56 protein-coding genes and 3 riboswitches (2 of these 59 cut by a window edge) are annotated in these 57,671 nt (G+C 40.2%); of the genes, 28 read left to right on the top strand and 28 right to left on the bottom strand.

What is annotated here, in order from left to right:
• The 4 genes from ASU1_RS03240 to ASU1_RS03255 all read right to left on the bottom strand — a co-directional run.
• A protein-coding gene (locus ASU1_RS03240) for an acetolactate synthase 3 large subunit (protein ID WP_014991428.1) crosses the window boundary here: on the bottom strand, nt 1-395 show its 5' end (the start). The gene continues 1,330 nt to the left of window position 1, outside the view; 395 of the gene's 1,725 nt are visible here — the first part of the coding sequence; its start codon is at nt 393-395; its stop codon lies beyond the left edge, outside the window.
• A gap of 312 nt (nt 396-707) precedes the next feature.
• Entirely contained in the window at nt 708-1,424 is a 717-nt protein-coding gene (can, locus tag ASU1_RS03245; protein ID WP_014991429.1) for a carbonate dehydratase, read from the bottom strand.
• A 121-nt stretch (nt 1,425-1,545) separates the two neighbouring features.
• Entirely contained in the window at nt 1,546-1,752 is a 207-nt protein-coding gene (gene cspD / locus ASU1_RS03250) for a cold shock domain-containing protein CspD (RefSeq protein WP_014991430.1), read from the bottom strand.
• A gap of 110 nt (nt 1,753-1,862) precedes the next feature.
• Nucleotides 1,863-2,435 carry a YceB family lipoprotein gene (locus ASU1_RS03255; RefSeq protein WP_014991431.1) on the bottom strand — a complete coding sequence of 191 codons (573 nt, stop codon included), beginning with the start codon at nt 2,433-2,435 and terminating at the stop codon, nt 1,863-1,865.
• 116 nt (nt 2,436-2,551) lie between these two features.
• Between ASU1_RS03255 and ASU1_RS12090 the strand changes: the two genes are divergently transcribed.
• The 4 genes from ASU1_RS12090 (at nt 2,552) to ASU1_RS03270 (ending at nt 4,725) form a co-directional block, all read left to right on the top strand.
• Nucleotides 2,552-2,686, top strand: a complete 135-nt coding sequence (locus tag ASU1_RS12090) for a hypothetical protein (protein ID WP_018651957.1) — start codon at nt 2,552-2,554, stop codon at nt 2,684-2,686.
• Between the two features lie 71 nt (nt 2,687-2,757).
• Nucleotides 2,758-3,906 (top strand): tRNA guanosine(34) transglycosylase Tgt, encoded by a 1,149-nt coding sequence (gene tgt / locus ASU1_RS03260; RefSeq protein WP_014991432.1) that lies wholly within the window; start codon nt 2,758-2,760, stop codon nt 3,904-3,906.
• A gap of 71 nt (nt 3,907-3,977) precedes the next feature.
• Complete coding sequence (locus tag ASU1_RS03265; RefSeq protein ID WP_014991433.1) at nt 3,978-4,496, top strand: hemerythrin domain-containing protein; 519 nt, start codon at nt 3,978-3,980, stop codon at nt 4,494-4,496.
• A 7-nt stretch (nt 4,497-4,503) separates the two neighbouring features.
• Complete coding sequence (locus ASU1_RS03270) at nt 4,504-4,725, top strand: sulfurtransferase TusA family protein (RefSeq protein WP_014991434.1); 222 nt, start codon at nt 4,504-4,506, stop codon at nt 4,723-4,725.
• A gap of 65 nt (nt 4,726-4,790) precedes the next feature.
• On the opposite strand, the gene ASU1_RS03275 is transcribed toward ASU1_RS03270, so the two are convergent.
• From ASU1_RS03275 to ASU1_RS03305, 7 genes are all read right to left on the bottom strand, one after another.
• Nucleotides 4,791-5,396 (bottom strand): TIGR04211 family SH3 domain-containing protein, encoded by a 606-nt coding sequence (locus ASU1_RS03275; RefSeq protein ID WP_014991435.1) that lies wholly within the window; start codon nt 5,394-5,396, stop codon nt 4,791-4,793.
• Nucleotides 5,397-5,463: 67 nt separating this feature from the next.
• Nucleotides 5,464-6,726, bottom strand: a complete 1,263-nt coding sequence (locus tag ASU1_RS03280; RefSeq protein WP_014991436.1) for an inorganic phosphate transporter — start codon at nt 6,724-6,726, stop codon at nt 5,464-5,466.
• Between the two features lie 16 nt (nt 6,727-6,742).
• Nucleotides 6,743-7,423: a TIGR00153 family protein gene (locus tag ASU1_RS03285; RefSeq protein ID WP_014991437.1), complete on the bottom strand. Its 681-nt coding sequence runs from the start codon at nt 7,421-7,423 to the stop codon at nt 6,743-6,745.
• 172 nt (nt 7,424-7,595) lie between these two features.
• Complete coding sequence (locus tag ASU1_RS03290) at nt 7,596-8,354, bottom strand: iron ABC transporter ATP-binding protein (protein WP_014991438.1); 759 nt, start codon at nt 8,352-8,354, stop codon at nt 7,596-7,598.
• Nucleotides 8,355-8,356: 2 nt separating this feature from the next.
• A complete protein-coding gene (locus ASU1_RS03295) occupies nt 8,357-9,301 on the bottom strand; it encodes an iron chelate uptake ABC transporter family permease subunit (protein ID WP_014991439.1) in 945 nt (314 codons plus the stop codon).
• Nucleotides 9,294-10,247, bottom strand: coding sequence for an ABC transporter permease (locus ASU1_RS03300; RefSeq protein WP_014991440.1), 954 nt, complete (start codon nt 10,245-10,247; stop codon nt 9,294-9,296). The genes ASU1_RS03295 and ASU1_RS03300 overlap by 8 nt, the downstream gene beginning before the upstream one ends.
• Before the next feature lie 47 nt (nt 10,248-10,294).
• On the bottom strand, nt 10,295-11,203 hold the full coding sequence (locus ASU1_RS03305) for a siderophore ABC transporter substrate-binding protein (protein ID WP_014991441.1): 909 nt from the start codon (nt 11,201-11,203) through the stop codon (nt 10,295-10,297).
• 191 nt (nt 11,204-11,394) lie between these two features.
• Between ASU1_RS03305 and ASU1_RS03310 the strand changes: the two genes are divergently transcribed.
• The 3 genes from ASU1_RS03310 to nrdR are packed head-to-tail and all read left to right on the top strand — an operon-like array spanning nt 11,395 to nt 13,584.
• Complete coding sequence (locus ASU1_RS03310; RefSeq protein ID WP_014991442.1) at nt 11,395-12,858, top strand: replicative DNA helicase; 1,464 nt, start codon at nt 11,395-11,397, stop codon at nt 12,856-12,858.
• Complete coding sequence (locus ASU1_RS03315) at nt 12,848-13,135, top strand: YcgL domain-containing protein (RefSeq protein ID WP_014991443.1); 288 nt, start codon at nt 12,848-12,850, stop codon at nt 13,133-13,135. The genes ASU1_RS03310 and ASU1_RS03315 overlap by 11 nt, the downstream gene beginning before the upstream one ends.
• Nucleotides 13,135-13,584: a transcriptional regulator NrdR gene (gene nrdR / locus ASU1_RS03320; protein ID WP_005622941.1), complete on the top strand. Its 450-nt coding sequence runs from the start codon at nt 13,135-13,137 to the stop codon at nt 13,582-13,584. The genes ASU1_RS03315 and nrdR overlap by 1 nt, the downstream gene beginning before the upstream one ends.
• Nucleotides 13,585-13,685: 101 nt before the next feature.
• Here the strand turns inward: nrdR and lysC are convergent, their stop codons facing one another.
• Together lysC and ASU1_RS03330 are read right to left on the bottom strand one after the other, a co-directional pair.
• The gene (lysC, locus tag ASU1_RS03325; RefSeq protein WP_014991444.1) at nt 13,686-15,038 is read right to left on the bottom strand and encodes a lysine-sensitive aspartokinase 3; all 1,353 of its coding nucleotides are present in this window, start codon (nt 15,036-15,038) and stop codon (nt 13,686-13,688) included.
• 99 nt (nt 15,039-15,137) lie between these two features.
• A riboswitch (Lysine riboswitch) is annotated at nt 15,138-15,321 on the bottom strand.
• Nucleotides 15,322-15,533: 212 nt separating this feature from the next.
• Nucleotides 15,534-15,869 carry a DUF496 family protein gene (locus ASU1_RS03330; RefSeq protein WP_014991445.1) on the bottom strand — a complete coding sequence of 112 codons (336 nt, stop codon included), beginning with the start codon at nt 15,867-15,869 and terminating at the stop codon, nt 15,534-15,536.
• Between the two features lie 202 nt (nt 15,870-16,071).
• Between ASU1_RS03330 and ppx the strand changes: the two genes are divergently transcribed.
• The 7 genes from ppx (at nt 16,072) to argA (ending at nt 24,437) form a co-directional block, all read left to right on the top strand.
• The gene (gene ppx / locus ASU1_RS03335) at nt 16,072-17,595 is read left to right on the top strand and encodes an exopolyphosphatase (RefSeq protein ID WP_014991446.1); all 1,524 of its coding nucleotides are present in this window, start codon (nt 16,072-16,074) and stop codon (nt 17,593-17,595) included.
• Nucleotides 17,596-17,793: 198 nt separating this feature from the next.
• Nucleotides 17,794-18,261 carry an N-acetylneuraminate anomerase gene (nanQ, locus tag ASU1_RS03340; RefSeq protein WP_014991447.1) on the top strand — a complete coding sequence of 156 codons (468 nt, stop codon included), beginning with the start codon at nt 17,794-17,796 and terminating at the stop codon, nt 18,259-18,261.
• Between the two features lie 9 nt (nt 18,262-18,270).
• A complete protein-coding gene (locus tag ASU1_RS03345) occupies nt 18,271-19,143 on the top strand; it encodes a MurR/RpiR family transcriptional regulator (RefSeq protein ID WP_014991448.1) in 873 nt (290 codons plus the stop codon).
• A gap of 146 nt (nt 19,144-19,289) precedes the next feature.
• Nucleotides 19,290-20,378 (top strand): 3-phosphoserine/phosphohydroxythreonine transaminase, encoded by a 1,089-nt coding sequence (gene serC / locus ASU1_RS03350; RefSeq protein WP_014991449.1) that lies wholly within the window; start codon nt 19,290-19,292, stop codon nt 20,376-20,378.
• Between the two features lie 190 nt (nt 20,379-20,568).
• Nucleotides 20,569-21,663 carry a histidinol-phosphate transaminase gene (gene hisC, locus ASU1_RS03355; RefSeq protein WP_014991450.1) on the top strand — a complete coding sequence of 365 codons (1,095 nt, stop codon included), beginning with the start codon at nt 20,569-20,571 and terminating at the stop codon, nt 21,661-21,663.
• A gap of 15 nt (nt 21,664-21,678) precedes the next feature.
• Nucleotides 21,679-22,977 (top strand): 3-phosphoshikimate 1-carboxyvinyltransferase, encoded by a 1,299-nt coding sequence (gene aroA / locus ASU1_RS03360; protein ID WP_014991451.1) that lies wholly within the window; start codon nt 21,679-21,681, stop codon nt 22,975-22,977.
• Between the two features lie 146 nt (nt 22,978-23,123).
• On the top strand, nt 23,124-24,437 hold the full coding sequence (argA, locus tag ASU1_RS03365; RefSeq protein ID WP_014991452.1) for an amino-acid N-acetyltransferase: 1,314 nt from the start codon (nt 23,124-23,126) through the stop codon (nt 24,435-24,437).
• Between the two features lie 154 nt (nt 24,438-24,591).
• On the opposite strand, the gene ASU1_RS03370 is transcribed toward argA, so the two are convergent.
• Complete coding sequence (locus ASU1_RS03370) at nt 24,592-25,488, bottom strand: LysR family transcriptional regulator (RefSeq protein ID WP_014991453.1); 897 nt, start codon at nt 25,486-25,488, stop codon at nt 24,592-24,594.
• 141 nt (nt 25,489-25,629) lie between these two features.
• Between ASU1_RS03370 and topA the strand changes: the two genes are divergently transcribed.
• Nucleotides 25,630-28,239, top strand: a complete 2,610-nt coding sequence (gene topA, locus ASU1_RS03375) for a type I DNA topoisomerase (protein WP_014991454.1) — start codon at nt 25,630-25,632, stop codon at nt 28,237-28,239.
• Nucleotides 28,240-28,303: 64 nt separating this feature from the next.
• On the opposite strand, the gene ASU1_RS03380 is transcribed toward topA, so the two are convergent.
• From ASU1_RS03380 to moaA, 6 genes are all read right to left on the bottom strand, one after another.
• Complete coding sequence (locus ASU1_RS03380; protein WP_039195005.1) at nt 28,304-30,106, bottom strand: tRNA(Met) cytidine acetyltransferase TmcA domain-containing protein; 1,803 nt, start codon at nt 30,104-30,106, stop codon at nt 28,304-28,306.
• The gene (gene ybeY, locus ASU1_RS03385) at nt 30,106-30,597 is read right to left on the bottom strand and encodes an rRNA maturation RNase YbeY (protein WP_014991456.1); all 492 of its coding nucleotides are present in this window, start codon (nt 30,595-30,597) and stop codon (nt 30,106-30,108) included. Before ybeY ends, ASU1_RS03380 begins: the two co-directional genes overlap by 1 nt.
• An 80-nt stretch (nt 30,598-30,677) precedes the next feature.
• Nucleotides 30,678-31,133: a molybdopterin synthase catalytic subunit MoaE gene (moaE, locus tag ASU1_RS03390; RefSeq protein ID WP_014991457.1), complete on the bottom strand. Its 456-nt coding sequence runs from the start codon at nt 31,131-31,133 to the stop codon at nt 30,678-30,680.
• Nucleotides 31,134-31,379 (bottom strand): molybdopterin synthase sulfur carrier subunit, encoded by a 246-nt coding sequence (gene moaD / locus ASU1_RS03395; RefSeq protein ID WP_014991458.1) that lies wholly within the window; start codon nt 31,377-31,379, stop codon nt 31,134-31,136. It abuts the gene before it with no gap.
• Nucleotides 31,380-31,400: 21 nt separating this feature from the next.
• Nucleotides 31,401-31,877 (bottom strand): cyclic pyranopterin monophosphate synthase MoaC, encoded by a 477-nt coding sequence (gene moaC / locus ASU1_RS03400; RefSeq protein ID WP_014991459.1) that lies wholly within the window; start codon nt 31,875-31,877, stop codon nt 31,401-31,403.
• A gap of 238 nt (nt 31,878-32,115) precedes the next feature.
• Complete coding sequence (gene moaA / locus ASU1_RS03405) at nt 32,116-33,138, bottom strand: GTP 3',8-cyclase MoaA (protein WP_014991460.1); 1,023 nt, start codon at nt 33,136-33,138, stop codon at nt 32,116-32,118.
• Nucleotides 33,127-33,321, bottom strand: a riboswitch (molybdenum cofactor riboswitch). (Overlaps the previous gene by 12 nt.)
• Nucleotides 33,322-33,511: 190 nt before the next feature.
• Here moaA and ASU1_RS03410 point away from each other — a divergent pair.
• The 8 genes from ASU1_RS03410 to ASU1_RS03445 all read left to right on the top strand — a co-directional run bounded on the left by ASU1_RS03410 (nt 33,512) and on the right by ASU1_RS03445 (nt 44,356).
• Nucleotides 33,512-34,630, top strand: coding sequence for a NapC/NirT family cytochrome c (locus ASU1_RS03410; protein WP_014991461.1), 1,119 nt, complete (start codon nt 33,512-33,514; stop codon nt 34,628-34,630).
• Nucleotides 34,631-34,637: 7 nt separating this feature from the next.
• Nucleotides 34,638-34,808, top strand: a riboswitch (molybdenum cofactor riboswitch).
• 18 nt (nt 34,809-34,826) lie between these two features.
• Nucleotides 34,827-37,301 carry a trimethylamine-N-oxide reductase TorA gene (torA, locus tag ASU1_RS03415; protein WP_039195008.1) on the top strand — a complete coding sequence of 825 codons (2,475 nt, stop codon included), beginning with the start codon at nt 34,827-34,829 and terminating at the stop codon, nt 37,299-37,301.
• Between the two features lie 203 nt (nt 37,302-37,504).
• On the top strand, nt 37,505-37,909 hold the full coding sequence (locus ASU1_RS03420) for a DUF423 domain-containing protein (RefSeq protein ID WP_014991463.1): 405 nt from the start codon (nt 37,505-37,507) through the stop codon (nt 37,907-37,909).
• 370 nt (nt 37,910-38,279) lie between these two features.
• The gene (gene rlmM / locus ASU1_RS03425; protein WP_014991464.1) at nt 38,280-39,371 is read left to right on the top strand and encodes a 23S rRNA (cytidine(2498)-2'-O)-methyltransferase RlmM; all 1,092 of its coding nucleotides are present in this window, start codon (nt 38,280-38,282) and stop codon (nt 39,369-39,371) included.
• 108 nt (nt 39,372-39,479) lie between these two features.
• Nucleotides 39,480-40,289 carry a 4-hydroxy-tetrahydrodipicolinate reductase gene (gene dapB / locus ASU1_RS03430; RefSeq protein ID WP_014991465.1) on the top strand — a complete coding sequence of 270 codons (810 nt, stop codon included), beginning with the start codon at nt 39,480-39,482 and terminating at the stop codon, nt 40,287-40,289.
• Nucleotides 40,290-40,350: 61 nt separating this feature from the next.
• Nucleotides 40,351-41,484 (top strand): methionine biosynthesis PLP-dependent protein, encoded by a 1,134-nt coding sequence (locus tag ASU1_RS03435; protein WP_014991466.1) that lies wholly within the window; start codon nt 40,351-40,353, stop codon nt 41,482-41,484.
• A gap of 103 nt (nt 41,485-41,587) precedes the next feature.
• Nucleotides 41,588-42,127 (top strand): hypoxanthine phosphoribosyltransferase, encoded by a 540-nt coding sequence (gene hpt / locus ASU1_RS03440; protein WP_014991467.1) that lies wholly within the window; start codon nt 41,588-41,590, stop codon nt 42,125-42,127.
• Nucleotides 42,128-42,220: 93 nt separating this feature from the next.
• The gene (locus ASU1_RS03445; RefSeq protein WP_014991468.1) at nt 42,221-44,356 is read left to right on the top strand and encodes a transglycosylase SLT domain-containing protein; all 2,136 of its coding nucleotides are present in this window, start codon (nt 42,221-42,223) and stop codon (nt 44,354-44,356) included.
• Nucleotides 44,357-44,458: 102 nt separating this feature from the next.
• Here the strand turns inward: ASU1_RS03445 and ASU1_RS11935 are convergent, their stop codons facing one another.
• The 4 genes from ASU1_RS11935 to efp all read right to left on the bottom strand — a co-directional run bounded on the left by ASU1_RS11935 (nt 44,459) and on the right by efp (nt 48,446).
• The gene (locus ASU1_RS11935) at nt 44,459-44,602 is read right to left on the bottom strand and encodes a hypothetical protein (protein WP_014991469.1); all 144 of its coding nucleotides are present in this window, start codon (nt 44,600-44,602) and stop codon (nt 44,459-44,461) included.
• A 54-nt stretch (nt 44,603-44,656) separates the two neighbouring features.
• On the bottom strand, nt 44,657-46,327 hold the full coding sequence (glnS, locus tag ASU1_RS03450) for a glutamine--tRNA ligase (RefSeq protein ID WP_014991470.1): 1,671 nt from the start codon (nt 46,325-46,327) through the stop codon (nt 44,657-44,659).
• Nucleotides 46,328-46,466: 139 nt separating this feature from the next.
• The gene (icd, locus tag ASU1_RS03455; protein ID WP_014991471.1) at nt 46,467-47,714 is read right to left on the bottom strand and encodes an NADP-dependent isocitrate dehydrogenase; all 1,248 of its coding nucleotides are present in this window, start codon (nt 47,712-47,714) and stop codon (nt 46,467-46,469) included.
• Nucleotides 47,715-47,879: 165 nt separating this feature from the next.
• A complete protein-coding gene (gene efp, locus ASU1_RS03460; protein ID WP_014991472.1) occupies nt 47,880-48,446 on the bottom strand; it encodes an elongation factor P in 567 nt (188 codons plus the stop codon).
• 150 nt (nt 48,447-48,596) lie between these two features.
• Between efp and ASU1_RS03465 the strand changes: the two genes are divergently transcribed.
• Nucleotides 48,597-49,154, top strand: coding sequence for a hypothetical protein (locus tag ASU1_RS03465; protein WP_014991473.1), 558 nt, complete (start codon nt 48,597-48,599; stop codon nt 49,152-49,154).
• Between the two features lie 81 nt (nt 49,155-49,235).
• Entirely contained in the window at nt 49,236-50,237 is a 1,002-nt protein-coding gene (gene epmB / locus ASU1_RS03470) for an EF-P beta-lysylation protein EpmB (RefSeq protein ID WP_014991474.1), read from the top strand.
• A gap of 103 nt (nt 50,238-50,340) precedes the next feature.
• Here epmB and asnS read toward each other — a convergent pair whose 3' ends face one another.
• Nucleotides 50,341-51,744, bottom strand: coding sequence for an asparagine--tRNA ligase (gene asnS, locus ASU1_RS03475; RefSeq protein ID WP_014991475.1), 1,404 nt, complete (start codon nt 51,742-51,744; stop codon nt 50,341-50,343).
• A gap of 536 nt (nt 51,745-52,280) precedes the next feature.
• On the opposite strand from asnS, the gene sbcB reads away from it, so the two are divergent.
• Genes sbcB through ASU1_RS03490 form a run of 3 tightly spaced genes read left to right on the top strand, consistent with a single transcriptional unit; the run spans nt 52,281 to nt 55,254 of the window.
• The gene (gene sbcB / locus ASU1_RS03480) at nt 52,281-53,825 is read left to right on the top strand and encodes an exodeoxyribonuclease I (protein WP_014991476.1); all 1,545 of its coding nucleotides are present in this window, start codon (nt 52,281-52,283) and stop codon (nt 53,823-53,825) included.
• A gap of 16 nt (nt 53,826-53,841) precedes the next feature.
• Nucleotides 53,842-54,432, top strand: coding sequence for a DNA glycosylase (locus tag ASU1_RS03485; RefSeq protein ID WP_014991477.1), 591 nt, complete (start codon nt 53,842-53,844; stop codon nt 54,430-54,432).
• Nucleotides 54,433-54,435: 3 nt separating this feature from the next.
• A complete protein-coding gene (locus tag ASU1_RS03490) occupies nt 54,436-55,254 on the top strand; it encodes a PHP domain-containing protein (RefSeq protein WP_014991478.1) in 819 nt (272 codons plus the stop codon).
• A 39-nt stretch (nt 55,255-55,293) separates the two neighbouring features.
• Here the strand turns inward: ASU1_RS03490 and ASU1_RS03495 are convergent, their stop codons facing one another.
• The 3 genes in view from ASU1_RS03495 to efeO are tightly spaced (at most 14 nt apart) and all read right to left on the bottom strand, a layout consistent with a single transcriptional unit that may run on beyond the window.
• Nucleotides 55,294-55,914: a hypothetical protein gene (locus tag ASU1_RS03495; RefSeq protein WP_014991479.1), complete on the bottom strand. Its 621-nt coding sequence runs from the start codon at nt 55,912-55,914 to the stop codon at nt 55,294-55,296.
• A gap of 10 nt (nt 55,915-55,924) precedes the next feature.
• Nucleotides 55,925-57,115, bottom strand: a complete 1,191-nt coding sequence (efeB, locus tag ASU1_RS03500) for an iron uptake transporter deferrochelatase/peroxidase subunit (RefSeq protein WP_014991480.1) — start codon at nt 57,113-57,115, stop codon at nt 55,925-55,927.
• A 14-nt stretch (nt 57,116-57,129) separates the two neighbouring features.
• Nucleotides 57,130-57,671, bottom strand: partial view of an iron uptake system protein EfeO gene (gene efeO / locus ASU1_RS03505; protein WP_014991481.1) — the 3' portion only. The gene runs 271 nt beyond the window's last position; only the last 542 of its 813 coding nucleotides appear in the window; the start codon falls outside the window, past its right edge; it ends in the stop codon at nt 57,130-57,132.

Below are 57,671 nucleotides of genomic sequence, written 5' to 3' on the forward strand. Positions count from 1 at the left end.
ATCATAAAGCTATGCTTCACCACAGGGCGTGAAATGCCTAGCATATCGCATTCTTGGAACGCATCACTACCGATTAAACCGGAAGGTACCTGACCGGTTAAGATCACAAGCGGTACAGAGTCTGCATAAGCGGTGGCAATACCGGTAATCGCATTGGTTGCTCCGGGGCCGGAAGTGACTAACACACAGCCGACTTTACCGGTTGAACGGGCATAGCCGTCAGCCATGTGTACCGCAGCTTGCTCATGGCGGACGAGAACGTGATTAATATTATCAAGTGTATGAATGGCATCATAAATATCTAATACCGAGCCGCCCGGATAGCCGAAAACGTATTCTACGCCTTCGTCTTTCAAGGATTGAACAACCATTTCTGCTCCGGAAAGTTTTTTCATTGAATCCTCCAACGATTTTTTAAGTGAAATATTGTGTTTGCTTTATATGTGAATGGATTTTGCTAAAAAATAAAATATTTGTCTAGAGGTGAGAAAGTGTTCTAAAAGGTGATTGACCAGTTTAATATGCTTTATATTTAAAATATTTGGGATTTTATAAAATGAAAAGGCGATTTTTTCTAAAAAAAGATATTTTTAACCAAATTTTATAAAATGAAGAGAATTAAATCTTTTTTTGCGAAGATAAGTAAAAATACTCGGAATAGGTAGGAAAGAAAAATAGTGTGAATATGTCACACTATTTCAAGCATTTTAATCAAAGTAAGCGTTTTCGAGTTGATCCGCTTGTTCGGGTTGCTTATTTGCGATCATTTCTTCCACTTCGGTAGTAAGTTTTGCAATCGCATTGCGGTAGGTTATTTCAAGCGTTTCGGTGCTAGTAGCAATTACACCTTGATCGTTTAAGAAACCGTCATTTACATCATATACCCAACCGTGAATAGACAGTTTTTTACCTCGGCTCCATGCCGCCGTAACAATAGAACTCCGTCCTAAATTATAAACTTGCTCGGCAACATTTAAACGGGTCAGCATATTGGCGCGTTGTTCTGAAGGGAGATTACCAAGCAAATAGCTGTGTTTGAACCAGAGATCACGGATGTGCAAGAGCCAATTGCTGATTAAGCCATAATCTTCAACCGTTCCCATCGCCGCTTTAATACCGCCACAATTGGTATGGCCACAAATAATGATATGTTCGATATCTAATACATCAACCGCATACTGCACGACAGAAAGACAATTTAGATCGGTATGAATAACTAAGTTTGCTACATTTCGGTGAACAAAGAGTTCACCGGGGCCTAAGCCAGTTAATTTTTCTGCGGGAACACGGCTATCAGAACATCCAATCCAAAGGTAAGTCGGCTTTTGGTGTTCGGCAAGCTGTTTAAAGTAATCTGATTGCTCATCTTTCATCTTGGTTGCCCAGGCATGGTTGTTGGCAAACAGTTGTTCGATTTGTTTCATCATGTTCCTTAATCTTGTTATCAAATTGTTAGACATTCTAGCATAAAGCCATGCAAAATAAAAAAGCGGTTGAATTTACAAGATTTTTTGCAAATTCAACCGCTTATTATTGATTTTGTCGCTATTCTACTAACGTAATTTTGGCCGCTGATGCACCACGTTCACCGTTAATGAGTTCAAACTTTACTTTTTGTCCGACTTTGAGTGAACGATAGCCTTCACTCTGAATTTCTGAAAAATGGGCAAAAATATCACCTTCAAAAGATTCGCAAGTAATAAACCCAAAACCTTTTGTATTGTTGAACCATTTCACGATGCCAATTTCCATAATAATAATCTCCTGTCCTATGGCGTTAATAATACATCGTAAATTTTAGTCAAAAATGTCATAGGAGCAACGAGCAATCTTCAAAAATTAGCACTAGATCACAAAATTTCTTAAAAGACAGAGGTTTCTAGCTTTAATACGCCTTTTTCTACTACGATCGCTTTACCAAATTTTTTCACTAGCGCTTCTTTAGCTTTACTTTCATCTAAGGTGTAAACCGGCGTGTTATTTAGAATATTAGCTAAACCATCCATTAACATCGGCAGGAAAATTTGTAAGTCGTCTTGGTACTTTTCCGGAGTAGCGGAATAGTTCAGCAATCGAACGTCTTTTAAATATAATGCGCCTTGTTGCGGATCGTAAAAGGGGGTCGTATCCATATTCAAATAAATTTTCGCATCGTATTTTTTACCTTTCGCTTGCAAGATGCCGTCAATGATGCCGGAAACTGCGACTTTTTTCTCATCGGTTTGCCCGATTTGGGTAGCAAGGTTGTAAAGGTGATAGTCTAATTGAAAGAGGCCGGGAATACCGACTTTATCCTTTAATGGAATTTTTTCGGCTAAACGAGTTTCGAGATATTGGTTAATTTCTTGTTGGCTAATGCTAAATGCCTGTACATTACTGATAAGCGATAGCAGCAATAATGTACCAGTGAGTAAATATTTAAACGCTTTTTTCATCATACTTCCTTCTGTTCAAGATAGCTTATTCTAGTTTTGTTAATTGAAAAAGAGTAGAATAACACTCTTTTAGTTTGGATCGGACTATAACAATTCCGTTCAATGAAGGAAACAAAATGATTAAAAAAATTATCATTTGCCTCTGCGCTTTTGCTTTAGCTAGTTGTGCGGTTGGCGGTAGCGCAAGTGTTGGTGGCGGTTCAAATGGTGTTGGTGCGGGTTTCAGTTTAGGAACGGGGATCCGCTTTTAATTTGCAAATAATAAGTGGAATATGACCGCTTATTGATGTGTTTATAGACTGTTTATCTATAAGGAATTTTGATGAAATATGAATTAAAAAACACGAGTGGCAATGCTCGTCGTGGTCGTTTGACCTTTTCTCGCCCGAAAGGCGAATATGTGGTGGAAACACCGGCATTTATGCCGGTTGGTACATACGGCACGGTAAAAGGGATGACGCCGGAAGAGGTAGCGGCGACCGGCGCACAAATTTTATTAGGCAATACTTTCCATCTATGGTTACGTCCGGGGCAAGAAGTGATGAAATCACACGGTGATTTACATGACTTTATGCAATGGCACGGTCCGATTTTAACCGACTCAGGCGGTTTCCAAGTGTTCAGCCTAGGTAAATTACGAAAAATCAAAGAAGAAGGTGTAACTTTCCAAAATCCGATCAGTGGTGAGAAAATTTTCCTTTCGCCGGAAAAATCGATGGAAATCCAATACGATCTCGGTTCGGATATCGTGATGATCTTTGATGAATGTACCCCATATCCGGCCACTTTTGATTACGCAAAAAACTCAATGGAAATGTCATTACGTTGGGCGAAACGTAGCCGTGATCGTTTTGATGAGTTACAAAATCCACGTGCGTTATTTGGTATCGTACAAGGCGGTACTTACGAAGAATTGCGTAAGATTTCAGTTGAAGGCTTGGTGAATATCGGCTTTGATGGTTATGCGGTCGGCGGTTTAGCGGTGGGCGAGCCGAAAGAGGAAATGCACCGTATTCTTGAATTTACGACACCATTATTACCGCAAGATAAACCTCGTTATTTAATGGGTGTAGGTAAACCGGAAGACTTAGTTGAAGGTGTACGTCGTGGTATTGATATGTTCGACTGCGTAATGCCGACACGTAATGCACGTAACGGTCATTTATTTGTTAGCAATGGTATTGTGAAAATCCGTAATGCGAAATACAAAACCGATACGACACCGTTAGATCCGGGATGTGATTGCTACACCTGTAAAAACTATACGAAGGCTTATTTGTATCATTTAGATAAATGCGGTGAAATTTTAGGTGCGCGTTTAAATACGATTCATAACTTACGCTATTATCAACGCTTAATGGCACAGATTCGCCAAGCGATTGAGGAAGATCGCTTTGATGATTTTGTGGTTGAATTTTATGCCAAAATTGGTAAAGAAGTTCCACCATTACAATCGGAAGTGAATAAGTAATTTAAATTTATTGCGGCACAAGTTTAGGCTTGTGCCTTTTTCTCGACTATTTATTGCATATAGAGGTGATTATGCAACAGCTGGAACCACAACAATTCGCAAGTTGGGCAGAACCGATAGATATGTTGTATGCTTGTCATAGCAAGGTGAAGCGTTTTTGCAAACAGCTACAAATTTTACCTGAATATTTGGCAAAAAACGGGGTAAATCAAGCGGTTAAAAATGATGTACAGCAAATTCTTAATTATTTTAATCTTTCCGCTCCGTTGCATCATGAAGATGAAGAGTGTGATTTTTTCCCCGCATTACTTCAAGTGCAACCGCAAGCGCAAGCAGAAGTGGATGAACTGGAAAGCCAACATGAAGTGTTGCATCAAAATTGGGCATTACTTTCTGCGCAGTTAGAAGCGTTAGTCGCAGGTGAGCGTAATGAAGTAGATCCTGAACTCATTGCACGTTTTATCGCAGGATATGATGTTCATATTGCGATTGAAGAACCATTATTCGAATTAGGGCGCTCGCACTTAGCACAATCAGAATTGGAGAAGATGGGAAAAGTCATGGCGGATCGCCGAAAAACATCGCCATAGAAGCTAAATGAATCTATATCAATTAGACTTAATGGTATATAGCTGCCCATTGCCGCTATTAATGGCGAAAAAAGCATTAGCGCAATTACCTCAGCATGCCACTCTAGTCATTTCTCTCAATATGGCGAGCAGTGCGGATGATTTTGAGTTGCTGTGTGAACAATATGGATATCAGTGGTTGGATTGTCAGCATGACGGGACAAGACAAGTTATTACGATAAAAAAATAAGCGGTCTATTTTTGCAAAAATTTTACCAAAATAGACCGCTTGTTTATTTTATTGCTTGCCGCTTTTTAAGACCAACCGTTATTACGTCTGCGACGGGGTAGAATAAATGGAATCAGTAGGCCAAGTACTAAGCCAGCAGCCAATACAGAACCGCCATAAATAAACCACTGAATTACGATCTCACGTTTTTCAGAATCATGCATTGTTTCTAAGTCACGATTCTTATTTTTCAATACTTCCAACTCACGTTTAAGTTGTGCATTTTGATCAAGTAATTCACTGCTTTGTTGTTCAGATTGCTGACTGCGACGTTGCATTTCAACGGTACGTTGTTGCCAGTCGCTGTCAATTTTGCCTAATTTGGCACTTAAATCTTGAACTTGTTGCTGTAGCTGTGGGATTAAGTCTTTTGGACTTGCTGTTTGGGAAATTTCTGAAGCAAGTACCCAGCCTTCACGATTTTTGCTATCACGAATAAGCACAAAGCGATCTTTACGGTCTAATACCGTTACTTTCTCACCCGCTTGAATAGCTCCTGAGATTTTATATTGATCGCCTGCCCCTTTACGCATATAAGTACTGAGGTTTTCAGTAATATAATCTGCTGAAAAAGCAGGAAGAGAGGCTCCGAGTAATAAACAAGCGAGTAGGGTCGACTTTCGTTTTAGCATAATCGATGTTCCTTTTAGTCAGTAAAAAGGAAAAGCACAACGATGTACTTTTCCCAGAGTTAAAAAATTAATAGAAAATCGCTAATAGAATTTCATAAATCACAATAGCGATAATTGCGCCAGCAGGTAATGTTATTACCCACGAAGCAACGATATTACGAATAATACCTAAGTTTAATGCTGCAATACCGCGAGCAAAGCCCACACCTAAAATTGCACCAACAATTGTCTGTGTGGTTGAAATCGGTAATCCGGTACCAGATGCGATAACCACAGTAGTTGCACAAGCAAATTCAGCTGAGAATCCACGGCTTGGTGTTAAGTCGGTAATACCGGTACCCATTGTACCCATTACTTTGTAGCCCATGATAAGCATACCAGCAGCAATACCTGCAGCACCTAAAGGTAAGATCCACGGCGCCAATGCCGCTTTACCACTCACCATACCGCCACTTTCTACGATTGATACCACCGCTGAAAGAGGACCTACAGCATTTGCAACGTCATTCGAACCATGTGCGAATGCCATTGAACAAGCGGTTAATAACATTAAGATACTAAATACTTTTTCTACACCACCGAATGCCGCTCCTTGAGCGCGTTTTGCAAATGCTTCGCTACGGAAGTAGAAGTAACAAGCAACAACGGCAACCGCAGCGATAGCTGAAGAGATTAACACGGTTTCCGTAGTGGTTAAGTGTAAACCAACGTGCTTCAGACCTTTAGTCATGGTAACGATACTTAAAATAAAAGCGGTTAACGCCATATAGAAAGGACCGTATTTTTGCGCATTTTTCATTGGCTCAGCCGTATCGAAGATCAACTTCTGTGTACTGGTGAAAATCCAGTAAGCAACGATACCGGCAATAACTGGTGTAATAAACCAGCTACCTACGATTCCACCTAATTGTCCCCATTGTACAGCCTCACTACCTACGGTTAAGCAACCGAAACCGATAATTGCACCGATGATTGCATGGGTAGTAGATACCGGCCAACCCATTTTTGATGCGATTAATAACCAAAAACCGGCAGCAAAAAGCGCAGACATCATACCTAATACTAAAACATCCGGCTTATCGGCAAAAAGTGAAACGTCAATAATACCGCTTTTAATTGTTTCGGTTACCTCACCGCCGGCAAGGTAAGCACCGGCAAATTCAAAGACCATTGCAATAATAATTGCTTGGCGTGCAGTGATCGTACCTGAACCTACAGACGTACCCATTGCATTAGATACGTCATTGGCACCGATACCAAAAGCCATAAAAAAACCAAAAAGGGCAGTAATAATGACTAACGTAGAGCCATATTCTTGAAGTAATTCCATTAGAATCTCCTTAATATTATGCTTTGGCCAGCATTAGCTCGATACGCGATCCTACACGTTGAGCTTGGTCAGCTAAAATGCTAACTCGTTCAATACATTTATATAAAAACATTACATCAATCGGGTTGAGGTCATTTTCAACGGTTCTTAATGTACGGCGCAATACGATTTGAAGCTGATCGGTATCGTCTTCAATTTGATCTAGTTCTAAAATCATATTGTTTACAAATTTTAATTCACGACCGCGAAAGCCTGTCTCTAATAGCTCGTCTAATTCAGCAAGTACTTTGCGCACTTGACGAGTGGAATCAAGGCTACGAGAAAGAAACTGCTTGAAAGGTTCTTGCATCGGCTCAGGAATCACTAATTGACGGCCGATGATACGGCCAGAAATATCTCTTGAGTAATTTGCTACTTTATCTAATTGAGTAACTAACTCTAACAAGTCGGTTCGTTCTACCGGTAAGAATAAACCGCGAGGAAGTTTCAAACGGATTTCACGTTTTAAAGCATCTGCACGACGCTCTAAATCAATAATTTGCTCACGTACTTCAGCTGCCTTTTCCCAATCTTTTTGGAAAGTTGCTGCAAAGAACGGTTCGAGAAGTTCACTACATTCAGTCACTTTTACAGACAGTTTTTGTAGTGGTTTAAGTGGCGATTGTGCGAATAAACCTAAAATGTTATTCATTGCCATAGGGATATCTCCATTGTGATTAAATTTACTCAATTTTGTACAAGACAAAATCTTTTTTATTTTACTTTATACAAGCTAAAAGATCACTGGAAAATAGAAAAATAAGCGGTCTAATTTGTAAGATTTTTTACCAATTAAACCGCTTGAAATATATTTATTAAAATTTAATCAATTAAATATGGTGAACAACTAAGCGTTTGCCATTATGCTCAAGGACTTCCGCATCTAGATTAAATACAGTTTTTAAATTCTCTGGCGTAATAATTTCCTCTGGTGAACCGGTCATAATAATTTCACCGTCCTTCATTGCCACAATAGTATCAGCATAAGCTGCCGCCATATTGATATCATGTACAACCATTATTGTAGTCAGTTGTAATTCATCAGTGAGTTTGCGTAGTAAGCGCATTAATTCTCTGGCATGGAACATATCCAAATTATTTAATGGTTCATCAAGTAAAACATGCTGTGTTTGTTGGCAGAATGTCATAGCAATTAAAGCTCTTTGACGCTGACCTCCGGAGAGTTCGTTTAAAAAGCGATCTTTAAGTTGCTCAAGTTCGAAACGTTGTAACGCTTCTTTAACCACCTGTTTATCCTGCTCACAGATTTTTCCTTGGTGATGCGGGTAACGACCGAACATTAATAAATCTTGTACGGTGATACGGCTATGAATAACGTTATCTTGTGTCAAAATTGCTAATTGTTGAGCAATTTTGCGTGAATCCGTTTCAGTAATATTGTAATCATTTAGCCAAATTTGCCCATTTTGAATATTTTGTAAACGGGCAATTAGAGAAAGAAGTGTTGATTTACCAGCACCATTTGCGCCGATAAGGGCAGTAATTCCACCATTAGGAATATGTAAATTGATATTATTTAAAATGGTAGAATTTCCAATTTTATGAGAAATATTTTTAATATCGATCATCGTTATTTCTTTTGTTTTAACATTAAATAAATGAATACTACGCCGCCGAAAAATTCGATGACTACACTAAGCACCCCTTGCATCCCTAGCAGTTGTTCGAAAACCGCTTGTCCTAGCACTAATGTTGTTGCAGAGATCAAGAATGTTAGCGGAATACGTACGCTGTGAGCGATAACTGGGCTAAGCGCATTAACAATTGCACAGACCAATAAGCCTAAAAATAGGATTGGACCGACTAATGCGGTTGAAACGGAAACCAGCAATGCGCAGCATACAAGCAGTTGGCGAGAAAACTTATGGTAATTGATCCCTAAGTTGATCGCTCGATCTCGCCCGAGCAGTAATACATCAAGTTTATGACGTTGCTGCCAAATCCATAATGCGGAGAATATCGCAATAGCTACACCAATCCATAATAATGTCGGATTGACATTATTAAAACTGGCAAAAGATGAGCCTTGTGCAACGGCGAATTCTTCGGGGTCGATCATCCGTTGTAACAAGTTATTCAAGCTTCTAAACAGCACACCAAAAATCACACCGACTAGAATCATTCGGGTTAGATCATTATGTTCTTTAGTGAGCGTTTTAAATAATAAAAGTGAGCCGCATAACATCAGCATGCTTTCGAAAGCAAATTTATTTGCAATATCTAATTGTGTAAAGCCAATACCACCAAAGATAAAGATCAATATGGTTTGAGTAAGCAAATAAAGCGAATCGAATCCTAGAATGCTGGGCGTGAGAACCGGGTTATTTGTCAATGTTTGGAATAATAATGTTGATATACCGATCGTATAAGCAATCGTTAAAAGCAACAAAAGTTTTTTCCCTCTAAATGGCAAGATAAAATCCCAATTGCCATTAGCATTGAACGTCATAAAAAATAACGTACTTGCAGCTAAGATAAGCCCTAATAAAATAAGTAAAGATGTAGATTTACGCATGACGCTTCCCTCTAAATAATAAATAGAGGAATACAACAGTACCGCAAATACCGAAAATAGTGGAAATCGGTACTTCATAAGGGGCATTAATAACTCTGCCAATGATGTCACAAACTAATACAAGATTCGCACCAAGTAATACGACCGCGGGGAGATTTTTACGCAATCTATCACCTGCTAGACGAGAGACAATATTTGGTACGACTAAACCGATAAAGGGAATTTGCCCGATGGTCACAACAACAACTGCCGTAATAAGTGCAACAGTAATTAAGGCAAGCCATGTCATTCGGCGATAATTAATACCAAGGCTAGTGCTAATATTGTGTCCTAGTCCGGTAATACTCAGTTGATCCGCCATGATATAGATCACGATAGAGAGTGCGGCAGTAAGCCATAATAGTTCATAGCGACCGGCTAAAACTCCGGAAAAATCACCGGAAAACCAAATAGATAAAAGTTGTAATGAGTCGGTTTCGTAAGCGATAAAGGTCGTAATTGCTTCAATAATATTGCCGAATACAATACCGATTAGTGGCACCATGAGTTTTTGATGAGGGGGAAGATTACGTAGCAACAGCATAAAAATGCCCATACCGATTAATGCGCAACAAGTGGCAAACGACATTTTCGCGACAAGTGGAGCGGCAGGAAAAATCAGACTGATAGCTAATACACCAAGAGCGGCACTTTGGCTTGCTCCAATCATACTCGGTTCAATAAAACGATTTTTTAAAACGATTTGTAATACCATGCCAGCAACACTTAAAGTTGCACCGACTAATATAATGGCAAGGGTACGAGGAAGACGACTGATAAAAAACAGTTGTGTTTGTTCTGGATCAGATAATAAAGCCGACCAATGAAAGTCGGCTACACCCACAGACATACTCAGTAAACTGAGAATTAAAAGCGAAAAAAAACTAAATTGAGTAAGTGAAAACATAGATTAGTTAAAATTATCGCCCTCACTAATGTGAGGGCGTGGTGAACTTATTTAGAAAATGCTTTTTTAATATTGATTAAATCGGTACGCATTTGTTCAATACCACCAGCTGCTAAGTAAGCCGCACTGCTTAAATAAACAATTTGGCCATTTTTCCAAGCTTTAGTTTGATGCACAAGTTCGTTATCTAAAATTTCTTGCGCTGTTTTACCTTCTTCTCCGATGGCTGCTGTGCGGTCAAGAACGAATAGCCAGTCAGGATTGATTTTCTGTAAAAATTCATGCGAAATAGGTTCACCGTGGCTTGTGCCTTTTTTATGTACATCTGCTTTAGCAAGTGGAATGCCAAGCGCTGAATGTACCCAACCTAAGCGACCTTTCTCACCAAAAGCTGACATTTTTCCGCCATTTACAATAATAATCAAGCCATTTCCTTTACCTTTTACTGCTGCTTGAGTTTCTTTTAATAACGCTTCAATTTCAGTTTTATATTCATTAGCTTTATATTGTTTAGCAAATAATTTACCTAAGCTGTCCAGATTTGCTAAACCGGCTGCAATGGTATTCAATTCAGGATTTGGAGTTAAGTCAATAGCGTTCGCAATAGCTTTCACATCGTCTAATTTTTTGGCAGAGCGAGTAGCAACAATGATTAAATCTGGTTTTAAGCTGTTTAATGTTTCTAGGTTAGGTTCAAAAACCGTACCGATATTGGTAGCTTGTGCTACTGCAGGTTTTAAGTACGGTAATGTTTTAGCAACATCAGGCGCGCCAGCTACGTCGACTCCTAAATGTTGTAAAATATCAATGGTTGCTGCATCAAAAACTGCGACTTTATGAGGTGTTTGTGTAAAGGTAACTTCTCCGCGAGCGGTTGGAATTGTTACATCTTTTGCAAATGCTGAAGTAGTTAATGCGGCTGCAAGAGTTAAAGTAAAGAATGCTTTTTTTAACATAGATCCTTCCTGTTTAAAAGTATAGCTGTAAGTGAAAATTATTCTCAATGATTTTAACCGTATTTTCAATGATGTAAAGAGACTTTCATCAATAATCTGCTTGAATTTGATTAAAAATTGCAAATTTCAATTTAGGTGAATTTCCGTTAAACTAATCATTTATATCATTTGTCACGTAGAGTTTTAATAAAATGGCTGAGTACACTCCATCAAACAAAGAAAGCGCAAGAGATAAACAAGTCGAGCAAATTGCCATTTCACCTCATTCTATTGAGGCGGAACAGGCAGTATTAGGTGGTATTATGCTAAGCAATGACCATTGGGATAATGTTGCCGAGCGTGTACAACCGACAGATTTTTATAACTATGCGCATCGGACTATTTTTGAGCAAATGGTGGAGTTGGTGCGTAATAATCAGCCGATTGATATCATCACCTTAGACCAAGCCTTAAAAGATAAAGGGGTATTACAGGACGTTGGTGGCTTCGCTTATTTAGCCGAGCTTTCTAAAAATACACCAAGTGCAGCCAATATTCTTGCTTATGCGGATATTGTGCGTGACCGTTCCGATTTGCGTGGTGTGATTACGGCAGGTAATCAAATTGCTGAGATGGCGTATCATACGAAAGGCAGAAATGCAAAAGAAGTCTTAGATGAAGCGGAACGTATCGTATTTGAAATTGCCGAAAAACGTAATACCAGCAATGAAGGCCCGCAAAAAATTGATGACATCTTAATTAATACGCTTACTCGTATTGAAATGCTTTCAAAAAACCGCAACAATGGCGGGGTAACAGGTGTTTCAACCGGTTTCATTGATTTAAATAAAAAGACCGCAGGTTTACAGCCCTCGGATTTAATTATCGTTGCGGCACGTCCGTCAATGGGTAAAACCACGTTTGCAATGAACTTATGCGAAAATGCTTCGTTAGTAGATGTGGAAGATCCGAATGATTTGGATGAATACGGTAACCCTCGTAAGAAGCCGGCTAAACCGGTATTGATTTTCAGCCTTGAGATGCCGGCAGACCAAATTATGATGCGTATGTTAGCTTCGCTTTCTCGCGTAGATCAAACCAAGATCCGAACCGGACAGATTCATGACGATGAAGATTGGGCGAAAATATCCAGCACGATGGCAATTTTACAAGAGCGCAAAAATATCTATATCGATGACAGTTCCGGTTTAACACCAACCGAGTTACGTTCGCGTGCAAGACGAGTGTACCGTGAGAATGGTGGGTTAAGTATGATCATGGTGGATTATTTGCAGTTAATGCGTGCGCCGGCATTTTCCGATAACCGAACGCTTGAAATCGCTGAGATTTCCCGTTCTCTGAAGGCATTGGCAAAGGAATTACAAGTGCCGGTTGTGGCGCTTTCGCAGTTAAACCGAAGCTTGGAACAACGTGCCGATAAACGCCCGGTAAACTCGGACTTACGTGAATCCGGATCTATTGAACAAGATGCGGACTTAATTATGTTTATTTATCGTGATGAGGTGTATAACGATAATTCCGATTTAAAAGGGATTGCTGAAATTATTATCGGTAAGCAACGTAACGGCCCGATTGGACGAGTTCGTTTAACTTTCCAAGGTCAATATTCAAGATTTGATAACTATACAGGCGGAGCCTATGACGATGAGTACTAATCTTTGTGCAATTTATAAAAGCCCGAAAAGAGAAGGAATGTTTCTTTATGTAGCAAAGCGCGATCAGTTTGATAGCATACCTGAAACATTACGCCAAATGTTTGGTAAGCCGCAATTTGTGATGCTATTTAATTTAAATGGTGAAAAGCAACTCAAGCGGTCAAAAAACGAAGAAGTTTTGCAAGCGATCCAAACACAGGGCTTTTTCTTACAAATGCCACCGCCACCGGAGAATTTGTTAAAAACATTTATTGAACAAAATAGAGGAGAAGCGTAATGCGTTGTCCGTTTTGTGCTGCAGAGGATACAAAAGTTGTTGATTCACGTTTAGCAGCGGACGGTTACCAAATTCGCCGCCGTCGTGAATGTATTAGCTGTAAAGAGCGTTTTACGACTTTTGAATCGGCTGAATTGGTTGTGCCTTATATTGTGAAAAATAACGGCAACCGAGTGCCGTTTGATGCGAATAAGTTACGAGTCAGTCTAAGCCGAGCGTTAGAAAAGCGTCCGGTAAGTGCAGATGATCTTGAAAAAGCAATCAGTAAAATTATTATTCAGCTGCAATCGACCGGCGAACGAGAAGTCCCGAGTAAATTAGTGGGGAATCTCGCAATGGATGCCTTAAAACAGTTGGATAAGGTCGCTTATATTCGCTTTGCTTCGGTTTACCTTAGCTTTGATGATATTGAAGAGTTTACCCAAGAAATTGAAAAACTCAGAGAGTAGTAAAAATGCCACAATATTTGTTGTGGCATTTTTTATAACATAAATACAAGCGGTCGAATTTGTAAAAAATTTTGCAAATTTAACCGCTTGTTTAGTTGGGATTATTCGAATAAACCAGCGTGCAGTGAACGAACTACTTCATCCGCTTCTTCATTTTTCACTAGAGTACATACGTTATTTGTGCTTGCACCGTAGCTAATTAAACGGATATTGAAGTTTTCAATCGTATGGAATAACTGTTTCGCCACACCGGCTTGGGTATGCAAGTTGTTACCGATAATAGCAACAAGCGCCAGATTGTTTTCTACTTGTACGTGGCAATAAGCGTTTAATTCATCCAGTAACTCTTTGGATAACATATCTGCACCGGATGATGCAGAACCAGTCTTATCTAAAGTTAGTGCAACGCTGACTTCCGATGTAGTAATTACATCTACCGAAATTTTGTGTTTTGCTAAAATAGCGAATACGTTAGCTAAAAAGCCTTGAGCGTGGAGCATTGAAAGGCTAGAAAGCGTTAATAAAGTTTGGTTACGACGTAACGCAATTGCACGGAAAGTCGGGCGAGGTTGTGGATCACGCGTTACCCAAGTACCGCCTTGTTCCGGCGCTTTACTTGAACCGACATATACCGGAATGTTGCTACGTACAGCCGGTAATAAGGTCGCAGGATGTAGAACTTTTGCACCGAATGTTGCCATTTCCGCCGCTTCATTAAATGCCATGGTATCAATGCGTTGTGCATTTGGTACGACACGAGGATCGGTTGTGTAAATGCCCGGTACGTCCGTCCAAATTAAAACATCATTTGCATTTAGTACTTCTGCTAATAGTGCTGCAGAGTAGTCTGAACCGCCACGACCTAATGTGGTTGTTTTACCTTCATCATCTCGACCGATAAAGCCTTGGGTGATCATTACGTTACCTGCAGCAATTAACGGCTTAATTATTTCGTCAGATTGTTGTTGGGTCTTCTCATCATTTGGAGCAGCTTTTCCATAATTACTATTTGTCGCTACAACGTCACGCACATCCACCCATACTGCCGGGAAATTACGTTCTTTTAAAAGTTGAGTGAAAATTTTGGTCGACATCATTTCACCGTGACAGATTAATTCATCGGTTAAAGCGTTAGATGTCGCAAGGCTCGCGGATTCGGCTAATGCGCTGATATGCTGTAATAATTCGTCAATCTCAGCAGAAATTTCGCTTTGACTTTGTAGTTTTTCAATAATGTTATATTGAATTGTACGCACTGCATTTAAAATTTCGTCACGGCGTTCTTTTTCGCAACCGTTTGCCAATTCTACTAAATAATTAGTTACGCCAGCTGATGCAGAAAGTACCACAACACGTGTATTAGCGTCCGCTGTTACGATGTTTGCACAAGAAGTCATTGCTTCAAAATTAGCTACGCTAGTGCCACCAAATTTAGCAACCGAAAGATGAGACATAATAAGAATTTCCTATAAATCAAAAAATAATAGATGACGTTGTGTAGTGGATATTCGAAAGGAAATTTGAGTAGATTAGGCGGTTTGATTTAGGAACCAATTAATCAGAGCACTCCATTTAAACTTGTGTTAAATGACAGCTGATAGGATTCAACCTGACTCAGCCGATGTTCATTCCAGTCTAGTGAATTCACACCTCGGCAAGCACTCCCATCATTTAATCCTCAAACGGCCCTAGTTGCCTTGAATTAAACTGCCTGAGTGTTGCGCCTCTCCCGCAATGAATAAATTCATTACTTCTTTTCAAGAGCTGAAAAGCTTGTATAGAAATACCCTTTTATTAGAGGGGTGTCAAACGATATTTATTCTTAATGGAAAGAATGCTTAAGGAATGGGCTAATTTGAGGATAAATTTAGATAAAAATAAAAGAGGTCAGATCTTTAAACTTAATTTGTAAAAAATTAAGTGGATCTGACCGCTTTCAGGGAGATTAATTATTTCTCGTCTTTTACCGGAGCGGCACTTTTATGTGCAGCCATTTTTTGACGAATTTCACGGCGTTGTTTTGATAGTTCCGCATTGCGGATCATGTAATCATCAACACGGTTTTCATAGTCGTCACGCATATTAGCGATAATTGCTCGGATCTCTTCAACGGTCATTGAATCATTGATGTATTGATTTAAATTATCTAATAACAATACACGTTTTTGGTTATCACGGATTTTACGATCATTATCCGCAGTTTCACGATGTAATTTATTTTTTAAACGATAAAGATGAACATAATCCAACATATCTTGGAACGCTTGTTTTTTTACATCAGCCATTTGAGAACCCTCTTGGTTAGTGAAAATAAATCTGTATAAATCCTAGACCTTTTAAACAAATTCGTCAAAATGTTTCTCAAGGGTTTGTTTATTTGCATAAATAAACATCAAAATTTTTAAAATAATGAAGAATTTGTCGATAGATTTGTATTAAAAGTGATAATATCTTGATATTTATTCGCTCGGTTTATAAGGATATTTTATGTCATCTTCAATGCAATCGCCAGTAAAACAGTCTGCGCCTAGAGAATTTGCCGCTATTGATTTGGGCTCGAACAGCTTTCATATGATTGTTGCGCGCATTGTAAATGGCTCGATCCAAATACTTTCTCGTTTGAAACGTCGAGTACGCTTGGCGGACGGTTTAGATGAACACCGAATCTTGAGCCAAGAGGCTATTACGAGAGGCGTGGAATGTTTAGCGTTATTTGCCGACCGTTTACAAGGTTTTTCGGCGGAAAATGTGAAAGTGGTCGGAACTTATACTTTGCGTCGAGCGATCAATAACGATGAGTTTTTAAAACAAGCAGCGCAAGTGTTTCCTTACCCGATTCAAATTATTTCCGGACAAGAAGAAGCTCGTTTGATCTATTCCGGTGTGAGCCATACTCAGCCGGAAAAAGGTCGAAAACTAGTGGTTGATATTGGCGGCGGCTCAACGGAAATGACGATCGGTGATGATTTCACGCCATTAAGAGCAGAGAGCCGTCATATGGGCTGTGTGAGCTTTGCAAATCGTTTCTTCCCTCGTGGTGAACTGACGATTGAGCGATTTGATAATGCTTACCAAACGGCAATGGAAAAAATTGAGGATCTTGCTTGGGAATACCGTCAGTTAGGTTGGCAAAATGTATTGGGATCTTCGGGAACGATTAAAACCGTGCAAAAAGTGTTGATTGCCAACGGGTATCGAGACGGGTTGATTACGGAAGAACGTTTACAGAATTTAATTGATATTTGCTTGCAATTTAATTCCTTAAACGAGATTCAGTTAAAAGGTTTAATTGAAGAGCGAGCGGATGTGCTGATCCCTGGCTTGGCGATTTTATTAGCGCTATTTCATACCTTTAGAATTGAATCGATGCGTTATTCAAACGGGGCGATTCGTGAAGGTGTTATGTATGGCTTAGAAAAGAGCTTCCAAGTCGGGGATATTCGCCAAAGAACGGCAGAAGCACTAGCAGAGCAATTTAATATTGATCAGCAACAAGCCAATAGAGTGGAAAACACAGCACTGATGCTATTTGAACAGGTGAAAATTTGGCGCAATCGCCGCCAAATCCCTGAGCTACGTAGTATGTTAAAGTGGGCGAGCTTACTACATGAGATCGGTATTGTGATTAATCACAATAGTGTGCATCGCCATTCCGCTTACATTATTGCGCATAGCGATTTGCCGGGTTTTGATTCCGAGCAACAGAATTTATTGGCGATGCTGATGCGTTTTCATTTGAAGAGCTTCAAACGGAGTGAAATTCGCAGTACTAACCGTTATCAGCATCGCGATATTATGACATTATTGCGTTTATTTCGTTTAGCGGTATTGCTAAATCGTCCTCGACAAGCGACGGTTGAGCCGAAATCGGTAAAATTAACCGTAACAAATAATGAATGGTTATTGCAGTTTGAATCCGGCTTTTTAAGACAAAATCCATTGATTTTGGCGGAACTGGAAGAAGAGCAAAAATGTTTGGTTCAGCTTGATTTAACATTAAAAATGGAATAAGTAGCATTGTGAAGGCACAGCCTAATTGGTCTGTGCCTTCAGCTTTATAAAATTTGATCTAGTTCTCATTTTCTTATTTTCCCGCTTGTTATTTAGCGGATAAATCTTTACGCTATACATACTGGAGTATATCTTCATTTATGGAGTGGCTGTTGAACCAAAACAGCATTGATAAATTTATTATTGTAAGGGAGCGATATGTTATTAGGTGATTTATCTCGAGCGGACTACGCTAAATCATTACCGCCCGTATTTGTGCGTTTATGCGAAAAATTGAAGACATTGGATTTGGTTAATCTTCCGTTAGGTTGGCAAGATCTTGAAGAGGGCGTTCGCATGAACGTGATGGAATTTGAAACCAGTCCGGCTGAAGAAAAGAAAGCGGAAATGCATCGCAAATTTATCGATATTCAATTATTAATTTCAGGCGAAGAAATGATTGAGTATGGCTTAGGCGAGCCTAATTTAGCGAAATTCGATGAGTATCGTGAAGAAGACGATTATCAGTTAACGGATGCGATTGAGCATAAAAATGAGCTGGTATTACAGCCAAATATGTTTGCTATCTTTTTACCTTATGAACCGCATAAACCGGGCAATGCAGTAAACGGTCAAAATAAATTATTGAAAAAATTAGTTGTTAAAGTCCCTGTCAGTTATTTGTAGGAGGCAGTTATGTCTGCTCGAGGAAAAATATTAGATACTATCGGCGCATTACAAACCAGTTTAACCAAAACAGAGAAGAAAATTGCCTCGGCGATTTTGGCTCAACCGGAGATCCTCAGTCAGAACTCATTATCTGAAGTAGCGAAACAACTTGATGTCGGTGAAGCGACATTTATCCGATTTTGTCGTACTTTAGGTTTTAAAGGCTATACCGATTTTAAATTGGATTTAGCGATTGAATTGGCGACCCAAGAAAAGCAAAGTAACTCAATTTTTGATACGGATGTGTCGGAAACCGATACACCGAAAGAAATTGCAATTAAATTACAAAGCAGTTTGAATAACGTGATTGCTGAAACAATCAATTTGCTCGATTTTCAAGAATTAGAAAATGTGGTGAAAGAATTGCAAAAAGCGCAGCGTATTTTCTTATTCGGTGTAGGTTCTTCGGGGTTAACCGCAGAAGACGCAAAACATAAATTGATGCGTATCGGCTTACAGACCGATGCGGTAACCAATAACCACTTTATGTATATGCAAGCGTCATTATTGCGTGAAGGCGATGTGGTGATCGGGATCAGCCATTCAGGTTATTCAGATGAGGTAATTAGCTCGTTGCGTATTGCACGTAAAAATAATGCGAAGACCGTGGCGATTACTCACCATATTCGTTCACCCGTCACCAATGTTGCTGATTATGTATTGATTAACGGCAATCGCCAAGGACATATGCAGGGCGATTCTATCGGCACTAAAATGTCACAATTGTTCGTGTTAGATCTTATTTACGCTTTATTAGTTAAAGCGGAGCCGGAAAAATCAATTCAACAAAAACAAAAAACGTTGGATGTGATTTTAGAACAACGTGTTCACGGCCGATAATTTTTGTTTTACAAGCGGTTAAATTTGCAGAATTTTTTACAAATTTAACCGCTTTATTTTTTTATCTAAAAAAGTGCTTTCAAAATGACGAATGTTTTCGCTAGAATGATCGAATCCGTTTTAAAGAAACATAAGAGGCAAACACAATGACACAAGTTTATAATTTCAGTGCAGGTCCGGCAATGATGCCAAAAACCGTTTTAGAACAAGCGCAACAAGAACTATTAAATTGGCAAAACCAAGGTACTTCGGTGATGGAAGTTAGCCATCGCGGTAAGTTCTTTATGGAATTAGCGGCCCAGTCTGAACAAGATTTTCGTGAGGTTTACCATATTCCGGAAAACTACAAAATCTTGTTTTTGCAAGGCGGTGCTCGTGGACAATTTGCTGCAGTACCAATGAACTTAATTGGTGCAAAGGGTAAAGCTCTTTATTTAAATAGCGGTCATTGGTCGGGGATGGCGGCAAAAGAAGCGCGTAATTTCTGTGAAATCGATGAAATTAATATCGTTGAAAAAGATCAAAATGGCGTGATTGCGGTAACCCGTACCGATTTTAGTGATATTGCCGAACAGTATGATTATGTTCATTATTGCACAAATGAAACGATAACCGGTGTGCAAATTAAACAGATCCCAAATGTGGGCAATGCGGTATTGGTCGCAGATATGTCGTCTGATATTCTTTCGACTCAAATTGATATCAGCAAATTCGGCTTAATTTACGCAGGTGCGCAAAAAAATCTAGGGCCGGCAGGTATTACGATTGTGATTGTGCGTGAAGATTTGATTGGTAAAGCTCGCACGGCAACCCCTTCGATTTGGAACTATGAAACACAAGTGAATGCTGATTCGATGATCAACACACCACCTACATTCGCTTGGTATTTATGTTCATTGGTATTTAAGCATTTAATCAAAGAGGGCGGTTTGGCGGCGGTTGAAAAACGTAATACAGCGAAAGCGGAATTACTTTATAATTACTTGAATAACAGCACGTTCTATCGCAATTATATTGCGGAAGCAAATCGTTCGGTAATGAATGTGACATTTACCACTGATGATGATGAGTTAAATGCAAAATTTGTAGCAGAAGCGACCGCTTGTGGGCTACACGCCTTAAAAGGACACAAAGTATTAGGCGGTATGCGTGCGTCAATTTATAATGCAATGCCGATTGAAGGTGTAGAAGCATTAATCCAATTTATGGATAAATTTGCACAAGAAAATGCATAATCTTTAAAAATTACTGAGGCTATCCGGTGGGATAGCCTTTTTTATATGGATATGATTTTACGCCAGCTAGTTGAATAATTAATCGTGTATTAATATCTTGCCAGTTGTAACGTATTTTTTACTGGTAAAGATTAAAATTCTTTAATACAATCCATCAATAACGAATAAAAAGAATTTTACAGAGGTAAAAATGCAATTTATCAACATCGCCAATCAGGGCGTGAAATCCCTTTCTCCTTACCAAGCGGGTAAACCGATTGAAGAATTAGAACGTGAGCTTGGTATCAGCAATATTATTAAACTGGCTTCTAATGAAAATCCGTTCGGTTTCCCTGAAAGTGCAAAACAAGCGATTATTAATCAATTAAATGATCTCACTCGTTATCCGGATGCAAACGGCTTTGAATTAAAAGCAGCTATTTCAAAAAAATTTGGCGTACAAGCGAATCAAATTACCTTAGGTAACGGTTCAAATGATTTATTGGAATTATTTGCCCATACCTTTGCCGGCGAACAAGATGAAATTATTTATTCTCAATACGCATTCATCGTTTATCCGTTAGTGACTAAAGCGGTTAATGCGGTGGCACGTGAAATTCCGGCGAAAAACTGGGGGCATGATCTAGATGCGTTTCTTGCTGCAATCAATGAAAAAACAAAACTAATTTTTATTGCCAATCCGAATAATCCGACCGGCAATTTCTTAACCGAAGCGGAAATTGATGCTTTCTTAGCGAAAGTACCGGCAAATGTGTTGGTAGTTCTCGATGAAGCCTATACTGAATTTACAGACGCTTGCGAGCGTGTCGATTCATTCGGCTTATTGGCAAAATATCCGAATTTAATTGTGTCTCGCTCACTTTCAAAAGCTTATGGACTTGCCGGACTACGTATCGGTTATGCCGTATCTAACGCTGAAATTGCCGATTTACTAAATCGTGTGCGCCAACCGTTTAACTGTAACAGCCTTGCATTGGCTTCTGCAATTGCGGTGATGAATGACGATACTTTTGTGGAAAAAGTCGCAGAAAATAATCGCCAAGAAATGCAACGTTATGAAGCATTCTGCCAAGCACAAGGTTTGGATTATATTCCGTCCAAAGGTAACTTTATTACGATTGATTTCAAACGTCCTGCTGCACCGATTTATGAAGCCTTATTACGTGAAGGTGTGATTGTTCGTCCGATTGCAGGTTACGGTATGCCGAATCATTTACGTATCAGTATCGGTTTACCGCAAGAAAATGACCGATTGTTTGCCGCATTAGTAAAAGTATTAGGCTAATTTAAGAGAATACAGATGGAAAAAATTACATTAGCACCGATCAGCCGTGTTGAAGGCGAGATTAATTTACCTGGTTCAAAAAGCCTTTCGAATCGAGCGTTATTATTAGCTGCTTTAGCGAAAGGCACGACTAAAGTTACCAATTTATTAGACAGTGATGATATTCGTCATATGCTGAATGCATTAAAAGCATTAGGCGTGAATTATTCATTATCGGAAGATAAGACCGTTTGTACTGTTGAAGGAATTGGCGGCGCATTTAATTGGCAAAATGGGTTATCGTTATTTTTAGGTAACGCAGGTACGGCAATGCGCCCGTTAACCGCTGCATTATGTTTAAAAGGCGCAACCGAAGCAGAAGTTATTCTAACCGGCGAACCTCGTATGAAAGAACGCCCGATCAAACACTTGGTTGATGCCCTTCGCCAAGCGGGTGCAAGCGTTCAATATTTGGAAAATGAAGGTTATCCGCCGGTAGCGATCCGAAACAGTGGCTTAAAAGGCGGAAAAGTACAAATTGACGGTTCAATTTCCAGCCAATTTTTAACCGCTTTACTGATGGCAGCACCACTTGCTGAAGGCGATATGGAAATTGAAATTATCGGTGAACTGGTATCAAAACCTTATATTGATATTACCTTAGCGATGATGAAAGATTTTGGGGTAAATGTTGAGAACCAAAATTATCAGACCTTTGTGGTAAAAGGTAACCAAAGCTACATTTCTCCGGAGAAATATTTGGTGGAAGGTGACGCATCATCTGCTTCTTATTTCTTAGCGGCCGGTGCGATTAAGGGGAAAGTGAAGGTAACCGGTATTGGTAAAAATTCGATCCAAGGTGACCGCTTGTTTGCCAATGTGCTAGAAGCAATGGGGGCTAAAATCACTTGGGGTGACGATTTTATCCAAGCAGAGCAAGGCGAGCTTAAAGGTGTGGATATGGATATGAACCATATTCCGGATGCAGCGATGACGATTGCGACCACCGCATTATTTGCCGAAGGGGAAACGGTGATTCGCAATATTTATAACTGGCGTGTCAAAGAAACCGATCGTTTAGCTGCGATGGCAACCGAATTGCGTAAAGTCGGTGCAACCGTTGAAGAAGGCGAAGATTTTATTCGTATTCAGCCTTTACCACTCACGCAATTCCAACATGCTGAAATTGCAACCTATAATGATCACCGTATGGCGATGTGTTTCTCATTGATTGCATTGTCTGATACACCAGTGACAATTTTAGATCCGAAATGCACGGCAAAAACGTTTCCGACCTATTTCAATGAATTTGAGAAGTTGTCGGAAAGAACATAAAAAGCGATAATAAGCGGTTAAATTTGTAAAAAAATTTGCAAATCTAACCGCTTTTTTATGCGCGGTTACAAATTTTAATTCAATTAAATTGCATAAATATTCATTTTGATATACATTTGTCAGAAACAAAAAATAATGAGGAAGTTATGCGTAACACAGAATTAGTCCAGTGGTTTAGACAATCCGCGCCTTACGTAAATATGCACAGAGAGAAAACCTTTGTGATTATGTTAGACGGTAATGCGATTGCTCATCCGAATTTTATTAATATTACCAACGATATTGGATTGCTCCATAGTTTAGGCATTAAACTGGTCATCGTGTTTGGTGCTCGTTGCCAAATTGATGAATTACTGGCAAAAAATCAGATGAGTTCCGCTTATCATAATAATATTCGTATAACCGATAGCAAAACATTAGAAGTGGTGAAGCAAGCGGTTGGCGGATTGCATTATGATATTTTTTCTCGTTTGTCGCTGCGTTTACCGAATTCACCGGTATTGAATGTAGTGAGTAGTAATGCAGTATTGGCGCAGCCGCTTGGTGTGATTGATGGTGTAGATTACGGTTTAAGCGGTAAAATTCGCCGTATTAATATTGAAGGAATTCAGCAGCAACTGGCACAGGATTCGATTGTGGTTATTGGCCCAATTGCACCTTCTGTTACCGGTGAAATGTTTAATTTGCCTTTCGAAGAGATTGCAACGCAAATTGCGATTAAATTAAAAGCAGATAAATTAATCGGTTTCTGTGATCAGCAAGGGATCTTGGATCAAAACGGAAAAGTACTATCGGATTTACACCCTCGTGAAGCTAAACGTTACTTAACGCAATTTATTGAATCCGGACAATATCACAATTCTGCCGCTCGCTTTTTACAAGCAGCCATTGAAGCTTGCCATGCCGGCATTAAACGTTCGCATTTGCTGAGTTATAAAGAAGACGGCTCATTACTTCAAGAGTTGTTCTCTCGTGACGGTATCGGGACACAGTTGTCGGAAGAGAGTTCAGAAAATATTCGTTTGGCTACTTCGTTTGATATTCCCGGTTTGTTAAATCTGATTCGTCCGCTTGAAGAACAAGGGATTTTGGTTAAGCGTTCTCGCGAACAGCTGGAAATGGAGATCAGTAACTATACGATTATTGAGCGTGACGGTATTGTGATTGCTTGTGCGGCACTGAATCATTATCCGGAAGAAAAAATGGCGGAAATGGCTTGCGTGGCAGTACACCCCGATTATCGAGATTCATCACGAGGTGATGTGTTATTAGAAGCGATTAAACGTAGAGCCTATAAATTACAGGTCGAGAAATTATTTGTCTTAACCACTCGCACAACACAGTGGTTCCAAGAGCGAGGCTTTGTGGTATCCGGTACGGAAGATTTGCCGAAAGAGAAACGAGAACATTACAATTACCAAAGAATGTCAAAGATTTTGATTTTAGAGCTTAACCAATAGCGGTTGAATCTATCACCAATATAATGAAGGTGCGAGAGTTCTTCTCGTGCCATTTTATCTCCTCAAAAATGGCAAAGGTACGAGTAAAGGCACTTGTGCCGGCTGGTGTAGATAGCATCAATTTTGCAAAATATTGTATAAATTTGACCGCTTGTTACTTCGTTAAATATTGCTGTCTTTCTTGCATAAGTTTACTCAAAAACTCAATCAATACTTTTACCTTAGGTGATAAATAGCGTCGATGTGGATATAAGATACTGATATCAATGGAATGCTGTTTATATTGTGGTAAAACTTCCACCAAGTTACCGGCAGTCAGATCATCTTTGGCTAAAAAGAGCGGTAAATTGATAATACCTTGTCCGGCTTTTGCCATCTGTAAGAGTGCATAGCCGTTATTTGAGAGGATATGTGGTGTCGGTTTAAATTTTATTTTTTGATCATTATCGACAAATAACCACTGTTGGTGGTTTTCATAAAGTAAGCAAGAGTGCTGAGCTAATTGCTCAAGTGTTTCTGGTGTACCGTGTTTATCTAAATATTCCGGCGATGCAAGTAGCATAAGTTCTGATTGTGCAATACGTTTTGCTACAATTGAACTATCTTCAAGCGAACCAATTCTTAATACTAGGTCATAGCCTTCCGCAACCACATCAACACGGCGATCACTAAATTCAATATTAAGCTGAATATTGGGATAAGTAGCTATAAATTGACCTAAATAAGGCGCAACAAAGCGCGAACCGAAGTCCATCGGTAGGGAAATTGTGATTTTCCCTTGTAATGTAGAGGTAATATTGCTTACACTATTCTCCGCATCTTTTAATTCGTTAAGGATAGGTAGACAACGCTGGTAATAAAGTAATCCGGCTTCTGTTGGAGTGATCTTACGAGTTGTACGATGAAGTAATCTGACATTAAGATGCTCCTCAAGCTGAGCAATAAGCTTGCTTGCCATTGCCAACGAAATTTGTTCAAGCTGAGCGGCTTGAGTGAAACTTTGTGTTTCTATCACTCGGCAGAAAAGATTAATTGCGTTGAGTTTGTCCATAATTTCTTTCTCTAGATATTGTTTTTTACTATCAGGCTTGCTATTGTCAGCATATTTTGGGTCAATTAGTATCAAATATCAACTAGAAAGAAATAAACTATAATATATTTCTTTAATTATTTACATTTTAGGTAGTTATTAATGGGAAAATCATTGGTTATTGTGGAGTCACCGGCGAAAGCTAAGACAATCAATAAATATTTAGGTAGCGATTATGTGGTTAAATCGAGTGTCGGTCATATTCGTGATTTACCTAAAAGCGGTAGTGAAAGTGAAAAAAATGAGAAAGCCAAACCGATTTCCACCAAAGGCATGACTGCTGAACAAAAAGCAAAATTAAAAGCAGAAAAAGATCGTGCCGCATTAGTCAAACGTATGGGCATCGATCCTTACCATGATTGGAAAGCGAATTACCAAGTGCTTCCAGATAAAGAAAAAGTTGTTTCCGAATTAAAATCCTTAGCTAAAAAAGCAGATCATATTTATCTCGCAACCGACTTGGATAGAGAAGGGGAAGCAATTGCTTGGCATTTACGAGAAGTTATCGGTGGTGATGACGATCGTTTTAGCCGAGTGGTGTTCAATGAAATTACCAAAAATGCTATTCAAAAAGCATTTGAAAAGCCGGATCATTTAAATTTAGACCGTGTAAATGCCCAACAAACACGCCGCTTTTTAGACCGTGTGGTCGGCTTTATGGTATCGCCTTTGCTTTGGAAAAAAGTCGCACGAGGCTTATCTGCAGGGCGTGTACAGTCAGTTGCGGTTAAACTTTTAGTTGAGCGTGAGCGAGAAATTAAAGCGTTCCAACCGGAAGAATATTGGGAAATTTTAGCCAATACATTAACGGCTAAAGGAAAATTACCACTTGATTTAACTGGCTATAAAGGTAAAAAATTCTCGGCGAAAAATCAAAAACAAGCGGATGAAGCGGTAAAAGCGTTACGAGGTAGCGAATTTGTTGTTTCAGAGATTGATAAAAAACCAACTTCATCAAAAGCGAGCCCACCATTTATTACTTCAACATTGCAACAAACGGCAAGCACCCGTTTGGGCTTTGGCGTGAAGAAAACCATGATGTTAGCGCAACGTTTATATGAAGCGGGTTATATTACCTATATGCGTACCGACTCAACCAATTTAAGTCAAGACGCATTAGCGATGGCGCGTGGTTATATTGAAGAACAATTCGGCAGTGAGTATTTACCGGCTAAACCGAATTTCTATTCAAGTAAAGAAGGTGCACAAGAAGCGCACGAAGCGATTCGTCCGTCAGACGTGAATGTAAAAATGTCTGATTTAAAAGGTATGGAAAAAGATGCCGAGCGTCTTTATGAGCTTATTTGGCGTCGTTTCTTAGCTTGCCAGATGACACCGGCTCGTTATGATTCAACCAGCCTTACTGTTACGGCAGGTGACTATGAATTAAAAGCGAAAGGACGTGTATTGCGTTTTGACGGTTGGACGAAAGCATTACCAGTACAAGGCAAAACCGCTGAAGATCAAGTGTTACCGGAGGTCGCACTCAATGAAAAATTAATGTTAGAAGATGTGCTACCTAGCCAGCACTTTACTAAACCGCCGGCACGTTTCTCTGAAGCCGCTTTGGTTAAAGAATTGGAAAAACGTGGTATCGGTCGCCCGTCTACTTACGCAGCAATTATTTCAACCATTCAAGAGCGTGGCTATGTGCGTATTGAAAATCGCCGTTTCTATGCGGAAAAAATGGGTGAAATTGTTACCGACCGTTTAGACGAATCCTTTAGCGATCTAATGAATTACGACTTTACCGCCAATATGGAAGAAACACTCGACCAAATTGCGGAAGGTAATAAAAACTGGAAAGAAGCGCTTAATAATTTCTTCAAAGATTTCTCTGAGCAGCTGACTAAAGCCGAATTAGATGAGCTGGAAGGTGGGATGAAGCCGAATAGTCTTGTGCCAACGGAAATTGATTGTCCGACTTGTGCAAGAAAAATGGCAATTCGTACCGCTTCTACCGGTGTATTCTTAGGCTGTACCGGTTATGCGTTACCGCCGAAAGAGCGTTGCAAAACCACAATGAATCTGATTCCGGAAGCGGAATTACTCAATGTGTTAGATGAAGAATCGGAAGCAAAAGCTTTATTAGCACGTAAGCGTTGTCCGAAATGTGATTCGGCAATGGATAGCTATGTAATCGATCCGCAACGTAAATTACATATTTGTGGTAATAATCCGAATTGTGACGGCTATGTGTTAGAACAAGGTACATTCAAAATTAAAGGCTATGATGGCCCGATTGTTGAGTGTGATAAATGCGGTGCGGATATGCATCTCAAACTTGGTCGTTTCGGTAAATATATGGGTTGTACCGCTTGCGATAACACTCGTAAGATTCTGAAAAATGGTGAAGTGGCTCCGCCTCGTGAAGAGCCGACCCATTTCCCGGAACTCAAATGTGAGAAATCGGATGCGTATTTCGTATTACGTGACGGCGCAAGCGGTGTGTTTATGTCGGCACACAATTTCCCGAAATCACGAGAAACACGGGCGCCGAAAGTTGCCGAATTAGCACAATACCGTGATCGTTTACCGGAAAAATTACAATATCTTGTCGATGCACCTCAGCAAGATCCGGAAGGGAATGAAGCGATTATCCGCTTTAGCCGTAAAGAAAAACGTCAATATGTGACCTCTGAAAAAGACGGTAAAGCGACTAAATGGATCGTAGATTACGTGGACGGCAAATGGCTAGAACGTAAAAAATAATATCTCTTAAACAAAAAAACCACCGCTTATTGAGGTGGTTTTTTTTATATCAATTTACAACGAATTAGCGTACGTATCGCAAGTAGCTGGCAAGCAGGCTACGCAAGTTTTCCAACCATTCTTTTTTACCTTGAATACTCTCGAATTGTTGCCAGAGATTGGCTAACACGCCATGATTGCGAGGATCTTGCCAGTAAAGGCGTGTTAGGCTGACATAACTTGCTGCCAGCGAACGTTGCGCTAATGCAAACCCTTCTATATTACGCCAATCTTGTTCGTCCATTTGCAGCTGCACAAGCGGTCGAATTGGCAACATATTTTGCAATTCGGTATAAAACGGCTGTAATGCTAAATCTCTCTCAAATTGGGCGGTAGCTTGTTTTACAAATCGCTGGCCTTTGGCTGAAATCGGGTAGAGCATCATCGCACTGTGGTAGCCGCTACTGGCTTCTTTTGTCGGGGTAATTTGTACTAACTGAAAACCGCATTGTTGCCAAAAATGCAACAGAGGTTCCGAGAGCCCAAAGCTGACCGAAACATAATCTACAAGCGGTCGAGTTTGCTGAATTTTTTGCAAAATAAAGTCAGAAATTAACCGCTTGCCAATCCCTTGCTGTTGCAATTCAGGTTGTACCGCAATACGTGAGATGCGTACCGAACGTAGCTGACAGGCTTCGAGTAAGTTGCCTTGGAAGCAGAGATATTGTGCGACTAAATTACCTTGTGGGCGGCGTTCTCCCCGCCAAATGGCTTCAGCTAATTCAGGTTCCAAATCACCTTCAGGTACAGCCCAAATACCGCCGACTAAACGCTGATGTTCGGAGAAAGAATGTAGTAACTGATCTTGAGCATCAAATAATCGGCGTAAATCGCTAGGTGTGGTTTTGTAATGTGCTTCCGCCAGTAAATGATAAAATTCAGCATATTGATTGGTTTCGCTTGGTAGCGACATAATCAATAATTCATCAATAAATTGTTCCAACGGATCATTTTCATCCCAACGTAGCGGTTTAGTCAGTTGCCATTCTCGGTACGGCTTTGTGAGCTGTTGAGGGAGTTTCAGGCTGAAGCCTCGCCCAGTGCCTTCATAATTATGTGTGGTAGTGGTTAACACCACTTTATCGAAGTAAGCACAGAGTTGATGTAACATCGGCAGCGGCAAACTTGCCGCTTCATCAATAAATAACCAGCTATTTGCCGCAATTTGGTTAGATGCAATTTTTTGTAACAGGTGATCAGGGGCAAAAAAAGGAATATTCTGCGCAGCAGACTTCCAAAAACTAGGTAAGACCGAGTGGCTTCTTGCGGTAATCAGTACCGATTCTGTTTTAGCTAACTGCTGAGCTAATTTACCGGCGAGGGTAGATTTGCCTCGCCCACGAGGTGCGGTAATTAAATGAATAGCTGATGAATCAAGCGGTAATTTTTCAAAGATTTCTTGCTGTTGTTGCGTAAGATTTTCAGCCGCTTGGCATTGGGGAGGCTGCTTTGGCAAGCTAAAATCCGTTTCTTCCAATGTTTGGAATTGAAAGCCGAATTTTTGTACCAATGCCTTAACGTAGCGATAGAAATTCGGTGTAGCAATCACCTTACCACTATTCCAACGTTGCGAGTCAAAATCAGGCTGTTGTTCCAACGTATCCCAACTCGGGCAAATGAGATAGAGCGTGCCTTGTGCCTGAATCGTACCGGCAATAATCGCTAATGCGTCTAAGTTAAGACATACACCGCCTTCAGCGCGCATATCATAAATTGCATAGGGGTATTCTTGCCCCAAAAACTGTTTGGCTTGGGAGATATTGCCACTATGAATAACAATGCCCCCGTCAAGCGGAGGCATTTCAGCTAAAATCACCAGTTTACGCATTATTCTTCAATCACTTTTTCTGATATATACGGATCTTCAAAACCTAAACTTTGCATAATCTCGGTTTCTAAGCCTTCCATTTCTTCCGCTTCCGCATCTTCAATATGATCATAACCGAGTAAGTGTAGCGTGCCGTGAATTGCTAAATGTGCCCAGTGCGATTCTAAGGAAATTTGTTGCTCTTGCGCTTCTTTTTCCACTACTTGGCGGCAAATAATCAGATCACCTAATAACGGTAATTCAATGCCTTCCGGCACTTCAAACGGAAATGAAAGCACATTGGTTGGTTTGTCTTTACCACGATAAGTTAAATTTAACTCGTGGCTTTCCGCTTCGTCCACGATACGAATCGTGATTTCCGTTTCAGGGAAATCTTCGGTTTGTGCTTCGTGCGCTAACGCACGTTGCACCCATTGGGTAAATTGTTCTAAAGACGGAAGATCTTCACTGTTCTCTGCGGCAATTTGTAAATCAATAATTGGTGTTGTCATAAATTCTCAATATATAAAAAACGGAATGTTGTCAGATATTATAAACCTTCCGACACATTCCGTGAATCTAAGGGCGTGATTTATTGCCATTTATCCGCTTCAAGTTGGTCGCTTTCTCTGCCTTCTATCCAGCGATCGCCGTCTTGTGTGGTTTCACGTTTCCAAAACGGCGCACGGGTTTTAAGGTAATCCATGATAAATTCGTTAGCATGATAAGCATCGCTTCGGTGAGCGGAACTTACCCCAACCAACACAATTTCATCACCAGTATGAAGTTGCCCAATACGATGAATCACTGCCACACGTTGTAAATCCCAACGGCTACGTGCCTCATCTACAATTTCTTGGAGTGCTTTTTTGGTCATTGCAGGGTAATGTTCCAAATATAAACCGGATACATTATCGCCTAAATTCATTTCTCGTACTTTGCCGACAAAAAGCGTGGTTGCTCCCACGCTATGATGTTCGCTTAGCCAGTGGTAAATCGCATTTTGATCAAACGTTTCTTGTTGTACTTCGATTAACGTAGCGTGCATTTAGCCTCCTGTTACCGGTGGGAAGAATGCTACTTCATCGCCGTCTTTGATTGCACTTTCCAACGGTGAAATGTTTTGGTTAATTGCCACTAATAATTTGCCTTTTTCTAATGCTAATTGCCATTTTTTACCTTGCTGGCTTAAATGTTCACGTAGCTGTTCGGCGGTTTCAAACTCAGCAGGAACGGTTAAAGCATCAACGCCAACCAATTCGCGTACCTGTGCAAAAAATAAAACGTTAATCATATTTATCCCTAAATGTAATTCTTATTCCGCATTAAATTCGCCCGATTTACCGCCACTTTTGTGTAGCAAACGAACATTTTCAATCACCATATCTTTTTGTACCGCTTTACACATATCGTAAATCGTGAGTGCAGCAACACTGGCAGCGGTTAGCGCTTCCATTTCTACACCGGTTTTACCGGTGAGTTTGCATAGTGATTCGATGCGAACTTGATTGGTTTCCGGCAGAGCTTCAAGTTGCACTTCAACTTTTGATAGGAGAAGAGGATGGCAAAGCGGAATAAGTTCCCAGGTTCTTTTGGCCGCTTGAATACCTGCTATACGAGCAGTAGCAAATACATCACCTTTGTGATGGTTGCCGGAGATGATCATTTGTAATGTTTCGGCATTCATCGAAATGAATGCTTCGGCACGTGCAACACGGACAGTTTCTTGTTTCATTGAAACATCAACCATATTGGCTTCGCCGTTGGTGTTTATGTGAGTAAATTGAGTCATAAGAGTATCTTTTTAATTTTAAAGTATTTTGCAATAAATAAAGTAAAAATGACCGCTTGGGTTCCCTTCTGAACCGCCTGAGCGTGTTGCAATTTGTAGGAACATTTTTCTTGAGCCGTAGGCGAATCTAAAATGTTCCGTTAAGCAAATTTCAACTAAGTGAAGAACAGCAGTGAAGTAGGGTTGCCTTTCTTTTGGTTACTTTTCTTTGGCAACGCAAAGAAAAGTAACAGAGAAACTAGCCGCCGATTGAGGCGAGATTATTCCGAACGCCGCTATCGCCGATATGCAAATAATGATGTTCCCGTTTGCCTTGTAATGCGGCTTTTAAACGTGCTTCCAATTGCGCTTGTTGGGTATCTTCCGAGAGTAAATCTCGCAAATCGATGCCTTCCTCACCGAATAAGCAAAGGTGTAATTTACCAAGTGCCGAAACACGTAGGCGGTTGCAGCTGGCACAGAAGTTTTTCTCATACGGCATAATCAAACCGATTTCGCCCTGGTAATCAGGGTGCGAAAGCACCTTTGCCGGGCCGTCCGATAATGCTTTTGGCTGTAATTGCCAGCCTTCTTGTAATAAACGTTGCATTACTGACTGACCGGATAAATGTTGCGCTTTGAAAAAACTGTCCATTTCACCGGTTTCCATCAGCTCGATAAAACGCATTTGAATCGGTTTATCTTTAATCCAAGCGAGGAATTTATCTAATTCAGGGGCAGTGTATTGCTTCATTAACACCGCATTCACCTTGATTTTGCGATAGCCGATTTCAAATGCTCTATCAATGCCTTTTAGGACCGATTGTAGCTTGTTTTCACCGGTAATGAGTTGGAATTGGCGTGTATCAAGGCTATCTACACTCACGTTAATATCTGTAATGCCGGCTTGCTGCCATAAATCGATATCACGTTCCATACGATAACCGTTAGTGGTTAACGCCACTTTTTTTATGCCGTTCGTTTGCGAAATGGTATGAGCAATTTCTAAAAAGTCTTTACGTAAAGTCGGTTCACCACCGGTAATACGCACTTTTTCCGTGCCGAGATCGGCAAAAGCACGCACAATGCGCTGAATTTCAGATACGCTTAAAAATTGCTGCTTGTGTAAAGGCGGTTTATAGCCGTCCGGCAGACAATAATTACAGCGAAAATTGCAGACATCAGTCACGGATAAACGTAAATAAACATATTGTCGTTCAAAACGATCAATAAGCTGAGAAACATTATCCGCCCCAATGTTTTTAATTGGAATGGATTGCATTGGACACCTTTCTAAACACGAGAGGAACAACAATTTCTTGAAATTCCCTTGAATTAGCTACGTATAAGCTAATTACAGGCATTGCTACCATATTCTTACAGACAAGCGGTTAAATTTAGCAAAAAATTTGCAAAGCAGATCAGATAAGAAGTTAGGCTCACAAGCTCGGAGTCTGTTGATAAATATAAGTTATTGTAGAGGTCGGAGAGGTTTTTCGCAATAGTTAGAAAGTGGTATCGCATTCAGATGGCTAAATTTACATACAAAGCTGACAAAAATTGATTTGGCGCAAATTAATCATTTGGAGGTATGGTAATCTTCACTCTACTCCTAAAGGAGTATTTTTTTTATTTATAAGTTGTGTGGGGTAAAAATGTCCAAATTTAAATTATCACTAGTAAGCGGAGTGGTGTGTGTTGTGTTAGGTGCTGCAGCATTGTTTGGCGTACAGTCGGCAATGAAAGCGACAAGTTCTACTGAATTTTGTGTAAGTTGTCATTCTATGAGCCATCCGCAAGCGGAATGGGAAGGTAGTGTTCATTTTTCTAACCGCAAAGGGATTCGTGCGGAATGTGCGGATTGCCACGTCCCTCAAGATGGTTTGCATTATGTAAAAGCTAAAGTTGTTGCATTAAAAGATGTGTGGCATACCTTTGTAACCAATAAATTACCGGATCAAGAAGCCTATGAAGCGAATCGTTTAGATATGGCGCAACGTGTTTGGGCAGAAATGAAAGAAACCGACTCGGCAACTTGCCGTAGCTGCCATAGCTTTGATGCGATGATCATCAGTGAACAAAAAGAAGCAGCGCAAAAAATGCATAAATTGGCACAAGAAACCAATCAAACTTGTATTGACTGCCATAAAGGTATTGCACACTTTATGCCGGAAATGCAAGTAGATAACAGTGCGGCATTAGGTGAATTAACTAAACACGCCGGACAATTTAGTGCGAGCGACAAAACATTGTATAACTTAGCGATGGCTCCGTCACAAGTCGCACAAGGCGGTGAAATTCGTTTATTACCGTTTGCAGAAGTCTCACAATGGAAAGAGTCCGGTGATAAGGTTGCTGGCACAATTAAAGGTTGGCAGCAAGTGGGGGCGGAAAGCATCATTTATATGGGGCTAGGTCAGCGTATTATGGTGGGCTTAGTGGCAGATGAAGCAAAAGACAAACTCACTGTTCATCAAACAGTTCATGACAATGTAACCAATTCAGATTGGAAAGAAGTGAGCGCTGAAGTGACATTACCAAAAACGGCGTTAACTGCCGATATTCAGGCACTTAATCGTTTCGGTGACAATTTAAATCAAACCCATTGTAGCGGTTGCCATGCGCCGATTGGTGCAGATCACTATACGGCAAATCAATGGATCGGCGTAGTAAATTCAATGAAAGACCGTACTTCAATGTCAGCAGATGATGTACGTGCGGTAACTATCTATCTACAACGTAACGCAAAAGATGTTGCGGGTAGTTCACACTAATTTTATTTAACTTACATGATACCGAGCTTGTATGCCTAAGTCTTAGATAAGGTGTGCAAGCCTGTGGCAAGCGGTCAAAATTCACAAAATTTTTGCAAAATCAGACCGCTTATCACACCGGATAGTAAAGAAATGCGCTATCCCCTCGTGTTTAGAAAGGTGTCAAATTTAACTTAACTTTCAGAGGGTTATGCATATGAAAACTCAAGAAAAAATTAATGCAAGTCGTCGTGGTTTTATTAAAAACACTTCTCTCGGCCTTGCAGGGACATCTTTGGCAGGCGGTGGTGTAAATGCCTTGATTTCAACGGAAGCGGCAGCGGCAGAAATGCAAACTGTGATGACAGCAGCACACTGGGGGGCATTAGGTGTTGTTGTTGAAAACGGTAAAGTGGTTAAATCTGGTCCTGCGATGCCTTCGTCAATCGAGAATGAACTACAAACGGTTGTACCTGATCAAGTGCACGGTGAAACTCGTGTTAAATACCCAATGGTACGTAAAGGTTACTTAGAGGGTAATAAAGATACGACTTTACGTGGTCGTGATGAATGGGTGCGTGTTTCTTGGGATAAAGCGTTTGAATTAGTTGCAAACGAAATGAAACGTGTGCGTGACGCACATGGCCCAAGTGCAATTTTCGGTGGTTCTTACGGTTGGTATAGCTCAGGTTCACTACATGCAGCCCGTACGTTATTACAGCGTTATCTAAACATTACCGGCGGTTTTGTTGGCGTGAAAGGCGACTATTCAACCGGTGCGGCACAAGTGATTATGCCACACGTATTAGGTACGATCGAAGTGTATGAACAGCAAACCAGCTGGGAAGTTGTCTTAGAAAGCACGGATGTTATTGTGTTATGGTCGGCAAACCCATTAAATACGTTACGTCTTGCTTGGACTTCAACCGATCAACAAGGTTTGGAATACTTCAAAAAATTCAAAGAAAGCGGTAAACGTATTATCTGTATTGACCCAGTAAGAAGTGAAAGTTGCGAATATTTAGGTGCAGAGTGGATTCCGGTTCATACAGGTACTGATGTGGCGTTAATGTTAGGTATGGCACATACTTTAGTAACCGAGGATAAACACGATAAAGAATTCCTCAAAAAATACACTAAAGGCTACGAACAATTTGAGAAATATTTGTTAGGTACGGAAGATAAACAACCGAAAGATGCACAATGGGCAAGTAAAATCTGTGGCGTACCGTCAGAAACCATCAAAAAACTGGCATTAGAGCTACAAAGTAAACGTACGATGTTAATGGCTGGTTGGGGTATTCAACGTCAACGCCACGGTGAGCAAGGTCACTGGATGTTAGTTACATTGGCATCAATGCTGGGTCAAATCGGTTTACCAGGTGGCGGTTTTGGTTTTAGCTACCACTATTCAAACGGTGGTGCGCCGACTGCAACCGGAGGTATTTTAGGAGCGATTTCTGCAAACCCGTCTACTGAAGCGGGCGCAAAAACTTGGTTGGATGAAACCTCTAAATTCTCTTTCCCGCTTGCTCGCATTTCCGATGCATTATTAAATCCGGGTAAAACCATTGACTATAACGGCACAAAAGTGACTTATCCGGATATTAAAGTAATTTGGTGGTCAGGCGGTAACCCATTTACCCATCACCAAGACACCAATACTTTAGTAAAAGCATGGCAAAAACCGGACAGTGTGTTTGTCACCGAATGTCACTGGACACCAACCGCACGTATGGCGGATATTGTTTTACCGGCAACCACAAGTTATGAGCGTAATGACTTAACGATGTCAGGCGATTATTCAATGATGAATATTTTCCCAATGAAACAAGTTGTTCCGCCACAATTTGAAGCGAAAAACGACTATGATATTTTTGCAGAGCTTTCAAAACGTGCAGGTAAAGAACAAGAATTTACCGAAGGTAAGTCAGAAATGGATTGGTTAAAAGGTTTCTATCAAACTGCATTTGATGCGGCACGTAAAAACCGTGTGTTAATGCCTAAATTTGAACAGTTCTGGGCGGATAACAAACCAGTTACCTTTAAAGCGACTGAAAAAGCGAAAAAATGGGTACGTTATGAAGAGTTCCGTAACGATCCATTGCTCAACCCATTAGGTACACCATCAGGCAAAATTGAAATTTTCTCTGATGTAGTGGCGAAAATGAATTACGATGACTGTAAAGGTCACCCAACTTGGATGGAACACGAAGAGTTCGCTGGTAATGCAACCGCAGAAGCGCCGCTTGCATTAGTTACCCCACACTCAAAATATCGTTTACATAGTCAATTAGCTTACAGCTCATTGCGTAAACTTTATGCAGTCAATGATCGTGAGCCGGTATTAATTAATACCGAAGATGCAGCAGCTCGTGGTATTGCAAACGGTGACATCGTGCGTATTTTCAATAAACGTGGTCAGGTGTTAGCGGGTGCAGTGGTAACAGACGGTATCATTAAAGGTGCGATCGCGTTGCATGAAGGTGCTTGGTATGATCCGATGGATCTCGGTAAATCAGAACAGCCGCTTTGTAAAAACGGTAATCCGAATGTGTTAACTCGTGATGAAGGTACTTCTAAATTAGCACAAGGTAACTCACCGAATACTGCAACGGTACAAGTAGAGAAATTTACTGGTGTTGCACCGGAAGTCACCGTATTTAAAGAACCGAAATATACACAAGCATAGTGTTATAAACAGGTAAAACAAAACGCACTAGAGTTTAAATGCTTTAGTGCGTTTTTCTATTCATGCTATAGCTATTTGAAAACAAGCGGTCATTTTCTCAAAATTTTTTGCAAAAAACTGCTTAAAATCGACCGCTTATCTAGATTATTCTCCCGAGGTTATAGAATAGCTGTTATAGTTAGCAAAATTTTTAAGGAGAAATGATGAAAAATAAATTTATCGTATTTGCGGCAATCAGTGGTTTTTTCTGTATTGCTTTTGGTGCTTTCGCTTCTCATGGACTAGCTAAAATATTAGAGGCAAAAGCGTTAGGTTGGATTGATACTGGTCTTCAATACCAAATGTTTCATACCTTAGCTTTATTGGCTTTAGGTTTGTTCCAATTGGTAAATTCCTCACAAAATCCGCCCGCTTGCAGAGCGAAAGCCTTAAACATTATCGGTGGAAGTTGGATATTAGGTATTTTGTTATTTAGTGGAAGTTTGTATGCGTTAGCATTATTTGGACAGCGATTATTTGTGTGGAGTACACCACTTGGCGGCGTATTTTTTATGATTGGCTGGGCTGCGTTAATTTTTGTAAGTTTACGTGCTAAAAAAACCGCCTAATCGGTTAGAATAGGCGGAAAACGTGTTTTTTGTTTTATGGTGTCAGGTATTGACTTGCCAACGCAATCAAGGCTAGAATGATTCCGACATCAATTTTGATTGACAATTGCAATTTACCTTCGTTACAGGTTAGTTTAAATTGCATCTTATAGTTCCTGTCTAATGAGTTAATCAAAAGCAGGTCAAACGCAAAATCCCTGTTGCCGCAGGGATTTTTGCATTCTCCCTGCCACCTATTGTTTTCACATCATTGCAAAAACAACACCTGTTATTATATCCATATTGTATTTTTAATCAATTACTTGTTTTTCCTATTAAAATAGTGCGCAAAACGCTATACTAACCACATTTTTCACTAATTAGAAAACCTATGAATAAACTAGCATTATATTGCCGAGCGGGCTTTGAAAAAGAAACTGCCGGCGAGATTACCGATAAAGCGGCACAATTAGGCGTGTTCGGCTTTGTAAATTTAAAAGAAAATAGTGGTTATATCATTTTTGAATGTTATCAAGCAGGCGATGCGGATCGCTTAGCCAAAGAATTAAAATTTGAACAATTGATTTTTGCCCGTCAAATGATTGTTGTAGGGGATATGCTACAAGATCTGCCTGTCGAAGATCGCATTTCACCGATTTTAGAGCAATACCAAGCGTTAAATCCTCGTCACAGTTCGGATATTTTTGTTGAAACGCCAGATACTAACGAAGCAAAAGAATTACTGACCTTTTGTCGTAAGTTTACCGTACCGCTACGTAATAGCTTAAAAAAGCAAGGCTGGTTAGGTAAATCAGAAAAAGCGAAAGGTAGTATTAGTTTACATATTTTATTTGTGCGTCCAGGCTGTTGTTATGTCGGTTATGCTTATAACGACAATAAATCGCCATTTTTTATGGGGATTCCCCGTTTAAAATTCCCGGCAGAAGCACCGAGCCGTTCGACCTTAAAATTAGAAGAAGCGATCCTCACCTTTATTCCGGAAGCGGAAGAGAAAAAACGTTTTACCGATGAAATGACCGGTGTGGATTTAGGGGCTTGCCCGGGCGGTTGGACCTATCAACTGGTTAAACGTGGCGTATTCGTGTATGCGGTGGATCACGGCAAAATGGCGGCAAGCCTGCACGAAACCGGGCGCATTGAGCATTGCCCTGAAGACGGTTTTAAATTCCAACCGCCTAAACGTAAAATGATTGACTGGTTGGTGTGTGATATGGTGGAACAGCCAATGCGGATCAGCAAATTAATCGGTAAATGGTTAATTAACGGTTGGTGTCGAGAAACGATTTTCAACTTAAAATTACCGATGAAAAAACGTTATCAAGAAGTGCAATTATGTTTAGCGTATCTTGAAGAAGAACTCGAAAAACAAGGTTTTTGGTTTAAAATTCAAGCGAAACATCTTTATCACGATAGAGAAGAAATTACCGTACATATTGCGGTCATGGGACGTAAACCCCAATAAGCAAAATCCACATAAATAAGCGGTAAAATTTTCACAAAATTTTGCAAATTTATGGCAAAATCAGACCGCTTATTTTAACAAGAACAAGACGTTATAGAGGAAGACACAATGACATTAAAAATCGGAATCGTCGGTGCCGGCGGTCGTATGGGACGCAACTTGATTACTGCGGTACAAAATGCGGAAGGCGTAGAGTTAGGTGCGGCATTTGAACGTAAAGGTTCAAGTTTAGTCGGTGCGGATGCCGGTGAAGTGGCGGGCATTGGTGCAACAGGGGTAAAAATCAGCGATGATTTAAGCCAAAATACCAATTTTGACGTATTAATTGATTTTACCCGCCCGGAAGGTACGCTCGAACATATTAAATTTTGTGTAGCAAACGGCAAAAAAATGGTCATTGGTACAACCGGTTTTGATGATGCGGGTAAACAAGCGATTCAAGCGGCAGCAGAGCAAATTTCGATTGTGTTTGCTTCTAACTATAGTGTCGGTGTGAACCTCGTATTCAAATTATTAGAAAAAGCGGCGAAAGTGATGGGCGATTATTGCGATATCGAAGTGATTGAAGCTCACCACCGTCATAAAGTGGATGCACCGTCCGGCACAGCACTATCAATGGGCAAACATATCGCTAAAACACTTGGACGTGATTTAAAAACGTACGGTGTATTTGCTCGAGAAGGCATTACCGGCGAACGTAAACGTGATGAAATCGGTTTTGCAACTATTCGTGCCGGCGATGTGGTCGGCGAACACTCAGTATGGTTTGTCGATGAGGGCGAACGTGTGGAAATTGCCCACAAAGCCTCAAGCCGTATGACTTTCGCCAACGGTGCAGTGCGTGCTGCTAAATGGCTTCAAACCAAGCAAAATGGTCTGTTTGATATGACGGACGTTTTGGATCTGAATAATTTATAGTTTAGATTGAATGTAGGGGCGCACAGAGTGTGTTTAAAATGAATAATAAAAGGAATGAAAAATGACCAAATACAACAACATTGAAACTAAGTTAGTACAATTAGGTAACCGTACTGATCCTCGTACAGGTGCGGTAGCAACACCTATTATTTTATCGACCGCTTATGGCCGTGATGGTTTAGGTGAATCAACAGGTTGGGATTATACTCGTACCAAAAACCCAACCCGTGCCGTGTTAGAGCAGGGTATTGCAGATTTAGAGGGCGGTGATGCCGGTTTTGCAATGGCATCAGGTATGGCGGCAATTCAGTTAGTGATGTCGCTTTTCAAAGCACCGGATGAGTGGATTATTTCAAGTGATGTATATGGCGGCTCTTACCGTTTATTCGATTTCAGTCATAAACATCACAATACAGTAAAACCGGTGTATGTCAATACTGCAGATTTAGCGGCAATTGAAGCGGCAATCACGCCAAATACGAAAGCGATTTTTGTTGAAACACCGTCAAACCCATTAATGGAAGAGTGTGATGTTGATGCAATTTCTAAAATTGCGAAAAAACATAACTTAATGTTAATTGTGGATAATACTTTCTTAACGCCGATTTTATTCCGTCCGATTGAACACGGTGCGGATATTGTGATTCATAGTGCAACGAAATACCTTTCTGGTCATAACGATGTGTTAGCCGGTTTGATTGTAGCGAAAGATTCAGAGGCGACTAAAGTAAACGGTCAAAATCTTTCTGAACGTTTATTCTACTTCCAAAACTGTGCAGGTGCGGTGCTTTCACCGTTTGATTCTTACCTTGCTGTGCGTGGTTTAAAAACCCTTGCGTTGCGTATGGAGCGCCACCAATCGAATGCAACTGAATTAGCGAAGTTCTTAAGTGAACAGCCTGAGATTGATAGCGTACTTTATTCAGGTAAGAGCGGCATGCTTTCATTCCGTTTACAAAAAGAAGAATGGGTGCCGAAATTCTTAAAAGCGATCAATTTGATTACCTTTGCGGAAAGTTTAGGCGGTACGGAAAGTTTTATCACTTACCCGTCAACCCAAACACATATGGATATTCCAGAAGCGGAGCGTATTGCACGTGGTATCACCAATAACTTACTGCGTTTCTCAGTTGGCTTGGAACATGTTGAAGATTTAAAAGCGGATTTACGCCAAGCGTTCGGACAACTAAAATAAGTAAATTGGCATAACATTTTGGTGTTATGCCAAATTTATTTTGATTTTAGTATTAATTGTCATTATCATTACCCTCTATTTTTATTAAGAGAGCTTAAACATTATGAAAAAACATCACGTTGAAACCCTTATTTCTCGCGAAGAAGTTCAATCTCGTATTATGGAACTTGCTAAAGAAATTAATCATCACTATGCACACGCACATTGCGAGAATTTGGTTGTTGTAGGGCTATTACGTGGTTCATTTATGTTTATGGCGGATTTAGTGCGTTTAATTGATGTACCGGTTGAAGTTGATTTTATGACAGCTTCTAGCTATGGTTCAGGTACGGAATCAAGTCGTGATGTTAAGATCTTAAAAGATCTTGATGGTGAGATTCACGGGAAAGATGTTTTAATCGTTGAAGACATTATTGATACCGGTTTTACTTTAAGTAAAGTACGTGATATTTTGAATTTACGTGAGCCTCGTTCGGTAGCAATTTGTACATTATTGGATAAACCTTCACGTCGTGAAGTAGAAGTACCGGTTGAATGGGCTGGCTTTGCAATTCCGGATGAGTTCGTAGTGGGATATGGCATTGATTATGCACAGAAATATCGCAATCTTGATTTTATCGGCAAAGTTGTGATGGATGAATAAACCATTAAAAGAATATAACTAACCGCTTGCAGGAAACTTCAAGCGGTTTTTTGTGCCTAACTTGCTTAAGTAAAGAAAAGGGAGGAAGAAATAATGTGGAAAAAAACAGTTCTAGCTTTATTGGTTGCAGCTTCAGTAAATATAAGTGTTGAAGCAAAGCAGAAAACGAAAGTATACAGTGAGACAGAGGTTGCTCAGCTCCAAGCCGAATTAGAAAAAAAATTAACTGACAAATGGCAAAAAGATCAGCAGGATGCAGCGGAACTTGTTAAGCAAAGAGCTTATTTTGAGCAATTAGATGCAATTTTAAAAGCGGCACAAACAAAGAAAACATTAACGCCGAATGCATTACAGCTAAGTAATGCGTTACTCAAGGCATTAGCCGGCTATCCGCTGGAAATGGAAGCGGAATGGGAATTGCTGAAGACCAAGCTTGCAGTTAAGCAAGTTTCAGAACAAGAAATTTCAGCGTTTTCCGAAAAATATCCGAATTCGATTTATCAGAAGCGCTTAAATCAGCTCACATTTGAACAATTATATCAAGCGGCAAAATGGGCAGAGTTACTTGAGTATGCCAAAAAAGTGACGCCGGAGGGCAATGAAAATCAGTGTCGAGTGTTTTCTGCACAATATCAGTTATTCGCTAGTCAAGCTCAGATCAATCCTGAAGCTGAACAAGCAACACAAAGCAAGACCTCGGTAGATACAGCGGTAAATAGCGTAATAACTGATTTACTCGGACAGTTTGAAAAGTTTTGGTTAAAAACGGCTGAATTACCGCAAAGTTGTGCCGATATTGAAGCTTATTGGCGTGATCAAGGCGGTAAAACAGCGGATAAAATCCGTTTAAAAGCAGTTGAATTATTTAAACAAAATGCAGCTAAAGGCTTAGAAACTTTGAGTTTAAATACTCAAGATTCAGAACTTACTTTGTGGCTTAGCGAAGTAAGCAAACTACAGAATAACGTAAATTATTTGCAAAATTTTGTTCAAAATCAACCGCTTACTGAACACAATAAAGCATTGATTATGTACACCTTTCCTAAATTGTTGAAATCATTAGCTGAAGATATGCCATCACCTAATTTTGCGCCTTACCAAACTTGGGCGGAAAAATGGCAATTAACATCGGCTGAGTTAAAAGAATGGAAAACAGCGTTTATCAGTCGCTTTTTTGATAATCAGTCAGGAGAATGGCAAATTTGGCGTGATAATGAGCTTCAAACATTAAAAGCGGATAATCTGACCGAGCGACGCATACGTATGGCGCTATGGAAAAAAGAGAAGTTGGATACTTGGCTTGTGTTATTATCGGATGAGGCTAAACAAAAAGCAGAATGGCGTTATTGGTTAGCGAAAACAGAAAAAGATCCACAAAAGCGTACTCAACAGCTTACAAGTTTGGCGAAAGAGCGTGGTTTTTATCCGATGTTAGCTGCTCAGCAATTAGATATGAATTATCAGTTTAATCAGCCTGAAGTTAAACCGTTAACAGATGAGCAGATAGCGCAATTTACCTCGCAATTTATACGTATTAAAGAATGGCGTGCGCTTAATCGTTTCGAGTCCGCTAAAGGATTATGGGTTGAATGGCTGAAGACGCTATCGTTTGAGGAGCAACTTGGATTAAGTGAATATGCCAAGCAGCAAGAATGGTATGATTTAGCCGTTGAAGCCACGATTCAAGCAAAAGCATGGGATTATATCGATCTACGCCTACCGAATGCTTATGCACAATGGTTTGATTTAAATCTTACTGAGAAAGGCGTGTCTAACAGTTTTGCGATGGCAATTGCTCGTCAAGAAAGCGCTTGGAGCAGCCAAGCTAAGTCACACGCGAATGCGATGGGGCTAATGCAGATGTTACCGAGTACAGCAGCATTAACGGCGAAAAATATGGGATTGCCGTTTGAGAACGATAAAGATTTGTTTGATCCGCTTAGAAATATTATGTTAGGTACAGCACATTTAAATGAGTTAAATGTGAAGTATCCAAATAATCGTATTTTAATTGCTGCAGCTTATAATGCCGGCGCAAGTCGAGTAGAGAAGTGGTTAGCACGAAGTAATGGCACATTAGCGATGGATGAATTTATTGCTTCAATTCCGTTTTATGAAACGAGAGGATATGTGCAAAATGTAGTAACTTATGATTATTACTATCAAATGTTACAGGGTAAAACAAGCAAACAAATGTTTTATAAAGAGGAATGGCAGAAGCAATACTAATTAGCTGATTAATTTCTTATACTAATAAAACAAGCGGTTAAATTCTTCGGATTTTTTGCAAAATCTTCTGAAAATTTAACCGCTTGTTTATATATAAAACTGTTAGTTTAATGAAAACGCTTTGCTGGTAGATTCGTATTTGATGCCAGAATGCGAGCCTTCAGCACCGTTAAAATAAACATTTTTAGATTGAGAACAAGCACTGATCACTAAAATGCTTGCTACTAAGAAGATAACTTTTTTCATATCTGTCCTCGAGTATGTAAAAAAGCGGCCCTATTTGACCGCTTATCATTAAAATTAAGCTGTAAAACCTTCTTTTAAACTTACAGTTAAGTTAAATACTAAGTTTTCAGCCGAACCGTCTTTACTGTCTAAACAGTAATAGCCTTCACGTTCGAATTGGTAGCCTTGTTCCGCTTTCGCATTAACGAGGCTCGGCTCAGCGAAGCCGTGTTTGATTACCAATGATTCCGGGTTTAATACCGCATTAATATCATCTTCCGCACCTGGGTTTGCTACCGTGAATAAACGGTTGTAAATACGGAATTCAGCCGGTTTATTATCTTCCGCTGATACCCAGTGAATTACCCCTTTCACTTTGCGACCGTCCGCAGGATTTTTACCTAAAGTTTCCGGATCGTAAGTACAGAAAATGGTAGTGATTTTACCGTTTTCGTCTTTTTCTACACGTTCAGCTTTAATTACATAAGCATTACGTAAGCGCACTTCTTTGCCTAATACTAAACGTTTGTACTGTTTATTCGCTTCTTCACGGAAGTCCGCTTCATCGATATAAAGTTCACGAGTAAACGGTAAATCGCGTTCGCCTAATTCCGGACGATTTGGGTGATTTGGTGCTTTTAAGATTTCTTTATCACCAAAGTTTTCAATCACAACACGAACTGGGTTGATTACTGCCATTGCACGTGGTGCGTTTTCGTTTAAATCTTCACGAATACAAGCTTCAAGCGCTGAGTATTCCACCACGTTATCTTGTTTTGTCACACCGATACGGCGACAAAATTCACGTAATGATGCCGGTGTATAACCACGACGACGTAAACCTGAAATTGTCGGCATACGAGGGTCATTCCAACCGTCCACCGTGCCATCTGTCACCAATTTCAATAATTTACGTTTAGAAGTGAGAGTACCTTCTAAATTTAAACGAGAAAATTCATATTGGTGCGGTAATGGACGCTCGATAGAAATATTTTCAAGTACCCAATCGTATAAACGGCGGTTATCTTGGAATTCAAGTGTACATAATGAGTGAGTAATTCGTTCAATCGCATCCGAAATACAGTGTGTAAAATCGTACATCGGATAGATACACCATTTATCACCAGTTTGGTGGTGGTGAGCAAATTTGACACGGTAGATTACAGGGTCACGCATTACGATAAACGGTGATGCCATATCAATCTTAGCACGTAAACATGCTTTGCCTTCTTCAAACTCACCGTTTTTCATTTTTTCAAATAACGCTAAGTTTTCTTCCACGCTACGGTCACGGTATGGGCTGTTTTTGCCCGGCTCGGTTAACGTACCACGATATTCACGCATTTCATCCGGCGAAAGTTCATCAACATAAGCTAAACCTTTGTTGATTAACTCAATTGCATAGCCGTAAAGTTGATCAAAATAGTCAGATGCATAACGCGGTTCGCCTTCCCATTTAAAACCTAACCATTCTACGTCTTGTTTGATTGAATCAACGTATTCAACATCTTCTTTTACCGGATTCGTATCATCAAAACGAAGGTTACATAAGCCTTTATATTCTTGGGCAATACCGAAGTTTAAGCAGATAGATTTTGCGTGACCGATATGTAAATAGCCGTTCGGCTCAGGTGGGAAACGAGTGTAAACGTTATTGTGTTTACCGCTTTTTAAATCTTCATCAATAATATGGGTAATAAAATTCGCACGGGTTTCCGGCACATTTTCTAAAATTTCTTCTGTCATAATTGTTCTCTGTTGCCTTTAAATAAAAATAACAGAGTATTCTACACCGTATTACGAATTTCATAAAGCAGCAAACGGTGAGAAATAAAAAAGCGGTCGAATTGTTTGCAAAATTTGCAAGAAATTCGACCGCTTATGATTACATATTTTGAATAATTGCTTCACCAAATGCCGAGGTGGATAGTAAAGTTGCATCAGTTAGATTGTCGGCGAAATCTGCGGTAACCGTTTTATTCGCAATTGTTTTAGATACTGCATTTATGACTAAGTCAGCCGCTTCTTCCCAACCTAAATGACGTAGCATCATTTCTGCGCTTAAAATCAATGAACAAGGATTTGCGATATTTTTTCCAGCAAGTTTTGGGGCGATACCGTGGGTTGCTTCAAAAATGGCTGCTTCATAACCGATATTTGCGCCGGGGGCGATACCTATACCCCCGACCTGAGCTGCCAACATATCGGAAATATAGTCACCATTTAAATTTAGGGTGGCAATAACATCATAATCTTGAGGATGAAGTAGCGCTTCTTGTAAGAAGGAATCGGTAATGCAATCTTTGATAATAATGATTCGGCCCGTTTTAGGATTAATCAGCTCATATTCTTTATTTTCAGATAGAGTTGCGCCGAATTCCTGTGCAACCTCGTATCCCCATAGCTTAAAAGCACCTTCCGTAAACTTCATAATGTTGCCTTTATGCACGAAAGTGACCGAGCTACGATCGTTATCTATTGCATATTGGATAGCGGCTCGAACAAGACGTTTGGTTCCTTGTTCTGATACGGGTTTAATACCGATACCACAATTTTTAGTAAATCGGATGTTATTTACTCCCATTTCTTGTTGCAAGAAATTAAACAATTTTTCAACTTGCTCTGAACCGGCGAGCCATTCGATACCAGCGTAAATATCTTCTGAATTTTCACGAAAAATTACCATATCGACCAACTCAGGAGATTTAACTGGACTCGGTGTGCCTTCATAGTAGCGAACAGGGCGAAGGCAGTTATAGAGATCTAAAGTTTGTCGCATGGTAACGTTAAGGGAACGAATGCCACCACCGACAGGTGTCATCAATGGGCCTTTAATTGCAATATGAAATTTTTTTATTGCTGCTAGCGTTTCATCAGGTAACCAAATGTCAGTTCCATAAAGCTTTGTTGCTTTTTCGCCTGCATAGATTTCTAACCAATCAATTTTCTTTTTAGATTGGTAGGCTTGCTGTACCGCAGCATCAATCACTTTGATCATCACAGGAGTAATATCTACACCAACGCCATCTCCTTCAATAAAAGGTATGATGGGGTTATCTGGTACATTTAATGAACCATTATCTTGTAACGTAATAGGTGTGCCAAAAAGCGGGGAGTGAAGGTTGTTAAGCATAGTTTCTCCTGTTGTATCTGATGTTCCACAAAGGAGTAATATGCATTAAACAGTACAAAAAACAAACACCTTGTCAAAGGTAATGTTATAATAAAAAATTCTATTCAATAAGAAAAATCTATAAAAAAACGGCAGTTATCACTGCCGTCTTAGATAAAAAGCTAATTATTTTACACGTGAAACGTATTCGCCAGAACGAGTGTCAACACGGATTACTTCGCCGATTTGTACGAATAATGGTACACGAACAACTGCACCTGTGCTTAATGTTGCCGGTTTACCACCAGTACCTGCTGTATCACCTTTTAAGCCCGGATCTGTTTCAACTACTTCTAATTCAACGAAGTTTGGTGGAGTTACAGAAATTGCAGAACCGTTCCATAACGTGATGATACATTCAGCTTGGTCAACTAACCATTTGTCGTTGTCGCCTAATGCTTTTTGGTCTACAGAGATTTGTTCGAATGTTTCAGGGTGCATAAAGTACCAGAAATCTTCGTCTTTGTATGAGTAAGTGTAGTTGTAATCTACAACATCCGCTGCTTCAACAGAAGTACCTGATTTGAAGTTGATCTCTAATACTTTGCCAGAGATTAATTTACGGATTTTAGTACGGGTAAATGCTTGACCTTTACCCGGTTTAACGAATTCGTTTTCAACGATTACACAAGGTTCGCCATCTTGGATGAATTTTAAACCCGGTTTGAAGTCATTAGTGCTGTAACTAGCCATTGTTTCCTCAATTATTTAACAATAAATTAACAAAATTTGAAAACCCACTATTGGATTTGTCAAAAAGACCCATATAATACAGTAATTAGCGAAAGATCTCTAAAAGTTTTTACGCTATACTTTAAAAATCTTATGAATAAGGGAAACTCAATGAAAAAAGTTATTACTCTTTCTGCAATCATTGCTTTATCGATTGCAACGGTTGCGGAAGCAAAGCGTGGTAGTTCATCTCGTTCGGTAACAGGTAAACCGATTGCAGCACAAAAAACACAATCTATTCATTCAAATACGCAAAAAGATGCGACATTTGATAATACGCAAAACCGTGCGAGCCCGAATCAACAGCCTCAAGCAAATGGTGGAAACCGTTTAGCGAGCTTCGCAACCGGTGCGGCGGCAGGTTATGTATTAAGTGAAATGCTTGCACCGACAGCGGCTCAGGCTCAAACACAGCAAGCAGCAACGGTAGCGCAACCGCAAGCGGTTGAAAATGCAAAAAATATTGCAAATAGTGCACCGGCTACAGTGGCAACGTTTAAGAGCATTGGTGGTCAAATTGACCCGTTCTTAGTTGAAAAAACAGATGGCTATCGCCGCTATTGTATTGCCGGTGTGCAATATTTAGCTGCAGCGCAAGGTGGTCAATCTGCGCCAATCGTGATGGTTAATCCAAATGGTTCACCACTTGCGTGTAATTTAGTACAATAATTTCTTATTTTGCGGAGGGGCGTAGCATTACGCCCTTTTTTGTTTTTCTATCAATATTTAGGGCAGCCCCTATGAGTAGTTATGCAACCAGTCCAAATTGAATCTTCCAAACCCCAATGGCTGATTGAATTAGCGCAAGCATTCAATGATCCTATCGCTTTATTAGAACATCTAGAGCTCAATCCACAAGAGTTTGAAACGGCGATAACGGCACGTAAGTTATTCGCGTTGCGTGTGCCTCGCCCGTTTGTCGAAAAAATGCGAAAAGGCGATAAAAATGATCCGCTTTTTTTACAGGCAATGTCGGCGGCGGAAGAGTTTTTACAGATGCAAGGCTTTGTGAAAGATCCCTTGGAAGAACAGCATAGCCCCGCCCCGAATATTTTGCATAAATACCATAATCGTTTGCTGTTTATGATTAAGAACAGTTGTGCGATCAATTGCCGTTATTGTTTTCGCCGTCATTTCCCTTATGATGAAGTAAAAAGCGGTAAAGCGGTTTGGCAACAGGGATTAGACTATATTGCGGAACATACAGAATTAGAAGAAGTGATTTTCTCCGGCGGCGATCCGCTCATGGCGAAAGATAGTGAATTAGACTGGCTGATTTCCGCTTTGGAACAGATTCCGCATATCAAAACATTGCGCATTCATACCCGTTTGCCGGTGGTGATTCCGAGCCGCATTACCGAGCAATTATGTGACCGATTATCAAAATCTCGTTTAAAAGTTGTGATAGTAACCCATATTAATCATCCTAACGAAGTGGATGAAGTCTTAGTCGATAAACTCAATCAATTGCGCCAAGCAAATGTTGTGTTACTCAATCAATCCGTTTTATTGAAAGGGGTTAATGATAATGCGCAAACATTGAAAGCATTAAGTGATAAATTATTTGATAGCGGCGTGTTGCCGTATTATTTGCATTTGCTTGATAGAGTGGAAGGGGCGAGTCATTTCTTTATTGAGGATCAACAAGCAGCAGAAATTTATAAAGAATTGCAACGCATTAGTTCGGGTTATTTAGTACCGAAATTAGCTAGAGAAATTGCGAGAGAGCCAAATAAAACATTGATGGGATAGGATAGTTCAACAAGCGGTTAAGTTTTGCTGATTTTTTGCAAATTTTGACCGCTTATATGCAAAAGGGCGAATAAGATTATTCGCCCTTTTTTGTTAGTCTCGATTAGAAATTCGCATTACGTGGTGCACGTGGGAATGGAATTACTTCACGGATGTTTTGTAAACCGGTTACATAAACGATTAAACGTTCAAAACCTAAGCCGAAACCGGAGTGTGGAACTGTACCGTATTTACGTAAATCACGATACCACCAGTAATCTTCCGGATTTAAGCCCATTTCAACCATACGAGCGTCTAATACGTCTAAACGTTCTTCACGTTGTGAACCACCGATAATCTCACCGATTCCCGGTGCTAATACGTCCATTGCCGCTACAGTTTTACCGTCATCGTTTAAGCGCATATAGAATGCTTTAATGTCTTTCGGATAGTTTTTCACAACTACCGGCGATTTGAAATATTCTTCCGCTAAGAAACGCTCGTGTTCAGAAGAAAGATCGATACCCCAAGAAACCGGGAACTCAAATTCTTTACCTGATTTTAATAAGATTTCAATCGCATCGGTATAATCTACTTGTGCGAATGGTGACGCAATAAAGTTTTCTAAACGAGTGATAACATCTTTATCAATATGTTTTGCGAAGAATTGCATATCATCTTTACGCTCTTCAAGTACCGCTTTAAACACATATTTCAGCATATCTTCCGCTAATTTTGCATTGTCCGCTAAGGTTGCGAATGCAAATTCAGGTTCAACCATCCAGAATTCCGCTAAGTGGCGAGTGGTATTTGAGTTTTCCGCACGGAATGTCGGGCCGAACGTATAAACTTTGCTTAATGCACAAGCGTAAGTTTCACCGTTTAACTGACCTGATACGGTTAAGAAAGACTCTTTACCGAAAAAGTCTTGGCTGAAATCGACTTTACCTTCATCAGTACGCGGTAAGTTTTCTAAATCTAATGTTGAAACACGGAACATTTCGCCCGCGCCTTCCGTATCCGATGCTGTAATAAGCGGAGTTGCAACCCAATAGAAACCTTGTTCGTTAAAGAAACGATGAATCGCTTGTGCTAAACAATGACGAACACGAGCTACCGCACCGATTAAGTTAGTACGAGGACGTAAGTGTGCCACTTCACGTAAATATTCGATAGAGTGACGTTTTGCCGCCATCGGATAAGTATCAGGATCTTCAACCCAACCAACCACTTCTACCTGTGTTGCGTGTAATTCAACTGCTTGACCTTCTGCCGGAGATTCAACCACTTTACCGGTTACGATAACGGAACAACCTGCGGTTAAACGTAAAACTTCATCGTTATAATTTGCTAAATCGTTATTAATGATCGCTTGGATCGGATCAAAACAAGAACCGTCATAAACGGCTAAAAATGATAAACCTGCTTTTGAGTCACGGCGGGTACGTACCCAACCACGTACTGCAACTTCTTCGCCTACCGCAACTTTGCCTGATAGGATCTCCGAAACTGTTGGAAATTTAGACATTGAATACCTCAATCTTTATTGTGAGTTTTATAGAAAATAATCGTTCGGTATTTTACAAGAATAAGTAAGGAAATAAAGGAAATTGTCGATTTTTTTCTGCATTTTCGTTGCTAGAACAAGAATTTGCTAAAAATTCTTTGTGCTTTTAATTAGATTACAAATTACTGATGCTCAAAAATAAGGCAATGTAAGAAAAAATTCAAAGAATCTGCCATATTATGCAGTTCAGTATAAATTTCTCACACAGTGAATTCATCTAACTTATTGATATATAAGAAAAATAAAATAAATTCAAAAAAATTAAAAATTTTTAATATTTTTGTGAACTTTCTGAAATCCGTCCAGTCATACTTAACGCTAACTGAACAGAATTCATGTAAGTTTTTTTCATTTCCTTAGGTAAGACCTCCCCCGGCATCGCTTTCTTGGTGTCGGGTTTTTTTCTATCCATAATTCCCTTATTTGTAAAATTTCCTGCAAATTTAACCGCTTAGCTATGCTACAATGTGATTAATTTTTCCTAATTGAAGCGATCAATGAATAAAAATCTTACTTTTTTCTTTTATGATTACGAAAGTTTCGGTGTGAGTCCGGCGTTAGATCGTCCGGCACAGTTTGCCGGTATTCGTACCGATAGTGATTTTAATATCATCGGTGAGCCGGTGATGTTCTATTGTAAGCAAACACCGGATTATTTACCCTCGCCCGAAGCGGTGATGGTAACCGGTATCACTCCGCAACAGTGTAACGCTGAAGGCGTGTCAGAACCGGAATTTGCTGCACGTATTCACGCTGAATTCAGCCAACCGAACACTTGTATTTTAGGCTATAACAATATTCGTTATGATGATGAAATGACCCGTTATACCTTTTTCCGCAATTTCTTTGACCCGTATGAATATAGTTGGAAAAACGGCAATTCACGTTGGGATCTGTTAGATCTTGTTCGAGCTTGTTATGCACTGCGTCCGGATGGTATTGAATGGGTAACGGACGAAAACGGTGTGCCGAATTTCAAATTAGAGAATCTCACCAAAGCGAACGGCATTGCTCATGAAAATGCGCACGATGCAATGGCGGACGTTTACGCCACGATTGCGATGGCGAAATTGATTAAGCAAAAACAGCCGAAACTTTTCCAATTTTTCTTTGAAAATCGTGGTAAGAAAGAAATTGAGAAAATGATTGATACCGGTGATATGACTCCGTTGGTACACGTTTCCGGTATGTTTGGCAACGCACGAGGCAATACTGCTTGGATTGCACCGATTGCGTGGCATCCGACCAATCAAAATCAAGTGTTATGCTGCGATCTATCGGGCGATGTTAGTGCCTTATTAACGGATTCGGCAGAAGAATTACGTACTCGTTTATACACTAAAAAAGAAGAGTTAGCTGAAGGTGTTGCACCCGTGTCATTAAAAGGCGTGCATATCAACCGCTGTCCGATTATTGCGCCGGCAAAAGTGTTGTTGCCTGAAAATGCGGCTCGCTTAGGCATTGATCGTGAGCGTTGCTTGGAAAATCTCAAATTACTGAAAGCAAATAAAAGTTTAGTACGTGAGAAAGTAACTGAAATTTTTATGGAAGAACGTCGTTTCGAGTCTTCTGCGAATGTGGAAACCACGTTATATGACGGTTTCTTCTCGCCGGCGGATAAAAATAATATGGCGATTTTACGTACTTTACCGCCGCAAGAATTGGCGCATCACGGCTTACAGTTTGCTGATGAACGAGTAGAAGCTTTACTATTCCACTATCGTGCTAGACATTATCCCGAAACATTGAGCCGAGCGGAACAGATTAAATGGCAGAAATATTGCCATCAGCAGATAGATGCCAAATCGGCACAATTTGCCGAAGCGATTGATAACTTATTCCAAATTCATCACGATAATCCGGAAAAGGTAAAATTATTGGAAAATTTGACCGCTTACGCTGCACAAATTGCGGAATTTCAGGTAGTTAAACACACCGATAATGCGCAAAATGAACAGTTGGTTTCAGCCTTAAATCAAGTGGTGGAACAGGGTATGGATAAAGCGGCGAAGTTGGAAATGCTAAAGGCATTAATTAAATAAGTAGGAGAAAACGGCTATGCAACAACCTTTAGAACATCACCCGTTTCAACCGGTGTTACCAACCTCCGCAACCGTAGTGATGATGGGGACTTTTCCGCCGACAGGTGAAAAACGCTGTATGGAATTTCATTACCCGAATTTCCAAAACGATATGTGGCGTATTATGGGCGCAGTTTTCTATGATGATACCGACCATTTCCGTGTTGGCGATGAAAAACGTTTTGACCCAATAAAAATCGAAGCGTTTTTACGCGAAAAGGGCATTGCGTTGTGTTCATCAGCACAAACAGCCATTCGCTTAAAGGGTAATGCTTCGGATAAGGATTTAAAAATCGTTGATCCGGTAGATATGCCGCAATTATTAAAAACATTACCTCATGTGAAATGGATTTTTACCACTGGCGGTTTGGCAACAGATACGTTACTCGGTTTATTAAATGAAAAAATTAAAGCACCGAAAACGAATGAATGGATTCACTATCCGTACTGTGCCGAGCGTGAACTTTTCCTTTACCGTTTGCCATCTACCTCTCGGGCTTATCCATTGAGTTTAGCTAAGAAAATCGAGGCGTATCGACAATTTTTTATTCAAGCAGGATTACTTTAACGCATGAAATATGATTTACATTCACACAGCACCGCATCGGACGGTATGCTTAGCCCGACCGAATTGGTTCAGCGTGCGTTAGAGCAACAAATCGAAATGCTTGCCTTAACCGATCACGATACCGTAGCAGGGATTCAAGAAGCGAAACACGCAGCACAAGGGCAACCGATTCGCTTTATTGCTGGCGTAGAAATTTCTATCGTTTGGGAAGGTAAAAGCATTCACCTTGCCGCTTTAAACGTGGATGAGACGCATCCTGCATTAGTAGCATTGTTAGATAAGCAAGCGTTACTGCGTGAGCAAAGAGCGGTCGAAATCGGCGAAAAACTTGCAAAAGCCGGCATCCCAAATGCTTACGAAGGGGCAAAAGCGTTAGCAAGCGGAGAAGTTACCCGTGCGCATTACGGGCGTTTTTTACATGAAAACGGTTATGTACGAAATATCGAACACGCCTTTAAGAAATACCTCGGGGGCGGTAAACCAGCTTACGTTAAGCCAATGTGGTGTAGTCTAGAAGAAGCGATTGAAGTAACGCATCAAGCGGGTGGGGTGATTTGTATTGCGCATCCGTTGCGTTATAAATTAACCGGACGCTGGATTCGCCGTTTAATCGCTGATTTTAAATTAGCCGGTGGTGACGGCATTGAGGTTGCCGGCTGCGGGCAAACGCCGGATCAACGTCAATTGATCGCACGTTGGGCAAAAGAGTTTGATTTATATGCTTCGGTCGGTTCGGATTTCCATTACCCGACCGGTTGGATTGAACTTGGCAGAGGTCTAACACTGCCGGCAGATTGCAAACCGATTTGGGATTTGTTTTAAGGGAAAAGGGCGTGTTAAACGCCCTTTGCTTTATCTGAATTATTGCACTTTAAATTGGCTAAACTCAGCCATTACTTTGCCTAATTCAGCTACTCTCCGTTCAATCTTAGCCATATCCGGTTTTTCAGCGGTAATCGCAATCCGCATTAATCCGAGTGAACGTTCAAATTTACCATAGTGAGTTAAACTCATTTCACGGATCGTTTTTTCGTATTTCGCCCAATTTTTACCGAAATGACGTGCCGCCATTCTAATTTGCTTAAGCTCTTTGGTTTGTACCGCACGTTGCAAATTGTAATAAAGTGGGGTCATTTGTTTAACGAAAGTTTGGTGTTTAGCTGCATAGTCCACCGGATTTTGTTCTTTTTCAAAACGGTATAGATGCTTAGCGACATTTTCTACGTTGGCTAGATCCGTAGTTTTAATCGCTTGGCTTAAAGCATCCGCTACGTTTTTACCCGCTTCCGAATGATGCGCCTCAAACTGATTAAAGGCCTGCTGTAAAGCGGTCAAATTTTGCTGAGATTTTGTAACTTCACCTTTTTTAAGTTCTGCCATTGCTTCAGAGAGCTGTACGAATAACGGGCTAACGTCTACTTTCGCTAATGTGATTGAACTAGCAAAGAGCAGAGGAATGATGATTAATTTTTTTAATGTCATTTGCTATTCCTTAGAGTAAATCGAATAAGGCTTTGCCAAGATAATCATTTTCGTCTTTTACACCGGCAAAGCAGGCAAATAAGCCGCTGCCGATATGGGTAATATATTCGTTCATTTTGTCGATATTTCCTAAAGCGTTTTGCACTTTGATAAATTGCTCGGGGCTTTGTTGGAACGAAATAAACAGTAAGCCCGAGTCAAATTGCCCTTTATCGTCAATACCGCTGGCGTAGGAGAACGAACGTCTGAGCATTTTTACTCCCGTTTTATGGGCAAGGTGTGTATGCGAAATTTCCGGCATCACTGGATTACCTTTATCATCTTTTTTCGCCAGATCGAATTTTTCAAATTCGTGTTTATAACCAAGTGCCGCCCCTGAATCACGATAACGACCGAAGGTTTCTTCCTGCGATCTTAAATGTGTACGATCCCAAGTTTCTAAGAACATTTTGACACGGCGAACCACTAAATAAGAACCGCCTTGTAGCCAACCGTTTTGTACCCAAACCACATTATCCTGATCTTTTAAACTCTCGGCATTTGCGGTACCGTCTTTAAATGCAAATAAGTTACGTGGCGTTTCATTATTTAAAAATGAGTTAAAGCCCATTTGCGACCATTTCATTTTGACTTCACCACGAACAGCCCGCACTAAATTACGCACCGCATGGAAGGCAACTTGGGGATCGTCGGCACAGGCTTGAATACAAATATCGCCACCGCTAAATTCAGCTTGCAATTGATCACGAGGAAAGTGTGGCAAATCTTGTAATTCGGTCGGCTTATGTTTTTCAATACCTAATTTTTTAAAGAAAGCAGCACTGATGCCAAAAGTGAGTGTGAGATGTTGCGGCTCTAAGCTATCCGCTTCACCGGTATCAGCAGGCGGAACATAGGCATTATTGCTATAGGGTTTTACATTTTTACCTTGTGTCAAATTACGGCTATAACTTGTCCAAGTCTGAAAAATTGCTTTCACTTTTGCAATATCAGTAGTATCTAAATCCAAGACGAGAAAATAGATATGTTTTTGTGCAGGGGTGACGATACCGGCTTGATGTTGACCATAAAAAGGATATTGATTCTGTACGTGTGAGCTAAGTTGTCGTGATTCTAAAGCAAAAGTAGGAGCGGACAATAAGCCTGCTCCTACCAATGCGGTGTTTTTTAGAAAATCACGGCGAGAATGTGTGTCTGCCATAATTTATTCCTACCTTATTTCTCTAATAGAACACCTAATTGGGCTAACGGTTCGCCAAGTTGATTTACCGCTTCGGCTAGTGCTTTCACATCCGCTTTTGACAGAGTGTTATAAGCTACGTAATCGTAACCGTTTTTCGATTTATTGTGTTTTGCCAGTAAGGTATTGACTGCAGCAAAGCGAGCGGCAATTTCCGCCGAAAGTTTCGCATCCGTTTTGTCTAATTGCGGTTTAAAGATTTCATAGATTTTTTCTGCCCCTTCAATGTTGGCTTTAAAATCGTAAAGGTCGGTTTTAGAGAAAATTTCCTCTTCGCCGGTTACTTTAGTAGTGGACACCTCATTTAATAAATCGACTGCACCGGTGATCATTAATTCAGGCGTAACTTCCGCCGTCGGAATTTTCGCACGTAATTCTTTAACGTCTTTCAGTAACTGTTCCGCAATAGCTTTTGTACCTTTGGTCGTATTTTTTTCCCATAAGACTTTTTCGATTTTATGGAAACCTGACCAATCTTTTTCCGTTTTACCTTCTTCGGTTAAATCGGCAAGACGTG

It is taken from the genome of Actinobacillus suis ATCC 33415, from assembly GCF_000739435.1.
GTDB classification, from domain to species: Bacteria; Pseudomonadota; Gammaproteobacteria; order Enterobacterales; family Pasteurellaceae; genus Actinobacillus; species Actinobacillus suis.

What these genes read in the sequence shown, in the direction of transcription:
- efeB (WP_014991480.1), bottom strand. Translation starts at nt 57,115, where the DNA reads ATGGCAGACACACATTCTCGCCGTGATTTTCTAAAAAACACCGCATTG.
- ASU1_RS03330 (WP_014991445.1), bottom strand. Translation starts at nt 15,869, where the DNA reads ATGGCTGATGTAAAAAAACAAGCGTTCCAAGATATGTTGGATTATGTT.
- ASU1_RS03445 (WP_014991468.1), top strand. Translation starts at nt 42,221, where the DNA reads ATGTGGAAAAAAACAGTTCTAGCTTTATTGGTTGCAGCTTCAGTAAAT.
- moaA (WP_014991460.1), bottom strand. Translation starts at nt 33,138, where the DNA reads ATGCAATCCATTCCAATTAAAAACATTGGGGCGGATAATGTTTCTCAG.
- ASU1_RS03305 (WP_014991441.1), bottom strand. Translation starts at nt 11,203, where the DNA reads ATGTTAAAAAAAGCATTCTTTACTTTAACTCTTGCAGCCGCATTAACT.
- hisC (WP_014991450.1), top strand. Translation starts at nt 20,569, where the DNA reads ATGCAATTTATCAACATCGCCAATCAGGGCGTGAAATCCCTTTCTCCT.
- ASU1_RS03435 (WP_014991466.1), top strand. Translation starts at nt 40,351, where the DNA reads ATGACCAAATACAACAACATTGAAACTAAGTTAGTACAATTAGGTAAC.
- nanQ (WP_014991447.1), top strand. Translation starts at nt 17,794, where the DNA reads ATGTTATTAGGTGATTTATCTCGAGCGGACTACGCTAAATCATTACCG.
- tgt (WP_014991432.1), top strand. Translation starts at nt 2,758, where the DNA reads ATGAAATATGAATTAAAAAACACGAGTGGCAATGCTCGTCGTGGTCGT.
- ybeY (WP_014991456.1), bottom strand. Translation starts at nt 30,597, where the DNA reads ATGACAACACCAATTATTGATTTACAAATTGCCGCAGAGAACAGTGAA.
- ASU1_RS03380 (WP_039195005.1), bottom strand. Translation starts at nt 30,106, where the DNA reads ATGCGTAAACTGGTGATTTTAGCTGAAATGCCTCCGCTTGACGGGGGC.
- hpt (WP_014991467.1), top strand. Translation starts at nt 41,588, where the DNA reads ATGAAAAAACATCACGTTGAAACCCTTATTTCTCGCGAAGAAGTTCAA.
- aroA (WP_014991451.1), top strand. Translation starts at nt 21,679, where the DNA reads ATGGAAAAAATTACATTAGCACCGATCAGCCGTGTTGAAGGCGAGATT.
- ASU1_RS03315 (WP_014991443.1), top strand. Translation starts at nt 12,848, where the DNA reads ATGAGTACTAATCTTTGTGCAATTTATAAAAGCCCGAAAAGAGAAGGA.
- ASU1_RS11935 (WP_014991469.1), bottom strand. Translation starts at nt 44,602, where the DNA reads ATGAAAAAAGTTATCTTCTTAGTAGCAAGCATTTTAGTGATCAGTGCT.
- topA (WP_014991454.1), top strand. Translation starts at nt 25,630, where the DNA reads ATGGGAAAATCATTGGTTATTGTGGAGTCACCGGCGAAAGCTAAGACA.
- ppx (WP_014991446.1), top strand. Translation starts at nt 16,072, where the DNA reads ATGTCATCTTCAATGCAATCGCCAGTAAAACAGTCTGCGCCTAGAGAA.
- ASU1_RS03285 (WP_014991437.1), bottom strand. Translation starts at nt 7,423, where the DNA reads ATGGCAATGAATAACATTTTAGGTTTATTCGCACAATCGCCACTTAAA.
- ASU1_RS03370 (WP_014991453.1), bottom strand. Translation starts at nt 25,488, where the DNA reads ATGGACAAACTCAACGCAATTAATCTTTTCTGCCGAGTGATAGAAACA.
- icd (WP_014991471.1), bottom strand. Translation starts at nt 47,714, where the DNA reads ATGCTTAACAACCTTCACTCCCCGCTTTTTGGCACACCTATTACGTTA.
- cspD (WP_014991430.1), bottom strand. Translation starts at nt 1,752, where the DNA reads ATGGAAATTGGCATCGTGAAATGGTTCAACAATACAAAAGGTTTTGGG.
- ASU1_RS03280 (WP_014991436.1), bottom strand. Translation starts at nt 6,726, where the DNA reads ATGGAATTACTTCAAGAATATGGCTCTACGTTAGTCATTATTACTGCC.
- ASU1_RS12090 (WP_018651957.1), top strand. Translation starts at nt 2,552, where the DNA reads ATGATTAAAAAAATTATCATTTGCCTCTGCGCTTTTGCTTTAGCTAGT.
- ASU1_RS03495 (WP_014991479.1), bottom strand. Translation starts at nt 55,914, where the DNA reads ATGACATTAAAAAAATTAATCATCATTCCTCTGCTCTTTGCTAGTTCA.
- can (WP_014991429.1), bottom strand. Translation starts at nt 1,424, where the DNA reads ATGAAACAAATCGAACAACTGTTTGCCAACAACCATGCCTGGGCAACC.
- argA (WP_014991452.1), top strand. Translation starts at nt 23,124, where the DNA reads ATGCGTAACACAGAATTAGTCCAGTGGTTTAGACAATCCGCGCCTTAC.
- sbcB (WP_014991476.1), top strand. Translation starts at nt 52,281, where the DNA reads ATGAATAAAAATCTTACTTTTTTCTTTTATGATTACGAAAGTTTCGGT.
- epmB (WP_014991474.1), top strand. Translation starts at nt 49,236, where the DNA reads ATGCAACCAGTCCAAATTGAATCTTCCAAACCCCAATGGCTGATTGAA.
- asnS (WP_014991475.1), bottom strand. Translation starts at nt 51,744, where the DNA reads ATGTCTAAATTTCCAACAGTTTCGGAGATCCTATCAGGCAAAGTTGCG.
- moaE (WP_014991457.1), bottom strand. Translation starts at nt 31,133, where the DNA reads ATGCACGCTACGTTAATCGAAGTACAACAAGAAACGTTTGATCAAAAT.
- ASU1_RS03345 (WP_014991448.1), top strand. Translation starts at nt 18,271, where the DNA reads ATGTCTGCTCGAGGAAAAATATTAGATACTATCGGCGCATTACAAACC.
- moaD (WP_014991458.1), bottom strand. Translation starts at nt 31,379, where the DNA reads ATGATTAACGTTTTATTTTTTGCACAGGTACGCGAATTGGTTGGCGTT.
- torA (WP_039195008.1), top strand. Translation starts at nt 34,827, where the DNA reads ATGAAAACTCAAGAAAAAATTAATGCAAGTCGTCGTGGTTTTATTAAA.
- serC (WP_014991449.1), top strand. Translation starts at nt 19,290, where the DNA reads ATGACACAAGTTTATAATTTCAGTGCAGGTCCGGCAATGATGCCAAAA.
- ASU1_RS03275 (WP_014991435.1), bottom strand. Translation starts at nt 5,396, where the DNA reads ATGCTAAAACGAAAGTCGACCCTACTCGCTTGTTTATTACTCGGAGCC.
- ASU1_RS03270 (WP_014991434.1), top strand. Translation starts at nt 4,504, where the DNA reads ATGAATCTATATCAATTAGACTTAATGGTATATAGCTGCCCATTGCCG.
- ASU1_RS03485 (WP_014991477.1), top strand. Translation starts at nt 53,842, where the DNA reads ATGCAACAACCTTTAGAACATCACCCGTTTCAACCGGTGTTACCAACC.
- ASU1_RS03465 (WP_014991473.1), top strand. Translation starts at nt 48,597, where the DNA reads ATGAAAAAAGTTATTACTCTTTCTGCAATCATTGCTTTATCGATTGCA.
- ASU1_RS03290 (WP_014991438.1), bottom strand. Translation starts at nt 8,354, where the DNA reads ATGATCGATATTAAAAATATTTCTCATAAAATTGGAAATTCTACCATT.
- efp (WP_014991472.1), bottom strand. Translation starts at nt 48,446, where the DNA reads ATGGCTAGTTACAGCACTAATGACTTCAAACCGGGTTTAAAATTCATC.
- glnS (WP_014991470.1), bottom strand. Translation starts at nt 46,327, where the DNA reads ATGACAGAAGAAATTTTAGAAAATGTGCCGGAAACCCGTGCGAATTTT.
- nrdR (WP_005622941.1), top strand. Translation starts at nt 13,135, where the DNA reads ATGCGTTGTCCGTTTTGTGCTGCAGAGGATACAAAAGTTGTTGATTCA.
- dapB (WP_014991465.1), top strand. Translation starts at nt 39,480, where the DNA reads ATGACATTAAAAATCGGAATCGTCGGTGCCGGCGGTCGTATGGGACGC.
- lysC (WP_014991444.1), bottom strand. Translation starts at nt 15,038, where the DNA reads ATGTCTCATCTTTCGGTTGCTAAATTTGGTGGCACTAGCGTAGCTAAT.
- ASU1_RS03490 (WP_014991478.1), top strand. Translation starts at nt 54,436, where the DNA reads ATGAAATATGATTTACATTCACACAGCACCGCATCGGACGGTATGCTT.
- ASU1_RS03300 (WP_014991440.1), bottom strand. Translation starts at nt 10,247, where the DNA reads ATGTTTTCACTTACTCAATTTAGTTTTTTTTCGCTTTTAATTCTCAGT.
- moaC (WP_014991459.1), bottom strand. Translation starts at nt 31,877, where the DNA reads ATGACTCAATTTACTCACATAAACACCAACGGCGAAGCCAATATGGTT.
- ASU1_RS03310 (WP_014991442.1), top strand. Translation starts at nt 11,395, where the DNA reads ATGGCTGAGTACACTCCATCAAACAAAGAAAGCGCAAGAGATAAACAA.
- ASU1_RS03255 (WP_014991431.1), bottom strand. Translation starts at nt 2,435, where the DNA reads ATGAAAAAAGCGTTTAAATATTTACTCACTGGTACATTATTGCTGCTA.
- rlmM (WP_014991464.1), top strand. Translation starts at nt 38,280, where the DNA reads ATGAATAAACTAGCATTATATTGCCGAGCGGGCTTTGAAAAAGAAACT.
- ASU1_RS03420 (WP_014991463.1), top strand. Translation starts at nt 37,505, where the DNA reads ATGAAAAATAAATTTATCGTATTTGCGGCAATCAGTGGTTTTTTCTGT.
- ASU1_RS03410 (WP_014991461.1), top strand. Translation starts at nt 33,512, where the DNA reads ATGTCCAAATTTAAATTATCACTAGTAAGCGGAGTGGTGTGTGTTGTG.
- ASU1_RS03295 (WP_014991439.1), bottom strand. Translation starts at nt 9,301, where the DNA reads ATGCGTAAATCTACATCTTTACTTATTTTATTAGGGCTTATCTTAGCT.
- ASU1_RS03265 (WP_014991433.1), top strand. Translation starts at nt 3,978, where the DNA reads ATGCAACAGCTGGAACCACAACAATTCGCAAGTTGGGCAGAACCGATA.